The following is a 55,545-nucleotide window of genomic DNA, read 5'->3' as shown; positions in this document are numbered from 1 at the left end:
CTGCTGAGCGTCGCGTTGGTGCTCGGCGAGTTCACCATCGCGTCGCTGCTCAACTTCGACACGCTGCAGGTGCAGGTCAACCTGCTGGGCAAGCGCAACGCGGGTGTGTCCATCGCGGTGTCGCTGCTGTGCCTGCTCTTCGCGTTCGTTCTTCTGTTCGCACTTTCTTATGTCGGCCAGCGGCGCCGTCAGACCGTGGTCGAGGAGTGAAGATGGGTCACCTGGAACTCAAGGGGCTGCGGAAGTCGTTCGGTGGCAACACCGCGCTGGACGGCCTCGACCTGGAACTGGCCGAGGGCGAGCTCGTGTCGCTGCTCGGGCCTTCGGGTTGCGGCAAGACGACGGCGCTGCGGATCGTGGCGGGCTTCGAGACCGCCGACTCCGGCACGGTCACGGTGGGCGGCAAGGACATCACGAAGGTCCCGGCCAACAAGCGGGACATGGGCATGGTCTTCCAGGCCTACAGCCTCTTCCCGAACATGACCGCGGCGCAGAACGTCGCGTTCGGCCTCAAGCTGCGCAAGAACGGCGACGCCAAGCGCTCCGGCGAGCTGCTGGAACTGGTCGGGCTCAGCCACCTCGGAGGCCGCTACCCGCACCAGATGTCCGGTGGTCAGCAGCAACGCGTCGCGCTCGCCCGGGCCCTCGCGATCCAGCCGCGCGTGCTGCTGCTGGACGAGCCGTTGTCCGCATTGGACGCCAAGGTCCGCGTGAACCTGCGCGACGAGATCCGTCGCATCCAGACGGAGCTCGGCATGACGACGCTGTTCGTCACGCACGACCAGGAAGAGGCGCTCGCCGTCTCCGACCGGGTCGGTGTCATGTCGCACGGCCGGCTGGAACAGCTGGACACGCCCTCGGTCGTGTACCGCGAGCCCAAGACCGCGTTCGTGGCGCAGTTCGTCGGCGTCACGAACAGCGTTGAGGCCAAGGCCGAAGGTCAGAGCGTCGTGGTGCACGGGGTCACGGTCGCGGCGACGCACGACCAGCCGTCCGGAAGCGACGTTCGCGTCATCGTGCGGCCGGAGGACATCGGGGTTTCCGCACACGACGGCGACGCCAATGGCAAGATCGTGGGCGATGTGCTGACCCAGTCGTTCCTCGGGCCGGTCACGCGGATCTCCGTCAGGGTGGGGGAGCAGATCCTGCGGGTCGACCAGCCGTCCAACACGGCGGCCGCCTACCAGCCCGGCACGCAGGTCGCGCTCGACCTCACCGAATCACGGATCATGGTGGTGCCTGGATGATCAGAAAGCTCCTGGCTCGCGACACGGCCGAGGCCCACCGGGTCGCGACGCCGTTGGAGCTGTTGTTCGACCTGAGCTTCGTGGTGGCGGTCGCCCAGGCCGCCGCCTCGTTGCACCACGCCGTGGTCGAGAACCACATCGGCCACGGCGTGCTCGCGTTCTGCATGGCGTTCTTCGCGCTGTGGCTGCCGTGGCTCAACTTCACCTGGTTCGCCAGCGCGTTCGACAACGACGACACGCTGTACCGGATCATCACGATGGTCCAGATCGCCGGCGTGCTCATCATCGCGGCCGGCATCCCGCGCGTCTTCGAGCACGACGACTACCGCATCGTGGTCGCCGGTTACATCGTCATCCGCCTCGCGATGGTGGTGCACTGGCTGCGGGCGGCGCGCGACAACCCGGCCCACAAGAAGTGCGCCACCAGGTATGCCACGGGCATCATCGGCATGCAGGTGCTGTGGATCCTGTGGGTCGTCGTCGCGCCGCCGAGCCTCGCGATTCCGCTCTGGGTCGTGTTCATGATCGGCGAGCTGCTGGTGCCGGTCTGGGCGGAGCGGGCAGAGGCGACCACGTGGCACCCGCACCACATCGCGGAACGGCACGGCCTCTTCACGCTGATCGTGCTCGGCGAGTCGATCCTGTCGACCACGATGGCGTTCCAGAAGGGCTTCGACAGCGGGGTCAACCTCATCTCGCTCGCGGTGGCCAGCCTGATCATCGTGTTCTCGGTGTGGTGGATCTACTTCGAGGCGCCGACCCACCTGCACAACCAGAAGACGGCGTTCCTGTGGGGATACGCGCACCTCTTCATCCTCGGTTCGATCGCGGCGCTCGGTGCCGGGCTGGCATCGTCCGTCGACTACGACCTGCACCTCGCGCACGCGCCGGGAATCGCCATCGCGCCGTTCACGACGGTGCCGCTCGCGATCTTCTTCCTGTGCGTCTGGTACGTGCAGGACTGCCCAGGTCAGGCCGGGCCGCGCAAGTACCTGCTGCCGCTCGGGTCCGCCGCGGTGCTCGCTGCGACGTTCGGACCAGCGCCGATCCACGTCACCGCGGGGATCACCCTGGTTCTCGTGGTCCTCACACGGCTGGTGCGATGATCAGCGCATGACCGGTGTTCGTGAACTCCGCCTAGTCGTCACCGCCGCCGACTACGACGAGGCCCTGCGCTTCTACCGAGACGTGCTGGGTCTGGAGCAACGGGCGGCGTTCGCGTCCGACGGCGGGCGGGTCACGATCCTGGAGGCCGGGCGGGCCACGCTGGAGATCACCGACCCGCCGCACGCCGAGTTCATCGACCAGGTCGAGGTGGGTTCGCGGGTCGCCGGGCACATCCGGGTCGCGTTCGAGGTGGACGACTCCGAACGCACGACCCGTGAGCTTCAGGAAGCGGGCGCAGAGGTGATCGCGGAACCCACGCGCACGCCGTGGAACTCGTTGAACGCGCGGTTGAAAGCACCTGCCGGGCTGCAGCTGACGTTGTTCCAGGAGCTGGGCGAGTGACGATCTCCGCTGCCGGCTATCGCGATCTCGCGAACCGGGACGTGCTCGCGTGCGCCGTGGTCACGGTCGCCGCGAAGCTGCCCATGTCGATGACGCCGCTGATGATGGTGTTCCTGACCAAGGACCTGCCCGGCGGCTTCGTGCTGGCGGCGTCGCTCACCGCCGTGTACGTGCTGGGCGAGCTTCTCGGCGCGGCGTTGCTCGGGCTGCTGCTCGACCCGTCCCGGATGCGCGGTCAGCTGTCCGCGGGGCTTCTGGTCGGGGCAGCTGCTTTCACGACGCTGGCGCTGACGACCAACGTGACGGTGCTGGTCATCGCCGCGCTGGTCGCGGGTGCCGGGCCGTCGACGACACCGGGCGGGCTGCGCGCGATGCTGCTCGGGCTGGTGCCGGACGCGTTGGTGCCCAAGGCGATGGGCTTCGACGCCATGATCACGCAGGTGGTGTGGGCGGTGGCGCCCGCGCTGGTGACCGTGCTGGCGTTGAGCGTCGACCGGCGTGCACCCGTCGTGGTGTCGGTCAGCTTGATCGTCGTCGCCGCGTGGCTGGTGTTCATCCTGCCGCGCGGGCACGTGACTTCCCGTTCCGGCACGGCGAAACCGCATGTCGTCGCGTCCGCGTGGCCGATCTATCTGGTGAGCGCGGCGGCGTTGGCGCAGCTCGCGGTCGCGGAACTGGTGCTGCCGGCGTTGCTGGAGCAGCGGGGGATCGGCATCGGCTGGATCGGGCCGTTGCTGACCGGCTTCGCGGCGTGCAGTGCGCTGGGAGCGGTGCTGTACGGGCTGCGGCCGTGGCCGGGATCGTTGCGCACCCAGGGACTTGTGCTGTTGGTGATCACGGCGACCTGTGTCGGCGCGGTGGCGTTGTTCCCGAACCTGCCGGGCATCGCGGGTGCGTTGCTGGCGGCCGGGTTGTTCCAGTCCGGGGTGCTCGTGACGCGGAGTCTGGTGCTGCGCGAACGGCTTCCCGTCGGTGCGCACGCGGCCGGGTTCTCGATGATGTACGCGGTGACCGGCGCGGGCTACGGGCTGACGGCGGTCGTCGCCGCGTGGGCGTTGCACGTCGGCTCGCCGATCTGGGCCGTTTTCGGTGGTGTGGCAGTGACTCTGGTCCTGACAGCGATCAGCGCGGCTGCCGAGAAACGACAGCCGCGCTGATTTAGGGACTAGTGCTCACCCGCGGTAGAAGTTGCCCTGGGTCTGCACGTTCAGCTCGTCCGTGCGGAAGAACTTCGCGACGAACGTGCGCGGGTCGCGCATGTCGATCACGTCGAAGCCGCGGCCCATCTCCGAGGAGTAGATGTAGCCGTTGTACCAGTAGGTCGACCACGTGCCGCCGGACGCCTTGTTCGGCATCGGGCCGCGCTCGAAGAAGCCGATCTCACGCGGCTTGCTCGAGTTCGTGAAGTCCCACACCGAGACGCCGCCCTGGTACCAGGACTGCACCATGATGTCCTTGCCGGGCACGGGGATCAGCGAGCCGTTGTGGGCGACGCAGTTCTCCGAGTCGGCCTGCATGCGCGGGATCTTGTAGTAGGACTTGAACTCCAGCTTGCGGTTCTTGCCCTTGCCGACGATGTCGTAGATGCCGTTGGCACCACGCGTCTGGCCGATCTTCTCGTTGCACGTCGCCGCGCCGCCGCCACCGAGCTCGTCGGTGAAGACGACCTTGGTGCCGTTGTTGTTGAACGTCGCCGAGTGCCAGAACGCGAAGTGCGCGTTGTCCTGGACCCGGTTGATCTCCACCAGGTTCTCGCGGTCGGAGATGTCCCACAGCACGCCGTCACCCATGCACGCGCCGGCCGCGAGGTCGAGCTGCGGGTAGACGGTGATGTCGTGGCAGCCGGTCGTGGCGGAGGTGTAGCCGTGCTCGATGTCGCCCGGCACACCGTTGTTGCCGCCGTCCGGGAAGAGCACCGGGGCCTTGAGCAGCGAGGCCTGGGCCGGGTTCTTCACCGGAACCTTGACGATCGAGATCTTGTCGTGCGGCGGCTGGCAGTCCGGGAACGTGGCGTTGGGCGAGTAGGAGGAGACGTAGAGGTACACGTCCTTCTTGTTCTTGCCCGGCACCAGCGTGTGGGTGTGCGAACCGCAGTCGGTCTCGACGGCGGCGACGTACTTCGGGGCCGCCTTGTCGGTGATGTCGAAGACCTTGATGCCCTCCCACGAATCCTTGATCGTCGCGGGCTGGGGCGTGCTGTTGCAGGAGTTGTCGGTGCGCGACGAGTCGGTCGACAGGAACAGCAGGTTCCCGTACACCGAGACGTCGTTCTGCGAGCCGGGGCAGAGCACCGAGCTCTTGATCTTCGGCGCCCGCGGGTTGCGGATGTCGTAGATGGTGAAGCCGTTGTAGTTGCCGACGAACGCGTAGTTGTCCTGGAACGCGATGTCGGTCTGCGTCTGATCGAGCGGAGCCACCTTGTCCAGGTGCGAGACCAGGACCATGTTTCGGCTTCGGCTGATCTCGTTCTCACCCGGGATGCCGTTGACCGCCTCGGCCTGGGACTCGAGCTGAGCCTCGCTCAGTCCCGCGCCGTCGGACGGCAGGTCGGGTTCGGCGGACGCGGTCGCTGTCAACGTTGACAGCGTCAGCGCGAGCGCCCCCAGAATCGCGAAAGGCGTTCTGCGCCGCCGGGCCGTTTCGCGTGAAGTCACTGCTCATACCCCCTCAGAACGGGTTGATGTTGGCGAGTATGACCCGTTCGCCTTGCTAAGGGCCAGCGTCTTTCGGAGGGTATTGTGCGGTTCATGCGTTCTGGGGTGGTGGGGCTTGTCGTCGTGTTCGCGCTGATCACGGGCTGTACATCGGAGCCTGATGCAGCGCCGGTCATCGCGCCGGACACGCCTGGCGGGTCGGCGCAGACGCTGGCACCGTCGGACGCCTCCCGTGCGATCCCGCCACCGCCGAACGACGCCGACAAGCTCTACGTGGCGATGATGATCGTCCACCACGAGCAGGCGCTGGCCATGACGCGGTTCGCCCCAGAGCGTGCGCAGAACGAAACGGTGAAAGGCCTGGCGGACCGCATCCGGTACAGCCAGGAGCCCGAGATCGGCGCCATGAAGCAGTGGCAGCGGACGTTCAACGTGGTGGGCGGGCACGAGGACCACGGTTCGATGCCCGGCATGGCCACGCAGGACCAGCTGAACGCGCTGGGTGCCGCGCGGGGCAAGGACTTCGACCGGATGTTCCTGGAGCTGATGATCAAGCACCACGAGGGTGCGATCAAGATGGCGACGGACGTGAAGGGTGCCGGGACCAACGTTCAGGTCGAGGAGATGGCGGACGACGTGATCGCCGTGCAGACCGACGAGATCAACCGGATGAAGGCTCTGCTTCCCACGCTGTGAGACGGCTGCGGGCCTTGGCGACGTCGGCGTGGCCCAAGCCCTCGTAGATTTCGAGCGCCTCCTCCCACGCCTGTCGCGCCTCGATGAGCTCGTCGTTCGCGAGGCAGGTGTCGCCGAGGTTCACCAGGGTCGTGGCGACCTGGAACTGCTCCCCGATGGCGGCGAACACCTGCCGCGACTCGCGGTAGTGCGTGATCGCACCGGCGAAGTCGCCGACGTGGTGCAGGTTGAAGGCGATGCTGTCGAGTGTGTTGGCCTCCCCGAACCGGTCACCGCCCGCGCGGAGCAGGGCGAGCGCCTTCCTGCAGTGGTCGAGGGCATCGGCGTGCCGGCCGATCAGTCCGTGCACCCAGCCGACGTGGTTCAACGCGCCGGCGAGCTCGACGTCGGTCGTGGCCAGTTCCAGCGCGCGTCGCGCGTGGTGCAGTGCCTGGGACAGATCACCCCTGGCTTCGTTCAGCGCGGCCAGGGCGCGGTGGATCCGGCCCTGCCCGTCCTTGAGGCCGTGGCGTTCGTACAGGCCGAGGCTCTGGGTCAGATGCGCTGACGCCGCGGAGAGGTCGTTGATCCGCTCGTGGACGTGGGCGAGGGTGTGATGGAGGCGTGCTGCCGCGCGATCGTCCCCGGCTCGTTGGGCGGCGGCGAGCCCGGAACGGAGGACCGCGATCCACTCGTGCCATCGGCCCGACCGGTTCAGGTGGATGCCCAGGCACCACGTGATTTGCCAGGCGTGCCGGTCGAAGCCCTTGTCGGCAGCCGCTTTGCTCAACGCGATCATCACGTCGGCCTCCTCGGCCAGCCACTTCAGGCACGCGTCATCGCCGTGGGGGCGTTCGGCGACGACGCCGTCGGCCGGCGGCGGGAGGGTGAAGGGCCGCCGGTGTGAGTAGAGCTGCATGTCCGCGGCGTACGCGGTGTGCAGGTAGTGGTCGAGCAGGCGGTGCAGGGCCTCTCGTCCTTCGTCTTCACCGACGAGGTCGTGAGCGTGCGCGCGGACGAGGTCGTGCAGCTCGAACCGGCCCCCGGTCTCCGTGACGAGGTTCGCGGCGACGAGTTCGTTCAACGGCGGTGGTGAACCCGCGAGGCTGATCGCGGCCGCCGTGGACACGCCCGGGCCCGGATGCACGCCCAGCAGCCGGAAGAGGCGTTGCGCGGCAACGGAAAGCCGTTGGTATGACCAGTCGAACACCGACCGGATGCTCGTGGGCTCCTCGCCGGTGTCCAGGAAGTCGAGCACGTGGTCGTGCGCGAAGTCGTCGGCGAGGGCGGCGAGCGAGTGTTGCGGGTCGGTGCGCGCCGCCACGATCGCGAGCGCCAGTGGCAGGCCACCGCAGCGTGCGGCGAGCCGGGCGAGCGCTTGGGGCTCGGCTGTGGCGCGGGCGCCGATGCGTTGCGCCAGTACCTGTTGCGCCTCCGCGTCGCTGAGCACGTCGAGTCGCAGGCTGGTGGTGCCCGCGAGGTCGTCCATCCGGTTGCGGCTGGTGATCACGACACGGCAGGCGGGGTCGTCTGGAAGCAGTGGCCGGACCTGGTCGGCGTCGCGCGCGTTGTCGAGCAGGAGCAGCATGTGCTTGCCGCGCAACAACGTCCGGTAGAGCTCCGCTTGTTCGTCGGTACCGGTGGGCATGATCTCGGGCCGAACGCCGAGCGCACCGAGGAAGCTCCGGATGGCGTCCTCCGGACGTGCCGGTGCGGTCGGGTCGAAGCCTCGCAGGTTCACGTGCAGCTGCCCGGCCGGGAACTCGGTCTCGTTCGCCCACTGCAGCGCGAGCGTCGTCTTGCCGGCACCTCCCACGCCGCTGAGCACGGTAACCGGGCCGGACCGGTGCAGCGCGGCGAGTTCGCGGTCGCGGCCGGTGAACTGGGAGGGACGAGCGGGGACCTGGCGCGGGACTGGTACGAGTGCCTGGACGGCCTCACGTTCGGCGGCCAGGCTCACGGCCGTCGCCCGGACGGCGTCGATGCCTTCGAACGGCTTGCCACGCCACAACGTGAGCGCCTCGGCGTATCGGCCCTGGTCGCGCAGCGCGCGGAAGTCGAGCAGGTCCGAGTCTGTGACGTGGGCGAGGTAGCCGGTCTCGTACGTGTGGATGCAGCTGGCGTGGCCCAGCGCTCGCCGGAGCCTGCTGACCGCGGTGCGCACGGCCTGTGTCTCGCCGAGCTCGTGCAGGGGGACGACCTGGTTCGCGTTGGCCACGAGGACTGCCAGCAGGTCACGCCCGCGTCCGGCGGGTAGTGCGATCGGCCGACCGGCGACCTCTGCCGCGAACGGCCCGAGGACCAGGAAGCGAATATCCCCCATACGGGCGAGTATCGCCTACTCGGTGCGCTGTTGTGGCAGCACGAGGTCCTCGGCGTGCTCGAACGTCTCGACGGCGTTGCCCGTGACGTGCCGGGCGATGCCGCGGTTGCGCTTGTGCGCCTCGCGGAACGAGTCGGACGCGACCCAGGCGCGGAAGTGCTCCTCGGACTCGAACTCGTTCACCGACACGTAGGGCTGGTCGTCCTTGGTCGGCTTGAGCAGCGTGCTGCGCAGCAGGCCGGGCACGCCGGGCAGGAACGTGCGCATGTTGCTGCGGAAGTGGGCCTCGAACTCCTCTGCCCGCTCGGCGGGGACGAACAGGCGGTTCGTTGCGATGAACACGGGCCCTCCTTGATTCCGACGCTCTGTCGGGAACTATTCCAACACTCCGTCGGGAAATCAAGCGCGATACGATCCGGGTGTGCCGAGGATCAGCGCAGACACCGTGGCCGAGCACCGCGCCAACAGGTTGCGCGCCCTGCTGGACGCGGGGCGCGAGATCGTGGCGACCGAAGGGGCGGAGGCGCTGACGCTCGCGTCGCTGGCCAGACGGGTCGGGTTGTCGCGGCCGAGCCTCTACGAGTACTTCCGGTCGCGTGAGGAGCTGGTCGCGGCGATCGTGTCGGACGCGCTGCCGGAGTGGGCGGACAAGCTGGAGGACGCGGTCAACGGTGCTTCGACCGTGCCCGCGAAGATCGAGGCGTACCTGCGCACCGAGCTGGCGATCATCACCGACGGCAGCCACGGGGCGGTGGTGGCCCTGTCCGCGCACACGTTGCCGGACTCGTCGCGCGAGCAGATCAGGGCCGAGCACGAACGGTTGCTGGCGCCGCTGGTCGGGGTCTTCACAACCGCTGGGGTGCAACGGGCGCAGCTGCGGGCGATGCTCGTGCACGCCATGGTCGAGGCGACGTCGCGGATGATCACGCCGGGGCGCACCGACCACAACGAGGCGGTCATCCAGACGTTGCTCGACCAGGTCGTGCACGGGCTCGATCAACGGATCTAGCTGAACGGGACTGTGCTGCCGTGGCGGACCAGTTCGCCGTAGTGCTCTGGTTCGACCGGGTTTTCCGCGAGGTCCAGGAGTGCGGTCGCGGCCTGGGCCGGGGTCGGAGCGGTGCTGACGTCCCACCACAGCGCGGACGTCGGCGTGTTGATCATTCCTGGGCAGACGGCGGCGATCAGGATGCCTTTTGCCAGGTCCTCTTCACGGCGTTGTGCTGCCAGCACGCGGACTGCCGCGACCTGGCCGATCTTCGACGGGATGTTCACGAAGCCGGGCCACGCGCCTGCCTTGGCCCGGCCGTCCTTCACCTCGTCGCGCCAGAGCGCGATCTGCTCGTCGATCTCGTCCAGAGTGGACGGTCGGGTGAACCGCTTGTGCAGCACCGGGGCCAGGTGGTGGAGGGTGCCGAGCGAGCTGGCGACGACGAGCAGCCTGCCGTTGTCGTTGAGCAGCGGCGCGAAGGCTTTGAGCAGCCTGGTGGTGCCGAAGTTGTTGACCTGGGTGTAGTGGTCGACGATCTCGCGCGGATCGTCGTCGGGTCCGACGCGCATCACCGCGTTGCCGAACACGATGTCGATGCCGCCGTGGCGTTCCTGGATCTGTTGTGCGACACGGCTTGCGGCGTTGGGGTCCGCGACGTCGAGCAGTTCGCCGCGGACCTTGGCGCCGCCGCCGGGCATGGACTGGACGGCGGTCGTCACGCGGTTCATGTCGCGGCCGGTGAGGTAGACGGTGTCGGTGGGCGCCAGGCGTTGGGCCAGGCCTTCCACCAGGGCCAGCCCGAGGCCCTGGGTGGCGCCGGTGACGAGTGCGACTGTCATTTCAGGCCTTCGCGAGGAGGGTTTCGGAGTACGTCCAGAGGCGCTCGGCGGCGTCCGGGTCGAGGGCGTAGCGGGCGACACCCTGCATCGGCGGGGCCTCGCCGCGGCGGTCGACGGTGCGGGCTTCGTGGCAGTCGTTGAAGTAGCGGCCGCCGATGCCTTCGAGCAGCGGTGAGGTCGCGACGAGGACCGACGTCGCGGCGCCTTGTTCGGCCGTCTTGATCAGCGCTGGGTCGACGGTGCTCGCGCCGTCGAGGTGGCGCTGCAGGTTCGTGAAGATGGCGCCGGGCATGACCGCGTTCGCGGTGATCCCGTCGCTCGCCCAGCGGCGGGTGGCCTCGACCGTGAACAGGACGTTCGCGGTCTTGCTCTGGCCGTAGGCGAGCCACGGGTCGTAGCGGCGGAACGCGAAGTTCACGTCGTCGAAGATCACGGGGGACTGCATGTGGGCGGTGGACGTGACGGCGACGATGCGGGCTCCTTCCGTCGCGAGTGCCTCGTGCAGGCCGGTGGCCAGGGCGAAGTGGCCGAGGTGGTTGGTGGCGAACTGCCATTCCCAGCCCTGCTCGGTGTACTGCTCCGGGGTCGCCATGACGCCGGCGTTGTTGATCAGGATGTGCAGCGGGCCTTCCCACTTCTGGGTGAACTGCGCGATGGACGCGAGGTCGGTCAGGTCGAGGTGGGCGACCTTCGCGTCGCCGCCGATGTCCTGCGCGGTCTTCTCGCCCGCGGCGACGTCGCGGACGGCCAGGGTGACCTCGGCGCCCGCGCCGGCCAGTGCTCGCGCGGTCTCGACGCCGATGCCGGAGGACGCGCCGGTGACGATCGCGCGCTTGCCGGTCAGGTCGATGCCTTCGACCACTTCGGCCGCGGTGCTGCTGAATCCGAACTGGGTTTTGCTCACGTCTTCGACGCTAGGCTCGTCGAAGCCATGCGGGTAGCGAAAGTTCGTCAACCAGGGTATGCGTGAACGTCATGAGCTTCACCGATGCCTCGCTGGTTGCGCTGAGGGTGTTCCGCGAGGTGGCCGAGCGGGGGACGCTGACCGCGGCCGCCTCGGCGCTGGGGTACACGCAGTCGGCGGTCTCGCGGCAGATCGCGGCGCTGGAACGGGCGGCCGGGGTGCCGTTGCTGGAGCGGCGGTACGACGGCGTGCGGCTCACGGCGGCTGGACGGCTCGTGCTGCGCCGTGCGGCCGTGGTGGTCGATCAGGTCGATGCTGCCGCACGAGAGCTCGCGGGTTTGCCGGAGGAGGACGCGAGCACGTTGCGCCTTGGGTGGTTCGCGACGGCCGGGGCGTGGCTGGTGCCGCCGGCGCTGGTGGAGTTGAAGCGCACTCACCCGTCCATCACGGTCGTGACGCGGGAGGGCAGCACGCCGGCGTTGGTGCGCGCGCTGCGAGCAGGCACGGTGGACATCGCGGTGATCTCGTCGTCGCCGCCGTTTCGCGCGCCTGATGACGAGACGCCCGCGCTGGAGGTCGAGGTGCTGGCCGAGCGGAGTCTGCGGGTAGCGGTTCCAGCTGCGCATCCGTTGGCGCGCAACGATTTTGTGGACATCGCCGATCTGCGGGGGCAGCGGTGGATCTCCGGGCCCGGCGACCAGCTGGTGATGGGGGTGTGGCCCGGACTGGACGAACGGCCGGTGGTCGCGCACACGGCGCGGGACTGGCTGGCGAAGCTGCAGCTGGTCGCGGCGGGGCTGGGGATCACGACGGCTCCCGCGGCTCTGGCCGGGGTGGTGCCTGACGGAGTGCGGATCCTGCCGGTGCGGGGCGGGCCCGCTGAGCAGCGGCAGGTGCTGCTGGCGCGACTGCCTGGGCCGATGCCGGAGCCGTTGGCGCGGCTGGCGGCTGTGCTGAGGGCTGGGGTGGTGGAGCAGCGGCATCAACCGATCGGTTGATCCGGGAGTCGCTGCTCGATCGATGATCTTCGGGGTGCGTTCTCCGAGTCTTGTCGTATGGCAATCATCGAAGTGCGCGACCTCGGCAAGAGGTACGGGCCCCGCGTGGCGGTGGACTCGGTCTCGTTCGAGGTCGCCGAGGGGGAGATCTTCGGCATTCTCGGGCCGAACGGGGCGGGCAAGACGACGACCGTCGAGTGCGTGTCCGGGCTGCGGGCGCCGGACCGGGGGAGCGTGTCGGTGCTGGGGCGGGCGCCTGCCGACGTGCGGGCCGCGATCGGGGTGCAGCTGCAGGCTTCCGAGCTGCCCGAACGGATGCGGGTGGGCGAGGCGTTGTCGCTGTTCTCGTCGTTCTACCCGGCTCCTGCCGACTGGTCCGGGCGGTTGGGGCTTTCCTCGCACCTGAAGGCGGAGTTCGGGCAGCTGTCCGGTGGGTTGAAGCAGCGGTTGTCGATCGCGCTGGCGTTGGTGGGGGCGCCGCGGGTGGCGATCTTGGACGAGCTGACGACCGGGCTGGACCCGCAGGCGCGGCGGGACACGTGGTCGGTGATCGAGGACGTGCGGGCGGCCGGGGTGACGATCCTGCTGGTCACGCACTTCATGGAGGAGGCCGAGCGGCTCTGCGACCGGGTGGCGGTGTTCCGCGCCGGGCGGATCGCCGCGGTGGACACGCCTTCCGGGCTGGTGTCGCGTGTGGACGGTTCGTGCCGGGTCCGGTTCGTGCCTTCCGCTGCTCTGGACGTCGCGGCTTTGGAGGCGTTGCCGGAGGTGTCCTCGGTTTCCGCGGTGGGGGAGCAGGTCGTCGTGAGCGGGTCGGAGAACCTGCTGCACGCGGTGACTTCCCTGCTGGCGCGCAGGCAGATCGTGGCGCGGCAGCTCCGGGTCGACCAGGTATCGCTGGACGACGCTTATGTTCGGCTGACTGGGGGTTCTTCAGATGTTGCGGATCATTGAGATCGAGGCGCGGCTGTTCGTTCGCGATCGGCTGAACTCGTTGTTTTCTCTGGTTTTCCCGGCGCTGTTGCTGCTCGGGCTCGGGGCGGTGCCGGCGTTGCGGACGCCCGATCCGCAGTTCGGCGGGCTCCGGTTCATCGACAGCTACCTGTCGTCGATCATCGTGTTCACGTTGGTGTTCATCGGGATCAACCGGGTGCCCGCGGTCGTGGCGACCTATCGGGAGAAGGGCGTGCTGCGCCGGCTGGCCACGACGCCCATGCATCCGGCCCGGTTGCTCGTCGGGCAGCTGGTCGTCAACTTCGCCGCGGCGATCTTGTCGGTGCTGCTGACTATCGTGGTGGCGTACGTCGTTTTCGACGTCGACCTGCCTCACCATCCGCTCGGCCTGGCGTGTGCCGTGCTCTTGGGAGGCACTGGGACGTTGGCGCTGGGTCTGGTGATCGCCGCACTGGCCCCGAACGCGCGAGCGGCCGGTGGCTGGGCGACGGTGGTGTTCATGCTGCTCATGTTCTTGGGTGGCGTGTACCTGCCGCGGTTCATGCTGCCCGCGGTTGTGGTGAAGATCGGCTCGTACTCGCCTCCGGGTGTGGAGGCGCTGCAACAGGCGTGGCTCGGCACCGCGCCGGACTGGAGGCATCTCGCGATCATGGGGCTGGTGAGCCTCGTGGCGGGTACCGTCGCGGCCAGGACTTTCCGCTGGGAGTAGCTCGTGGACATGCCCGCGTTGGACAGGTGGGAGCGCAGGCTCGGGTTCGTCGGGCGCGTGATCCCGTACTTCGTGCTGACCGTGACCACGGTGCTGTACGCGATCTTCACGACGCAGTCCGCTTCGGAGCAGTGGTTCACCTACGGCGTGGTGGTGTGCGGCTTCGGGTGGATGCTGTGGTGGTTCACGCTGCACCCGTCGTGGCACAGCCGCCCGGAGCTCATGGCCGTGTTCCTCGGTGGCATGGTCGTGTTCTACGCGGTGCTGGGCCTGCAGGAGCACTGGTTCGGCGCGGTGTCGTACGCGGTCTACATCTACGCGAGCGAACTGCTGCGCGGCCGCTGGATGTTCGTGGTGGTGGCGGTGACCGCCGGCCTGGCGGCGCTGTCGCTGTTCGGCGGCTACCCACCCGCGGGCGAGGAGGCGGCCTTCTGGTTGCTGCTGCTCGTCTTCGTGGTGCTCGCGTGCACCTTCACGTTCGTGGGCCACGTGACAACTGAACAAGCCAGGCTGCGCAAGGAGTTGCTGGAGGAGAACGAGGGCCTGCACGCCCAGCTGCTGGTGCAGGCGCACGAGGCGGGCGTGCAGGACGAGCGCCACCGCCTGGCCGGCGAGATCCACGACACGCTGGCGCAGGGCCTCACGGGCATCATCACGCAACTCTCGGCGGCATCCGCTGCCGACTGGGAGCACCGCGTGTCGGTGGCGGCTTCCTTGGCCCGGTCGAACCTGGCCGAGGCCCGCCGCTCGGTGCACGCGCTGCGCCCGCCGGCCCTGGACTCCGCCGCCTTGCCCGAGGCGCTGGACGAGGTGGCTTCGGGTTGGTCCACTGTGTACGGCGTGCCGGTCTCGGTGACGCTGACCGGCGACGTGCGCGTGATGCACCCGGAAGTCGAGGTGGCCCTGCTGCGCACCGCCCAGGAAGCCCTGGCGAACGTGGCGAAGCACGCCTCGGCGTCCCGCGTGGGCCTGACTTTGTCCTACATGGAGGACGTGGTGACCCTGGACGTGCGCGACGACGGCGTGGGCTTCGACCTGGCCTCCCCGTCGTCGGGCTTCGGCCTGCCCGCGATGCGCCACCGCGTGCACCGCCTGTCCGGCGCGCTCTTCGTGGAGTCGGAGCCGGGGTCGGGCACGGCGATCTCGGCGAGGATGCCGGCGTGACGAGTGGGGTTTTGTGTTGGCGAGAGTCGTGTCCGGATCAGGTGCGACGTGAGCGGCGCGGTGGCGGGTGTGCTGTCTGCTCTGGTTCCTGCAGGACGCGGATGGTGGAGGTGCGTGCATGATCCGGCTGGTGATCGTCGACGACCACCCGGTGGTGCGCGACGGGCTGCGCGGCATGCTGGCGTCTGCGGACTTCGAGGTCGTGGGCGAGGCGGCATCAGGCGACGAGGCCGTGGCGGTCGTGACGGCTCTCAGCCCCGACGTCGTGCTGATGGACCTGCGCATGCCGGGTTCCGACGGCCTCTCCGCGATCGAACGGCTGCGCACCCATCCGTGTCGCGTGCTGGTGCTCACCACCTACGACACGGACCGGGACGTGCTGCCCGCGATCAAGGCGGGTGCCACGGGCTACCTGCTCAAGGACACTCCGCGCGACGAACTGCACCGGGCGATTCGCTCTGCTCATGCGGGCGAGGCGGTGTTGTCGCCCGCGGTGGCCACGCGGCTGCTGGGGCAGGTGCGCGAGCCTGCCGAGGAGCCGTTGTCGGCGCGTGAGCTGGACGTGCTGGCGTTGGTGGCGCGCGGGTCCACGAACCGGGCGGTGGCGGCGGCGTTGTTCATCAGCGAGGCGACGGTGAAGACGCATCTGCTGCACGTCTACGCGAAGCTCGGGGTGTCGGACCGGGCGGCCGCGGTGGCGGTGGCGTACGAGCGCGGACTGCTCAAGACCCAGCAGCGGTGATGGTGCCGGAGTGGTACCGCGACAAGCCGTTGGTGGACGGGGCGGAGCTGTTGTCCGAGCCGTTGTTCTGGCTGAACCACCTGGCGGCGTGCATGCCGGAAGGCGCGCACGCGATGGCGTTCGGCGCGGACTGGGAAGACGCCGAGGAGTTCTACCTGGAGCGGATGGCGTCGCCGGACGAGTGGCCGGTCATCACCGCGGATCTGCCGGGCGGCAACGCCATCCAGGTCGTGCACCGCAACTTCGACGGCGACATGGGCGTCGACTACCTGTTCTCCACGCCGAGCTGGAGTGAGGAGTCGACGCTCGCCGAAGGCTCCTTCACAGGGCCTGGGCTGGCTTGGCACGAACTGGAGCGGTTGCCTGAACATCTGTTGTTGCTGTTCCCGATGCTCGGTGACGAGTCGGTACCCGATCACGCGGTTGATCTGGTCGCCGCAGCACTCGCGGAGGTGGGAGCGCCGCGTGAGCTGGCCGGCGCGTTGCTGGAGCAGCAGGGGATGGCGGGCAAGGCCGAGTCGCGCGAGCGGGGCGGTGTCTGGATCTGCGACAGCGGCTACAGCCCGCGGTGTCCGCACAACGATTTCGCGCTCGAACCTGAGCGGCTGGCCGCGGTGAGTGCGGCGCTGAACTGAGGCGGGACGTGCCGGGCCTGGTGGTGGTCAGGCCCGGTGAGTGACGAAGTCGCCGGTTCCCCCGCGGCGGGACCACTTCGGTTGGTCCCGCCGCCTGCGGCAACTCCCCCTTGCCACTCCCTCACCCCTCGCGCTGTAGGAACTCGCGCCAGTCTCCTAAATACGAGATGTCTCGAATGTCACCCGATTGGAGCAACGCAGCGTCGTCGAGGACGGCGTCGCGCAGCACGGTGGCCAGGGCGGCGCTGCCGTCTTCCAGTTCGATGACGCCGATTTCCAGCTCCGGGGGTTCGGCCGGGACGAGGTGGTCGCGGAGGATCCGCAGCGGCAGGTCGTAGAGCTCACCGACCACGGACGCCGAGCCCGACTCGTGCATCGCGGGGAAGCTGCCCCGCACCGAGAAGTACCGGTACTTCGGGGCACTGCGGGCTCGGCACACCATCGGCGTGCCCTGGAGCTGTGAGTGCAGCGGTCCGCCCCGCATGCCGCCGCCGTTGAGAAAGATCAGTGCCATGACTCTCCTGGTCTCGGTGGATGGGGGAGGACAGATCGGTCAGCGGCAGGCCGGTGCCGCCGTGCCGCAGAGCGACGAGCTCGGCCGCGATCGAGACCGCGGTCTCCGCCGGGCTGCGGCCGCCGAGGTCGAGGCCGATCGGGGAACGAAGGCGGGCCAGAGCCGACGACGGAACACCGGCAGAGCGAAGGCGTTCGAGACGTTCGGCGTGTGTGCGACGGGAACCGAGAGCGCCCACGAACGCCAGCGGCATCGCAAGCGCTTCCCGCAGAACGGGGATGTCGAACTTCGGGTCGTGGGTGAGCACGACGACGGCGGTCGACGAGTCGGTGTGGGTGGACGCGAGGTAGCGGTGCGGCCAGTCGACGACGACCTCGTCAGCGGCCGGGAAACGTTCGGGGGTGGCGAACACGGGCCGGGCATCGCACACCGTCACGTGATAGCCGAGGAACTTGCCGATCTCGGCCACGGCGGCGGCGTGGTCGATGGCGCCGAACACCAGCAGGCGTGGTGCGGGCATCCAGGACTCGGTGAAGACCCGATCCTCACAGGAGAATCGCACTGACACCGGGTAGCCGGTCACAGAGGCCTGAAGGGCGGCGCGCAACCCGGGAGAGTCCCGCTGCACCAGGACGTCCAGCGAACCTCCGCAGGTCAGGCCGACAGCGAAAGCCGTGTCGTCGGAGTAGCCGAAGGAGGCGAAGGCGGGCTCACCGGAAGCAAGCACCTGACACGCCAGGTCGTAGACCTCGGCCTCCACACAACCGCCGGACACGCTGCCGATCACCTGACCGGAGGGGCCGACCGCCATCGCGGCGCCGACCGGACGGGGTGCGCTGCCTCGCACGGCCACCACCGAGGCGACCGCGAAGCGTTCCCAGGACAGCAGAGTCGGTGCCAGGTCGCGCATGAGACCTCCAGAGGAAAGGCGGTTCGGCCAGGTGGCCGCCTGGCCGAACCACGCGGGATCACTTGCCGGTGATCACGTCCACGCCGAAGTAGACGGCGAACATCAGGGCGAGCCCGGTCATGAGCCAGCCGGGCCAGCGGCCCTTGCAGATGCGCAGCACGACGTAGGACACGAGGCCCGCGCCGATGCCGTTGGTGATCGAGTAGGTGAACGGGATGATGGCCACGGTCAGGAACACCGGGATGGTGAAGTCCGTTTCGTGCCAGGGGATTCGGCGGATCTGGGTCATCATCAGGCCGCCGATCACCACCAGCGCCGGTGCGGCCGCCTGAGCGGGCACGACGGTGGCCAGCGGCGTGAAGAGCAGTGCTACCAGGAACAAGCCGCCGGTGACCACGGACGCGAGACCGGTCCGGGCGCCTTCGCCAACGCCCGCGGCCGACTCCAGGAACACCGTGTTCGGAGCTGAACCCGTTACGCCACCGGCGATCGCACCGGCGCCGTCCACCATGAGGATCTTGCCCATGCCCTCCACGCGGCCGTCCCGCGTGAGGCCCGCCTCGTCCGACACCGAGGTGATCGTGCCCATGGCGTCGAAGAAGCCGGACAGCACCAGGGTGAACAGGAAGATCGTCGCGGCGATCACACCGGCCGAGACGAAGCCGCCGAACAGGTCCACGCGACCGAACAGGCCGAAGTCGGGCGAGCTGACCACGGACGAGGGCAGCGACGGCGTCACGAGCCCCCAGCCCTTGATCGTGAAGACCGAGTTCACCACCACGGCCACCACGGTCGCGACGACGATGCTGATCAGCACCGCGCCCGGCACACCGCGCGCCATCAGGACGATCATCAGCAGCAGGCCCAGGCAGAAGATCACGATCGGCCAGCCGCTGAGGTGGCCGTCGAGGCCCATCCGCACCGGAACGGTCGAACCCACCGCGTCGGGCGTGCGGGTCACGAAACCGGCGGAAACCAGACCCACCAAAGCGATGTAGAGGCCGATTCCGACGGTGATCGCGATCTTCAACGGCTCGGGGATCGCGTTGATGATGCGTTCACGGACGCCCGAGGCCGCCATCACGACGATGCAGAGGCCTTCGAGCACCACCAAGCCGAAGGCCTGAGCCCACGTCATGGTCGGCGCCATCTGGAACGCCACGACGCCGTTGACGCCCAAACCGGCGGCCAGGGCCAGAGGTGCGTTGCCGATCAGTCCCATGAGGACGGTCATCACGCCGGCGGCCAGCGCGGTCGCGGTGGTGATCTCGGCGATGGAGAGCTTCGCGCCGGTGATGTCGGCGGAAGCGCCGAGGATCAGCGGGTTCAGCAGCACGATGTACGACATCGCGACGAAAGTCGTGATACCGCCCCGTACCTCACGGCCTAACGAGCTGCCGCGTTCGGTGATGCGGAAGAACTGGTCGAGGGCCGACGTCGATTGTCGGCTCCGCAGTTGAGTCATGGTGGACGGCCTTTCCCATGCCGGTGGGCGCGTTCCAACGCCGGAACGCGTTTAGCTACAGCTCCGGTCAGCAAGACAGGCTTTTGGCCGTCAGTAGTCGATACGAGTCGCGAGCGACGTCCACGCGGTAAACGGGGCGTTGTCCTCGCCTGTGGAGATTTGAAGCACCGGCAGGTCCCACTCGTCGCGGGACTTGCTGAAGAGCTCGTAGAACTCGCGGTCGTCGAACCCGGCGGCGGCCGCGTCGTGGCGGTCGGCGGCGTAGACGACCCTGTCCACCCGCGCCCAGAGCGCGGCGGACAGGCACAGGGGACACGGCTCGCACGAGGAGATGAGCGTGCAGCCGGTCAACTTGAAGTCACCGAGCGCCTGGCAGGCCGCGCGGATCGCGACGACCTCGGCGTGGGCGGTGGGGTCCAGGGTGGGGGTCACCTGGTTGACGCCCGTCGCGATGACCTGTCCGTCACGGACGATCATCGCGCCGAACGGGCCACCGCCGGAGGCCACGTTGCGGGTGGCCAGGTCGATGGTGGCGAGCAGATGTGCGTTCACAGCAAGAACTCCAGACGATCAGGTACCGGTGAGGTGTTCCGGGCGGACCGGGACGCGGGTGAGCGCCAGGCCGGTCGCCGCGCGGATCGCCGCCACGATCGCCGGGGTCGACGAGATGGTGGGCGGTTCGCCGACGCCCCGGATGCCGTACGGGGCATGGGGATCGGCGAGCTCGAGCACGTCGATGCTCATCGGCGGCATGTCGAGCACGGTGGGAATCAGGTAGTCGGTGAAGGACGGGTTGCGCACCTTGCCGCCGGAGGTCTGGATCTCCTCCATCACCGCGAGGCCGAGACCCTGGGCGGAACCGCCCTGGATCTGGCCCACCACGGCCTGCGGGTTCAGTGCTTTACCAACGTCCTGGGCGCAGTCGAGAGAAACGACGCGCACGAGACCGAGGTCGACGTCCACGTCGACGACCGCGCGGTGAGCCGCGAAGCCGTACTGGACGTGCGCATTGCCTTGTCCCGTAACGGGATCCAACGACTCAGTCGCGCGGTGCCGCCACTCGGTCGTCTCGTCGATCACTTCCGAGCCGATGTCGGTGCGTCCGGCCAGCTTGTCGCGTACCAACGCACAGGCAGCCTTGACCGCGCCACCGGTGACATAGGTCTGGCGCGAGGCCGAGGTCGAGCCGCCGTTGCCGATCGTGGTGTCCATCGGCAGCACGGTCACGCGCTCGATGCCGAGCTCGGTCCGCACGATCTGCTGCATGATCGTCACCAGGCCCTGGCCGACCTCGCAGGCAGCCGTGTGCACCGCAGCGGCCAACGAGCCGTTGACCATCGACACCCGCACGCGAGCCGTCGAGTAGTCGTCGTAGCCCTCGGAGAAGCAGATGTTCTTGATACCGACGGCATAACCGACGCCACGCACCACACCCTCGCCGTGCGTGGTGTTCGAGACACCACCGGGCAGCTCGCGGATGTCGGTAGACGTCCCGGCGGGCAAAGGCTTGTCCTGCACCAGCTTCAGCAGCTGCGCCACGGGTGCGGCCGAGTCGACCACCTGGCCGGTCGGCATCACGGAACCCTCGGTCATCGCGTTGCGCACCCGGACGTCGACCGGCGACATGCCGAGCGCCTCGGCCAGCTTGTCCATCTGGGTCTCGTAGGCGAAACCGGCCTGCACAGCACCGAATCCGCGCATCGCACCACACGGCGGGTTGTTCGTGTAGACGCCGTAAGCATCGATCGTGACGTTGTCGACCTCGTACGGGCCAACGCCCAGAGTCGCCGCGTTGGCCACGACAGCGGGAGTCGAGGAGGCGTAAGCACCGCCGTCCAGGTACATCCGCGTGCGGACGTAGACGAGCTTGCCGGTGTGGTCGGCGCCGTGCTCGTAGTACAAAACGGCCGGGTGCCGGTGCACGTGCCCGTAGAACGACTCTTCTCGGTTGTAGACCATCTTCACGGGCTTGCCGGTGTACAGCGCGAGAAGACACGCGTGCACCTGCATCGACAGGTCCTCGCGGCCACCGAACGCGCCACCGACTCCTGACAGCGTGAGCCGCACCTGATCCTGCGGCAGGCCCAAAGCGGCGGCGATCTGGTCGCGGTCCACGTGCAGCCACTGCGTCGCGATGTACAGGTCCACCGAGCCGTCAGTGGCCGGCACCGCGAGCCCGGACTCCGGCCCGAGGAACGCCTGGTCCTGCATGCCGACCTCGTATCGGCCGGTGACGACGACCTCGGCCTCGACGTCCTGCGAACCACGGCGGATCGGTACGTGACGCACCAGGTTGCCGCCAGGGTGCAAAGGGGTGTCGTCGACCGCCGTTTCCATGTCCACCACGGGTTCCAGCACGTCGTAGACCACGGCGATCTTCTTCATGGCCCGCAGCGCGGTCTCCGGGTGGTCCGCTCCCACCAACGCGATCGGCTCGCCCTGGTAGCGCACGACGTCGACGGCGAGCACCGGTTGGTCCTTGTGCTCCAAGCCGTACAGGTTCCGCCCAGGTACGTCCGAGTGCGTCAGCACCGCGTACACACCCGGCACCTTCAATGCTTCGGTGATGTCGACCGACACGATCTTGGCGTACGGGTGCGGCGAACGCAGGGTCGCGCCCCAGATCATGTCCTCGTGCCACAGGTCGGACGCGTAGGCGAACTCACCGCGCACCTTCAGGTTGCCGTCCGGGCGCTGCGGTGACGTCCCGATGCCACCCGACACCGCGGAGGTGAGTTCGGCGGGAGTGAGGGTCATCGCGCTGCCTCCTGAAGCTTGGCGCTGGCCGAGGAAAGCTCACGGGCCAGCTCGTCGGTCGACGCCGTCCGCAGAACCCCGTCCCGCACCACGACCTCGCCGCCCACGATCAACAGTTTCAACGGCGGGGGAGTGCCCAGAACCAGTGCCGCCACCGGGTCCGCGATGCCCGCGTAGTCCATTCCGGACAGATCCCAGACCGCGAGGTCCGCGACCTTGCCCGGCTCGATCGAGCCCAGCGAGTCGTCCCGGCCGAGGCACCGCGCGCCACCCATCGTGGCCATCCACAACGCCTGCCGGACGTCCAACGCACGAGGCCCGCCTCGCTGACGTGCCTGGTGCAACGCGGCCCGCAGCTCGACGACCAGCCCACCGTCCTCATTGGACGCGGCGCCGTCGACCCCGAGCCCGACCGGCGCGCCGGCGTCCAGCAGGTCGCGAACGGGCGCGATGCCGGTGCCGAGCCGCCCGTTGGACGTCGGGCAATGCGCGGAACCGGTTGAAGTCGCTCCAAGACGCTTCACCGCGTCCGACGACAGGTGCACGGTGTGGGCGAGCCACACGTCCGAACCCAGCCAGCCGAGCTGCTCGGCGTACTCGGTCGGCGTGCAACCGTTCTCCGCCAGGCACTGCTCTTCCTCGTCGAGGGTCTCAGCGAGGTGCGTGTGCAGCCGAACGCCGTGACGGCGCGCCAGAGAAGCAGCGCCGGTCATCAGCTCCCGCGACACCGAGAACGGCGAGCAAGGCCCGACCGCCACGCGAATCAGCGCGTCGTCCGCGGTCGAGTGGTAGTCGCCGATCGCCTGCTCGGTCGCGATCAACGCGGCCTCGGTGTCCTCGACCAGGTTGTCCGGCGGCAGCCCGCCATCGGACTGGCCGCGGTCCATCGACCCGCGGATCGCCTCCAGGCGGATTCCGATCCGGCGCCCCGCCGACACCAGCGCGTTGAACACGTCGCCGCCGGTGGAAGGGAAGACGTAGTGGTGGTCAGCGGCCAGCGTGCAACCCGTCAACGCCAGCTTCGCGAGCCCGGCGGACGCGGCAGCGTGCGTGACGGTGTCGTCGAGCCCGCGCCACACCGGATAGAGGGTGGTCAGCCACTCGAAGAGCGTCGCGTCCTGGGCCAATCCACGCGTCGCCCACTGGTAGAGGTGGTGGTGCGTGTTGATGAACCCCGGCGTGACCAGGCACGACGACGCGTCGACGTAGGTGTGGGACTCGTGTGGCCGAGGCGCCGGACCCGAACCGACCGAGACGATCCGGCCCTGGTCGACGACGACGTGGCCGGACGAGTGCTCAGTTCCGGACGAATCCACAGTGGACACCGCACAGCGGTCGAGGACGATCATCGGCGCGACGCCGCCAATCGCACTGCGTCCAGGATCTTCTCGTAACCCGTGCAGCGGCACAGGTTTCCGGCGAGCGCCTCGCGGATCTCCGGGTCGGAGGGGTTGGGCACCCGGTCGAGCAGGTCGTGCGCCTGCACGACCAGGCCGGGCGTGCAGAACCCGCACTGCACCGCGCCCGCCTCGACGAACGCCTCCTGCACCGGGTCCAGCGAGTCTCCGTCAGCGAGCCCCTCGACCGTCCGCACCTCGCGGTCCTGCGCCTGCCCGGCCGCGACCAGGCACGCGCACACCGGCACGTTGTCCAGGTAGACCGTGCAGGAACCGCACTCACCCTGCTCGCAGGCGTTCTTCGAGCCGGGCAGCCCGAGCCGCTCGCGCAGCATGAACAGCAGCGACTCGCCTTCCCACACGTCGTCGGCCTGGCGTTGCTCGCCGTTGACTGTGACATTCACGCGCATTGCTGCTCCCCGTCCAGAAGTTCCTGCCAGGCCCAGCCGAGCGTCCTGCGGGCCATCACTGCCAAAGCGTGCTTGCGATACGCCGCCGACCCGCGCACGTCGTCGATCGGTGACGCGGCCAGCGAGACGAGTTCGCCGAAACGGCGCTTCACCGAGTCCAGCAACGGCTTCGGGTTCCGGAAGTCCAGCTCCAGGGCCAGGAACTCCTCGGCCTGGTGCGCCCGGCGCGGCGTCGGAGCGGCGGAACCAACGGCCGCACCCACCCGGTTCTCGTCCGGGAACAGCGAGATCGCGAACGAGCACACCGCGATCACCATCGCGTTGCGCGTGCCGACCTTGGAGAACTGTTGTGGCCCCTTGGCAGGCGCGAGGTGCACCGCCACGATCAGTTCGTCCGGCTCCAGCGAGTTCCGCTTCACGCCGACGTAGAAGTCAGCAGCCGGGATCATCCGCGTCCCCCGCACGGAGGCAACCTCGATGACCGCGTCGGACGCCAGCAGCACCGGGTGCGTGTCGCCGGCGGGAGAGGCGGCGCCCAGGTTGCCGCCGACCGTGCCCCGGTTGCGGATCTGCGGCGACCCGACCGTGCGCGAGGCCATGGCCAGGCCGGGCAGCTCCGCACCGAGCTCGTCGATGATCCGCACGTACGGCACACCGGCGCCGATCCGCAGGCCCGGCGTCCACTCGCGGAGCTCGGGGATGCGCGTCAGGTCGAGCAGCGCGGCGGGACGGCGGTGGTCGTAGTTGAGCTCCACCATGACGTCCGTGCCGCCGGCGATCGGCACCGCGTCAGGGCGCTCCGCCTTGATCTCCAACGCTTCGGCGAGCGTCTCCGGTCGAAGGAAGTCCATCGTCAGCTACCTCGGTAGGTGGAGTAGGCGAACGGCGACAGCAGCAGCGGCACGTGGTAGTGCTGAGCCGGATCGGAGTAGTCGAAGGTGAGCACGACCTCGGGGAAGAACGGCGCCGCCTGCGAGGTGTCGAAGACCAGCCGGTACACCCCCGCCGCCAAGCCTTCACCCCATCCGGTGATCCGGCCATCGGCGTTCGTCTCAGCGGAACACACCTCGGTCCCGTCGCGGCGCTGCAGCGACACGGTGATGCCCGCGAACGGCCTGCCGCGTGCCGCGTCCAGCACGTGCGTGGAGATCGTCACTCGCCCTCCCATCTGGTTGTGAGCCAGTACACATAGCCACAGGTCCGAACCTCTACGGCCGGGACGCATGAATCAGCAGGCTCCTACACGTAACGAATTTGTGCTTTCCTACAAATGTCACCCGTTCTGGCTACGAATGGACGAAAGTGGCCTCCCATGTTGCTGTTGCGGACGTTGCTGCAGATGCCGGAACTGCGGCTGAGCCTGCACACGGGTGAGGACCAGCTCGACCGCACCGTCACCCGCGTGTACGGAACGGAGCTGCCCGACCCCAGCCGGTACCTGTCCGGCGGGGAGCTCGTGCTGTCCGGCCTGCTCTGGCACCACGGCCCGCAGGACTCCGAGACGTTCGTCCGCTCTCTCGCCTCCGCCCGCGTGGCCGGGCTGGCCGCCTCGGAGACCGAGAACCGCGCGTTGCCGGTCGATCTGGTCGACGCCTGCGAGCGCCACCACGTGCCGCTGCTCGAAGTCCCGGTCGACCTGTCGTTCGCGACGATCACCGAGCGCGTCTCGATGGAACTGGTGGGTCTCAGCCGCCATCGCAGGCTGCTGAACGTCGTGGCGGAGGGCTCCGGGCTGCCCGCGTTGCTGCTGGCGGGCGGCCACGAGCTGAGCGCGCCGTGCTGGGTGCTCTCGACGACCGGACGCGTCGTGGCCGGCGGCGAGCTGCCCGACCGGGTGACGCTGGTGAAGGAGTTCCTGCAGGCCGACCGGCTGCCCCGGACCGTGCGGGGGATGACCCTCGTGCCCGTGTCCGAACGCGGCGGCAACCGGCTCACCAGCTGGATCCTCGTCGTGGGCGGGGAGCCGCAGCAAGAGGCCGCCGCGGAGCTCGCCTCCCTGGTCGCGCTGGAACGGCTGCGGCAGGCGCAGGGCCGTCAGATCGAGAACCGGACCGCCGGGCCGTTGGTCGCCGCGGTGCTGAGCGGCTCGGCCGACGTGGAGTCGCGGCTGGCGGCGGCCGGCTTGGAGAACGAGCGGCTGCGCGTGCTCAGCGCGGTCACCTCTGATCAACGCACGGAGCTGGCCGCCGCGGTGATCGAGGAGACGCTGCCGCAAGCGTTGGTGACGCCTGTGGGTGACACGGTTTACGCGATTGCGAGGGCCGACGACTCGGTGCCGGACGACGTGCGAGAGGCGATCCGGGTGATGGAGCCGGGCCTTGGTTCGTCACGGGTGCTGGTCGGCATCAGCTCGCCGGTCGAGTGGCGCGGACTGCGTGGCGCGGCGGAGGAAGCGGTGCATGCGCGTCGTTTGAGCGAACGGCGTGGGGGCCGCACGTGTGTGGTGGCGGGCGAGGAGATCGCACTGCACCAGCTGCTGCTCGCAGGCGTGCCGGAGGAGCTGCGGACTTCGTTGAGACGCCGGCTGCTGGGCCCGGTGCTCGACTACGACGCCGAGCACGGTTCGGATCTCGTGGGGACGTTGAAGGTCTTCCTGGACTGCTCCGGCTCGTGGACCGCGGCGGCGGGGAAGCTGCACGTCCACGTGAACACCTTGCGGTACCGGGTCGGGCGGGTGGAGGAACTGCTGGGCGTCGACCTGGCGGAGTTCGAGGCGCGCGTGGACCTCTTCCTGGCGCTGCAGGCGGGGTAGCTTGGAACCCGTGCCCTTCGACCTGATGAAGGTGCTGCGCAAGCTCCGCCCTGCCGCCCCGGTGCCCGAACATCGGCCGATCGAACGAATCGCGGCCGACCTTCGTCGTGTGCGCCGGGCGCAGACCTGTTTCGGGCCGCGCGACTCGGCCATCAAGAAGTTCGCGGCACGTCAGGCCTACGACGCGCTGCTCGTGCAGGCCTGCGCGGCCTTGGAGGTCGAACATCGGTTGCGATCGTTGCCAGAAGGCATGGATCGCGAGATCGAGCGGCTTCGCGTCGAGGACACGCTGAAGCGTCGCGGGTTGTCAGTCTGATGGCTGATATCTCTTGAGCCTTCAGGCTGATGTCAGCGAAGGCTCCCGCTTCCTACCGTTCCGGCCATGAAGAGCGCCTTACTGGTGGGCCTGCTGCTGATCGGCTCGGCCGGTTGCGCGGCAGCGCCCGACATCCGCGTGGTGGTCGAGGGATCGGGCACGACGGACCGCCTGACCTACTCGTTTCCCGGTGACGAGGAACGGACGCTGCGCAACCCGGACCTGCCGTTCGAACGGGTGGGTGCCCGCAGTGGCCGGGTCCTGCTCCGCGCCGAAGGGGTGCACGGCGAACTCACCTGCAAGATCATCATTAATGGGCACGAGGTGCAGTCCGCGACCTCCACCACGGGTGCCGCACTCGCGTGCGATCACTCGATGGCCGTCTGACATAAGTCGGGGAAAGGCCGTAGCTTCGGGGGTTCGGGGAGGTACGGGTGATGAAGAACGTGATGAGCGGCAGTGCGGGGAACGTCTTCCAGGCGGGGGCTGTGCGAGACGTGCACTTCCACTCGTCACCGCGGGAGGCGCTCGCACCGTTCCAGCTACCGCCCGTGCCCCGGTTCTTCGTGAGCAGGAAGGCCGAGCTGGCCGCGCTTCGTCCCGGTGAGCTGGTGGTGCTGAGCGGGCCGGGCGGGGTCGGCAAGACCTCGCTCGCCGTGCGGTGGCTCCAAGATCGGCGGGCCGCCTTTCCGGACGGCCAGCTCTACGTCGATCTCGGAGCGCACGCGCCGGCCGGGCCCGTTGCTCCCGAGGAGGCGTTGGAGGGGTTCCTGCACGCGCTCGGTGTCACCGAAATCCCGCCGCAACTGTCCCGGCGCGCCGCGTTGTTCAGGACTGTCACGGCACGGCGCCGGCTCTCTGTGTTGCTGGACAACGCCGTGAGCGCCGCCCAAGTTCGCCCGTTGCTGCCCACGTCCGGCACGGTGGTCGTCACGAGCCGGTGGCGCCTCAGCCCGCTCGGTCTCGACGGCGCGCGGTTCGTGGACGTCGCGCCGATGGGCATCGACGAGTCGGTCGAGTTGCTGGACAGCGTGGTGGGCCAGGGCAGGCTCGCCCGCGAACCCGACGCGGCGCAGGAGGTCGCGAGGTTGTGCGGCGGACTGCCGATCGCGCTGTCCGTGGTGGGGGCGCGCTTGTCGACGCGGCCGTGGCGGACCTTCGAGCGTGAGGTGGTCGAATTGCGGGACGACAGGTTGCCCGCGCTGGACGAGTCCGCCTCCGTCAGGTCGGTGCTCGACCTGTCCTATGTGGAGCTCCCGGCCCGGCAGGCGCGGCTGTACCGGTTGTGCGCCTGGCTTCCCGGCAGCACGTTCGACGTGTCGGTGGCGGCGGCGATGATCGAGGAACCGGAGTACGACGTCGAGGACGCGCTCGAGGACCTCGTGGAGAAGTCCTTGCTGAGCGAGGCCGGTGACGACCGGTTCCGGTTCCACGACCTGCTGCGGGTGCACGCGCGGGGCAAGACCGATCCCGACCGGACGGCCGCGGTGCGCAGGGCGGTGGAGTGGTACCTGGCGCGGGCGGTCGAGGCGGATCTCGTCGTGGCGCCGGACAGACACCGTGCGGGGCCCGCCTACCGCACGGCGCGCAGAGATGCGTACCCGTCGCCGGAAGAAGCGATGGAGTGGCTGGCCGGCGAACGGGAGAACCTCGTGCGGGCCGTCGAGGTCGCTCCCGCAGACTTGCGATGGCAGCTGTGCGAACCGTTGTGGGCGTTGTTCCAGCATCACCACCTCTACTCGGACTGGATCTCGACGTACCGGCTGGGCGTCGCGGCGGCGGGGGAGTGCGGCGAACCTCTGGCGCAGGCGCGGTTGCGGACCCGTCTCGCGCTCGCGTTGATCAACACCGGGGTCGTGGACGAGGCGGTCGCCGAGCTGGAAGCCGTGCTGCCGTTGAACGATCCGATCAGCCGGTCCACCGCGCTGACCCTGCTCGGCCGGGTGAGCGAGCCCGAACGAGCGTTGCGGCTGTACCGGGAGGCACTCGCCCTGCGGACCCGTGACCGGGGCCGCGGGCAGGCCCGGCGCCGCATCGGGGAGGCGTTGACGGCGCTCGGCCGGTACGCGGAGGCGATCGCGGAACTGGAGCTGGCGGAGTCCCTGCTGAGCGATCCCGCCGAACAGGCCCGTGCGCGGACGTTCCTGGCGAGGGCGTGCCGGTTGGCCGGTGATCGGGCGCGGGCGCAGGCGCTGCTCGACTCCGCGCTGGACGGGTTGAGCCGGTCACCGGTGCACCTCGCCGACGTCCACCTCGAACTCGCCGAACTGGCCGATGACCCGCGCCCGCACCGGTTGGCCGCGCTCGCGTGCTACGACGACGAGACCGACCCACAGGCCGTGCGCATCCAGGCGCTGCTCGACCAGGACCGCGGTGCAGCCGGGGTGATCCCGCAGCGCCGCGAGGGGTGAGCTGCCCGCGGGGCAGAGGAGCACGTCCGCGACGGCGGCGAGCGAGGATGCGCTCCTGGCGATGATCAATCCGTCAGACATGGTGTGCCGCAACGGGTTCGGCGCGAGCGGCGTGGGCAGGCTCCGGCAACCCCAGCAGCCGGTACATCGTGGCGCGCAGGATCGTGGGCGCCTGGTCCGGCCGTGAGCTGAGCCGCGACGCGATGCCCGGCGCGCCTCGGGCGACCAGGTCCGCGAGGCTGTCCGGTCGCACCGGTGCCCTGGTCGCGAGCTGTACGGGGACACCGATCGCGGCGGCGTACTGCGTCACGCTGCCGTGGTCGCCGATCACCTGGTCACTCGCGATCACCGCCGCCCGCCAGCCCTCCTCTGGCGGGATGACGATCAGGTCGGGCCGGTCGGCGAGCCACGCGCGGACCTGCCACGGACCGTGCACCGACCACGTCGTCGGGTGGATGATCACGGCCTTGCGGAAGTCACCCGTGCGATACAGGTCGGGTCTGCTCGCGAACGTCGAGCCTGGCCGCCACGTCGAGGTGATCGTGACCAGGGTTTCGCCCGGCTCGATGCCCAGAGCCGTGCGGTAGGCGGCTCGACCCGGCAGGCTCGCCCGCATCCGGTCCAGGCACAGGTCTCCCGCGACCACGGCGTGCGGCACGGCTTCCGGACACGAGCGTTCGAGCACGCGCAGTTCGTCGTCGTGACTGAGGATCAACGCGGCGGCGGTCACCCGGCCGCCGCGCATCAGCTCGTGCCGGTCCAGGCCGTGACCGGTGAGACGGCGTGATTTCAGCGCGCCCGCGCCGTGCGGCAGCACGAGCACCGGGCCCAGCACGTGTTCGAGGTCGCGCCGGCTCGCCGCCAGCACCAGATCGAACTCCAGACCGGTGGCCTGCCGCCACGGCAAGGTCAGCAAGCCTTGGCGTTGCAGGAACTCGTGCGTGCCGTACGAGATTCCGCGCGTGTCCGGAACGGTGCACACGACCTGGATCCGCTGGTCCGCCTTCACCAGTTCGAGCACGTCCATCAGCCGGGTGCCGGCGACGAGATGCGGCACGAGCGCGAGCACCGTCCGGCAGCCCGGCACGGTCACCCGCCGGTCGGCCCGTGGACCGACCGGCGCGTCCAGCCACGCCCCGTTCACGCGGCCAGCTCGGCGTCGCCGGCTGTGCAGTCGATGACCGGCGCGGTCGTCCCCGGTGTGAGCGACGCGTGCCTGGTCATGATCAGCACGACGTCCGCCGGGGTGTCGACTGGACCGCTGGTGAGCGTGGTTCCGTTGTCCAGCACGAGGTTCGGCACGAACGGGTCGTGGTAGGTGACGACCGCCTCGCGGCTCAGCTCGTTGATCACCCGCAGCGCCGGGGACTGCCGGACGTTGGCGACGCCGGGCTTGTAGGTCACGCCGAGCACGTGCACGCGCCGCATCGGCACCCCGAGCTCGGCGAGCTTGCCCCGCACGCGGTGCAGGAGGTGGCTCGGCATCGCGTTGTTGACCAGGATCGCCGCGTCGACGACCGGCGAGTGCAGGCCGTGGCGCCGCGCGCTGGCGGTGAAGAACCCCGCCGACACCGGGATGCAGTCACCACCAGCGCCGGGGCCGGGCCGGTGCCGCAGGAACCCGAACGGCTTGCTGCCGGCCGCGTCGAGCACCTCGTGCACGTTCACGCCCTGCGCCCGGCACAGCGCCGCGAGCTCGTTGGCAAGTGAGATGTTCACCATTCTGAAGGTGTTCTCGAAAATCTTCGTCAACTCGGCAGCGCGCAGCGTGCTGACCGCGACGACCTCGGCGCAGAGCCGCTGGAGCAGTTCGACAGCGCGTTCGGTGCAGGTCGGCGTGAGACCGGCGACGACCCGAGGCGTCGGCGTCGTGTTGCCGGGGTCCGTGCGCACCGGCGAGTGCGCCACGTGGAAGTCGATGCCGGCCTTCAGCCCGGACGCGCTTTCCAGTCGTGGCACGAGAACTTCCTCGACGGTGCCCGGTTCGCAGGTGCTCTGGATGATCACCAGCGCACCGCGGCCCAGCACCGTGCCGACGCGGTTCACGGCGGCGACGAGCATCCCGGTGTCGAGTCCGCCGTGCCGTTCCGGCGGCGTCGGGACGCACAGGACGTAGCTGCCGGCCGGGACGATCTCGTTGTGGCGCAACGACAACAGCCCGGACTCCAACGCTTCGGCAAGCATGGTCTCGTCCACGGTGGTGAGCCCGCAGCCCGGTGTGCGGGCGGTGATGTGCCGGACGCGCTCGGCGCTGGCGTCCACGCCGAGCACGCGCAGACCGGCGGTGGCGGCGGCGACGGCGACCGGCAGTCCGGTGAAGCCGAGCCCGATGACGACGGTGTCCATGTGACCTCCCTGGTCGGTGTGGCACCAGGCTGTGGCGCGGTTCTGCCCGAACCCTTTCCGCGTGGTGTGCCTGCCGCTGAACGCCCAGGTGGGAACGGGTCGGATGATCGTCTTCCACTTGAAATGGACTGATAGCGCTTTCCGATAGCTGTCCGCGATTTGTGGACAATAAGCGACTCGAAATGACAACAAACCTGGATCGCGTGGGAGAAACGCGGCACACTGCTGGTCGGGAGTCGTGCGCCCGGGGAGGGGTGGCACCGATGGAGATCGCTTTTCGCATACTCGGCCGAACGCGCGTGCGCGTCGACGGTGAGTTCGTCGCGGACTGGGGCAAACCCAAGGCCCGCGCGGTACTCGCGGTGCTGTTGCTGAACGCCGGCAACGCGATTTCGGTGAACTCCATCGCGGATTGGGTGTGGCCGGAACGCCGTCCGGCCAATCTGCACGCGACCGTCCACACGGCCATTACGAGCATCCGCGCCGCATTGCAACGCACCGGCGTGCGGTTCACGTTGCGCAACGAGGAACGTTCCTACCGCCTCGACGTCGACCGCGCCCTGATCGACCTGCACGTGTTCCGCAAGCTCGTGGACCGCGCCCGCGCCATCGGCGGCACCGACCACCAGGCCGCGTGCGCGCTGGTCGAGCAGGCGCTGGAGCTGTGGGGCGACGAACCGCTGGCGGACCTCGACAGCGAACTGGCCGCGCGCCGGCGCGACCACCTCGTGCGCAGTTACTACCTGACCGCCTCGCACGCGTTGCTCTACGGACTCGGCAAGCTCGGCGACTTCGCGCGAATGCTCGACCACCTCGACGAAATCCCGCCAGAACTCGATCTGGAAATCCTGCTCGCCAAGCACCGGCTGACCGCGTTGTACGGACTGGGCAGGGCGCACGAGGCGTTGAGCTGTCTGGTGCGGATCCGGCGCCGGATCGTGAACGAGATCGGCGACGGTTCCGAGGCGGAGCTGAACGCGTTGCACGAACGGTTGCGCGTCCGGCACGAACAGTCCACGCCGGTCCGGAGTCCTGGCCCGCGCTATTTGCCGCACGACGTGGACGTATTCGTCGGACGGGAGAACCTGTTATCGGATTTGGACGCTCTCGTGCCGTCCCGCCCGGTGCCCAAGTTGATCTGCCTCGACGGTCAGCCGGGCATGGGCAAGACCGCGCTCGCGGTGCATTGGGCGCATCGCGTGCACCAGCGCTTCCCCGACGGCTGCTGGTTCGCCTCGCACGCCGACGGCTCGGAGGTGGTCGCGGACCTGCTCGTGGCGTTCGGCGTGTCGATCGAGGCGATCCCGTCCGTGTCCGCGCGCATCGCCCGGCTGCGCGAGCTGCTGGCCACCAGGCGAATGCTCGTCCTCCTCGACGACGTCGACGGCGTGGAACCGCTGTTGCCCGCGTTGTCGACGTCGGTCGTGCTCGTGGTGAGCCGGGCGAGGATGAGCTCTCTGGTGCTGCAACACCACGCACGCGCGTTCACCGTGCTGCCACTGGCTTGCGAGGAGATCGCGGCCTGGCTCACCGGACGCCTCGGCGACCGCGCCGTCGCCGCACCGGACGTCGTCGCACGTCTCGCCGAACGGACCGGCGGCATGCCGTTGGTGATGCAGCTGATCGGCGAGCAGGTCGCCGCGCAGCCGGACAGGTCGCTCGCCGACCTGCTCGACTCGCTGACGGACAGCCGAACGCTGTTGTCGTTGCAGGACAACGGTATCCGTGTCCTGTTCGAACGTTCCTACCGCGCGCTGACACCCGCGCAGGCACATCTGTTCCGGCTGTTCGGGCTGCATCCGTCGCACGAGATCCCGCTGCCCGTGGTCGCGGCGCTAGCGGGCCTGCCGATCGACGAGGCCCGCGTGCTCGCGGACTCGCTGGTGTGGAAGCGACTTGTGGACACAGTGGACGGTGACCGCTACCGGATGCACGACCTGCTGCGCGAGTACGCCGCCGACCGCGTCGCGCACGACGAGCCGCAGGAGGAGCAGGACGCGGCGATGACCCGGCTGCTGGGCTGGTACCTCCACACCGCCAACAACGCGGACCGCAAGGTGTTCGGGTTCCGCGACGGCGTGCCGATGCTGCCGCTGCCTGAAGGTGTGCGGCCGGGCGAGTTCGCGGACGAGGACGAGGTCGCGCGCTGGATCGCCGGCTCCAAGGCGAGCATCGTCGGTGTGCTGCAGCGCGCCTCGCGGCAACCGGGTTACGTCTGGAGGATCGCCAACGGGGCAGGTGAGCTCGTTGTCAGGTACGGCCACTACCAGGAGGTGGTGGCGATGATGACCGCCGCCGCCGAGGCCGCGCGCGTCGACGGTCACCTGGTGGGGGAGGCGCAGACGGTCACCAACTTGGCGTACGTGTACGGCAAGCTGCGCGACTACTCGATGGCCGAACGCCTGCTCGACCGGGCGCAGCGGCTCTTCGGCGACCACGACGACCCGGAGGCGCTGGCCGTCCTGCTGCGCAACAAGGCCGACTGCCTGCGCGGCGCCCACAACGTGCCGAAAGTGCTGGAGTTGCTGCGGGAGGCGCTCGTCCTCGCGGACGGGTTCGCGGACACCGAGAGCGGGATCCACTTCCGCATGGGCCTGGCCTGCCGGGAGGGCGGCAGGTTCGCCGAGGCCGCGGTCCACCTCGTCCAGGCCCGCCTCATCCGTCAGCGCATCGGCGACTACAAGGGCGAAGCGGACACGCTGGTCGCGCTCGCCGAGCTGGCCCGGGAGAGCGGTGACGACTTCTCCGCGCGGACGAACTGTCACGAGGCACTGGCGCGCTATGCCCAGGCCCACTTCCAGCCCGGGCTGGCGAGTGCGCGACTGCTCCTGTCGGTGATCGCCCGGGATCACGACGACCCGGACCGGGCGCTGGTCTACGCGACCGAGGCGCTGGAGCTCAGCACGGGGCACGACAGGGAGCTGGAGGCGCGGTCGCACGACCTGCTCGCCCAGCTGAACTGGAAGGCCGGCGAGCACGACCTGTCGACCGAGCACCTCGAGGAGGCCTACCGGGCCTATCGGGACATCGGCGACGACCGGGCGCATTCGGTGGCGGCCCAGCTCGACGAGCAGGTGGCGTCGAGCGGTCCAGTCCTGCCGACTTCACGAATGGAGCAGTCGGCGACCTGGTTCGAGAGCGGCGTGGAATAACGTCACTCGATCGGCCGATCATGTACTGAGGGTGTTCTTCCGATGGCGTGATGACCGGAACGCCAGACGATCGGGTCGAGATGGTTGGCCGAACGTGTTGCGCCAACAAGGGGTTGTCGCGTTGCGCTACCCCGCGACGTACGTCACAACCCGCTTTGGCAAGATCAGCATGTGCTAATGAGAAGGCTGCTATGCAGCGCAGTACTAGTAGCGGCGGTGGCCGCAGGAGTGCCCGGTAGCGCGCAGGCTACGGCGGCTACCGAGCACGCGGGCGAGCCCGCGGCCCATGCGCTCGACTCAGAGTGCCGCACGGGCTCCTTCAAGTGGGGATCGTCAGCAGTACCCGTCTAAAGGTTGCTTCACCCCTCGACCTGTCCCGGCGGCAACCGGGGCAGGTCCTTTTACATTAGCGCGTCGATCGGGCAGCGCGGCACCATCTGAGTCTCAACTCGGCATCCGGTCCAAATATCAGAATCATCTATGGGCGTCGTGCGTGTCCATCTGTCCGTGCGTATGGCGAAGATGATGACACGTTCCATACGGTGTGAACGACCTTTACTGCCGCTGAAACCGCAGGTGAGGGCCAGAAGACCCGATTGGGGGGCCTGAAGGGTTGTCCACATGGGTCTCGCAAAGACGCCGGTGAATTCGTCTTATCCTTTGGCGCATGCCGAAGGATTTCCGTGCCACGACGCTTGAGCGCGCGATTGGTCGAAGCCTGGCCACATGGCGCAATGAGCGGGGGTTCAGCCTCACCGAGGCGGGCATGCGAGTGGGGTTCAGCAGCGCGAAACTGTCGACCATGGAGAACGCGGTGCAGCCCTCGGCTCCCGTGGACATCATGGCGCTGGGCTACGTCTACCGCGTGCCCGCCGTGGACTGGCAGACCGTGGTGCTGCAGGCGGAGCACGCCGAACGCCTCCGGACCGGGCCGCGCGGGCCCGAATTGTTCGACCCGGCCGGGGACTTCGCGCACCTGGTGTTCGAGGCGACGTCGTTGCGGACGTTCACGACCGACCTCGTGCCTGTCGTGTTCCAGCTCGCGGACTACACGAACGCGGTGAGCCGCGCCGGCGATCCGGATCGGGGCGTGGTGCACGCGCGGGTGCGGGAGTCGTGGTCGTCCCGGCTGCGCGACAAGGATCCGCTGACCGTGGAGGCGGTGTTCCCCGAGGCCGTGCTGGGGCAGGTGGTCGGTGGGCCGAGGGTGATGAAGGCGCAGCTGCTGCACCTGATGGAACTGAGCGAGCAGCCGTCGGTGAGCCTGCGGATCGTGCCGCGCGGGGCGGGTGCCTACCCGGCGATGGGCTCACCGTTCACGTTGCTGGGTTTTCCACATCGCCAGCACAACGACGTCGTCTACTTCGAGACGTTCATCAAGGGCGAATACGTCGAGGACCCGTCGTTGTGCGAGCTGTGCGCGCAGCGGTTCGCCCGGTTGCGGCAGTTGGCGCTGGGCGAGGGAGAGTCGCTGGAGCTCATCGCCGAGGCGGCCGCTGAGCTTTAGTGCTCACCTGGCAGGTGAGCGGCCAGCCCGGCCAGCACGCGGTCCAGCCCCGCCTCGAAGCCCCGGTCCTGGCGGTCGGCGCAGTACGGCGCCTACACGCTGGGTGGCTGGGCGGACGGCGGTGGGCCGCCGCGGGTGCACACCGTCGAGTACGAGCCGCCCGGCGACCGCGACGCGCCCGTCACGGCGGAGGAGATGCAGGCCAGCCTGCGCCGGGTCAGCGGCACCGACGTGACGGTCACCCGCGTGCACGTCGCCACCCGCTACGCCGACACGACCCGGCAGGCCACCACCTACCGGCGCGGCCGCGTGCTGTTGTGCGGGGACGCGGCGCACGTGCACTCGCCGGCGGGTGGACAGGGCATGAACCTGGGGCTCGGCGACGCGGCCAACCTCGGGTGGAAGCTCGCCCTGGTGGCGCGCGGCGTGGCACCGGACTCGCTGCTCGACACCTACACGGCCGAGCGCCACCCCATCGGCGCGTGGGTGCAGAAGTGGAGCATGGCGCAGACCGCGTTGAGCACGGCTCGTGGCTCGCGTGCGGATGCGTTGCGCGAGGTGATGGCCGACCTGCTCGACACCCCCGACGGCGCGACCCACGTGGTGTCGAAGATCGGCGGCGGCTGGCAGCACTACGACCTGCCGGGCGACCACCCGCTCGTCGGCCGCCGCGTGCCCGACCTGGCGCTCGACGACGGCACCACGATGGCCGGGTGGTTCCGCGACGGACGGGCGGTGCTGCTCGACGTGGACTCGGGCGCCGCCGGGGTCGCCGTTGCGTGGGGCGACCGGGTCAAGGTCGTGACCGCGCGGCCGGTCGCGTTCCCGGACCAGCCGATGGCCGCGCTGGTCCGCCCGGACGGCCATGTCGCGTGGGTCGGGTTCGGTGCGACTGATGGTCTCCGCGCCGCCCTGACCACGTGGCTCGGCCCCTCACCTGTAGAGATGTCGGATTCCTGAGAAAACTCCGGTTCCGCCGCCGGCTGGAGAAGGATCGAGGGCGCACCCAATCCGATTAGGAGGCGGCATGTACCGCAGATTCGGTGTCCTGTTCGCGGCTGTCCTGGGCGTCACGCTCACCGCCGCGGCGCCGGCCACCGCAGACGCGTCACACGAGCAGTTCCCAACGGAGTTCTCCCTGCCGAACGGGTGGCAACCGGAAGGCATCGCGATCAGCGGCACCACGGCCTACTTCGGGTCGCGGGCCGACGGGTCGATCTACGCGGCGGACCTGCGCACCGGTAAGGGCGCGGTGCTCGCCAAGGGGCCGGGCACGCCGTCGCTCGGCATGAAGGTCGACAGCCGCAAGAGGCTGTGGGTCTCGGGTGGTACCGGCGGCGACGGACGGGTCTACGACACCCGCACGGGCGCGTTGCTGGCGAAGTTCCAGTTCGCGACCGCGGACACGTTCGTCAACGACGTCGTGCTGACGGAGAAGTCGGCGTGGTTCACCGACTCGCGCAAGGCGGCGCTGTACGAGGTGCCGCTGAACCTCAAGCCGCACCGGACCCTGGCGCTGACCGGCGACCTCGTCGTGACGCCCGGCGCGACCAACCTCAACGGCATCGTCACCGGGCTCGACGGCGGGCTGCTGGCCGTGCAGAGCAACACCGGTCAGCTGTTCCGGATCGACCCGCGGTCCGGCAAAACCACGAACGTTAATTTGCACGGTCAAGTACTCACCAATGGTGACGGTCTGTTGCGTGAGGGACGGCAGTTGTACGTGGTGCAAAACCGGCTGAACAAAGTCGCGCGCTACACGTTGAGTCGCGATGGCGCCACGCTGGCCGCGGAACGCACGGATGCGCGGTTCGACGTTCCCACGACGGTCGCCGCGTTCGGCAAACGCCTCTACCTGCCGAATGCTCGCTTCAGCACACCACCGACCCCCGACACGACCTACACCGTGGTCGCGGTCGACCGCCCATAGGCAAAAGTGCACGAGAACTAGCCCGTCCGGGGGTTCCTACATGCCAAGAACCCCCGGACCGGGTGTTGCACCGCTCACTCGACTGGGTAGCCTGCCAACCGCGTACTGCGTGTGATCGCTGTCATTGGGTAACGATGATCTCTGCTTGTTACCGTATTGCAGCCGAAGGAGTGACTCGGGTTGCCCGCAGCGCTAGCCGTGGGACACAGGAGACCGTGAGAGCGCTGTGAACGAGAAGAGCGGTTACACACCGACCAACTACCGGACGATTCGGTCGCGACTGGCCGGAGTGGTCGTCGTACCCAGCGTCGTCCTGCTGGTCATGTGGGCCGTTTTCTCCAGTTACACGGTTTTTGACGGTTTCTACATGCGGTCCATCGCGTTGAGCGTGCGTCAATCGGCGATTCCGTCAGCGGAGGCGTTCGCGGGCCTGCAGCAGGAACGCCAGCTGAGCCTCGTGCTGCTGAGCAAGGCGCCCGGTGTGGACAAGGCGGCGTTGGAGGCCCAGCAGGGCAAGACCGACGAGTCGCTGCGCAAGATGAAAGACGCGTTCACGGAACTTCAGGACAACTCACCGCAAGAAGTCGCCGACCGGATCAAGGCGCTCGAATCCGCTTTGAACGAGCTGCCGCAGCAGCGCGCGGGGGTCGAGGCCGGCGCCGCGAACCCGCAGGCGGTCTACGACTACTACAACGGCCTCATGGACGCGGGCGTCTCGCTCTTCGGCCACCAGGCGCGGCTCGTGCCCGACGCCGAGGCCGGCCAGGCCAACGTCCAGGCCGTGACGATCTTCCAGGCGGCCGACTGGATGTCCCGCGGTGCCACCATCGGCTCGCGCGGGCTGCTCAACGGCAAGTTCACGCCGGCCGAACGGGTGGAGTTCGTCCGGCTCGTCGGCGCCTACCACTCGGCCGTCGACGCCACGATCCCCTTCGCGCTGGAGCAGCCGCGCGCGCAGTACGACGCGCTGCGGACCAGCTCCGAGTACCGGACGTTGCTGGACCTCGAGAGCAAGATCATCAACGGCGACGCGAGCGTCACCGAGCAGCAGTGGCGCGGGGCGGCCGGCCCGGTGCACGAGAAGCTCGCGCAGATCGCGGCCCAGCAGGCGCAGGACGGTGCCGACCTCGGCCTCGCCAAGGCCAACAGCCGGTTCACCGCCGTGCTGATCGGGAGCCTGATCGCGTTGCTCGCGGTCGTCGTCGGCATCGTGCTGGCGTTGCGCATCTCGAACCGGCTCGTGTCTCGCGCACTGGTCACGCGGCTCGCGTCACTCCGGGAAGACACGCTGCGGCTGGCGCAGGAACGGCTGCCGCACATCGTGGCGCGCCTGCGGGGTGGCGAGCAGGTCGACGTGCACCGCGACATGCCACCGCTCGACTACGGCAACGACGAGATCGGCCAGGTCGCCGACGCGTTCAACACCGCCCAGTACACGGCCGTCGCGGCGGCGGTGAAGGAGACGCAGGCCCGTGAGGGCGTGAACCGGGTCTTCCTCGACATCGCGCACCGCAACCAGGGCCTCGTGCACCGGCAGCTCAAGATCCTCGACAAGCTGGAACGCGAGGAGGAGCACCCCGAGCAGCTCGACTCGCTCTTCCAGCTGGACCACCTGGCGACCCGCGCCCGCCGCAACGCCGAGAACCTGATCATCCTCGCCGGTGAGCAGCCGGGCAGGCAGTGGCGCAAGCCGGTGCGGCTGAGCGACGTCATCCGGTCCGCGGTCGCCGAGACCGAGCAGTACGTCCGAGTCAGGGTCAACCCGGTGCCCGACCGCGCGCTGGTGGGCGTGGCCGTCGCCGACACCATCCACCTGCTCGCGGAGCTCGTCGACAATGCGACGGCGTTCTCGTCGCCGCGCTCCGAGGTGATCGTCCACTCCAGTGCCGTGCCGCACGGGATCGTGATCGAGATCGAGGACCACGGGCTCGGCATGACGCAGGAGGAACGCCTCCAGGCCAACGCGAAGCTCTCCAACCCGCCCGACTTCGAGACGATGGCGTTCCGGGGCGAGTCCCGGCTGGGCCTGTTCGTCGTCGCCAGGCTCGCCGCGCGCAGGGGCATCAAGGTGGAGCTGCGCGACTCGCCGTACGGCGGCACGGTCGCGTTGTGCGTGCTGCCGCCGAACATCGTCGCCCCGCACAGCCAGGCCGGCGACATCACCGAGACCACGCAGATGCCGGTGCGGTCGTTCCACGACCACCACCACGGCCACGTCGAGGAACACCCGAGCTTCCCGGTGACGCTCGCCCCCGAGGTGCAGGCGGCGCTGAACGCCTCGATGAACTCAGGGGCCCTCTCAGCCGTTTCCGAATCAGATGCATCGGTGGACGAACCAAAGACCCAGGCACCTCCTCCTCTGCCGGACGGGAAGGCTCCCCTTCCCCGCAGGAAGAAGCGGCAGAACCTCGCGCCGCAGCTCATGCAGTCCTCGGAGGAAGTACCCCACGCCGAGCCGGTGACCGGCGAAAGGTCGGCCGAGCGGACCCGAGACGGGCTCGCCGCGTTCCAGCGCGGCACCCGTGACGCCCGGCTGACCGACGACTGGAGATCAGAAGGAGCCCCCTCGTCATGAAGGACAACACCAGCCAGCACGGTGAACTGAACTGGTTGCTGGAGGACCTCATCCAGCGCGTGGTCGGCGCCCGTCACGCGGTCGTGCTGTCGGCGGACGGACTCCTGCTCGGCCGCAGCGCCGGGCTGTCCCGCGACGACTCCGAGCACCTGTCCGCGATGGCGTCGGCGTTCCAGTCCCTGGCGCGCGGCACCGGACGGCACTTCGGTGGCGGCGCGGTGCGGCAGACCATCGTGGAGATGGAGCACGCGTACCTGTTCGTGACGGCTGCCGGGCATGGCGCTTGTCTGGCCGTGCTGGGCGAGGAAGACGCCGACATGGGCATGATCGCCTACGAGATGAACATGCTGGTCAAGCGGGTGGGCACCTACCTCTCGTCGGCTCCGCGCGCAGAACAGGCGACCGTGCCCACAGCACGAGAGTCGCGCTGATGACCGCGCGGGAGGACTGGTGGTACGACGAGGCCGCGGGGCCGCTCGTGCGGCCGTACGCCATGGTGCGCGGCCGCACCCGGCCGAACGCGCCTGATCTGCACCTGGTGACGCAGGTCCGTGCCTCCTCGGTTGCGTCCGACCAGACGTCGCTGACGGTCGAGCATCGCGAGATCATGGCCCTGTGTCTGCGCCCGTTGTCCGTCGCCGAGGTGGCCGCGTACCTCGACGTGCCGCTCGTGGTGGTGAAGGTCCTGCTGTCGGACCTCATCGAGCGCGGTGACGTGCTCGTGCAGAACTCCTCCCCCCAGATTCCCGACCGGGATCTCCTGCAGGCCGTACTGGATGGTGTTCGTGGGATCTGACGACCAGCTGACCGTGCCGACCGCGGTCAAGATCGTCATCGCGGGCGGGTTCGGCACCGGCAAGACCACCATGGTCGCGTCGGTCTCCGAGATCGAGCCCCTCCGGACCGAGGAACTGCTCACCGAGGCCGGTGTGCACGTCGACGACCTCGCCGGCATCGAGGGCAAGGACACCACCACCGTCGCCCTGGACTTCGGGCGCATCACCATCAACACCAAGGTGGTGCTGTACCTGTTCGGAACGCCGGGCCAGAACCGGTTCTGGTTCATGTGGGACGAGCTCGCGACCGGTGCGATCGGCGCGGTCGTGCTGGTGGACACGCGGCGGCTCGACTCGTCGTTCCCGTCGATCGACTTCTTCGAGCACCGCGGGATCCCGTTCGTGGTCGCGGTGAACTGCTTCGACGGGGCGCAGCCGTACACGGTGGACGAGGTGCGGCACGCGCTGGACCTCGACGACGCGATCCCCGTGATGCTCTGCGACGCGAGGGAGCGCGACTCCTCGAAGACCGTGCTGGTCGGGTTGATCCAGCATTCGATGAACCGGCTCGAAGCCGCTGTCTGAGCGCTGGTTCAGCGCCGGGTAAGCGTCCGGTGTCACCGTGCCGCGCATGACGCGTCTCGTGGTGGCGTTGTGCCTGCTGCTCGTCTCGTGCGGCGTCTTCTCTGTGTCTTCCTCTGCGGTGCCGACCACGACGTCGTCCGCCGCGTCGCTCGATTCGTCGGCCGCGTTCTCCATCGCCCTCTCGACTTGTCCGGCCGACCTGAGCCGCTGCACGCCGGCAAGGTCGCAACGAGGATGAAGGAGCAGTTCCCGGATCGTCCGTGGATCGTGAAGGCTTCTGCCGACCTGGTGAAGATGGTGGCCACCGCGCGGAAGCTGGGCTGCTACGGGCTCGCCAAGCCGACGGGAGATGAGAGCGCGCTGGCCGAGCTGTGCCCGACCTTCGTCGAGACCGTGCTGCTCAGCTGGCTGGCGCTCAATGCGGCGGCGCGGTGAGGGCTGCGGACAGCACGAAGAACAGGAAGCTCGGGCTCGTGGTGAGGGCGCGGTAGTCCTCGGGGAACAGCTCGCGCGCCTCCGGTACCGGCAGCGGCTCGCTGATCGTGGTGATTGTGAAGCCGGCCGCGGTGAAGGCGTCCGTCATGGCGTGCAGCGGCCGGTTCCAGAACGACATCTCGACCGGTTCGCCGGTGTGGTCCCAGGTCTCGGTGTAGTTGTAGGTCTCGAAGTAGTTGGTCCGGCGGCCTTCCGCGCGGTGGATCATGTGCATGGCGAACGGGTGGTCGATCGAGATCAGCAGCCGGCCACCCGGCTTGAGGACGCGGTGCAGTTCGGCGAGCGCCGGGCCCCAATCACCCAGGTAGTGCAGGACGAGTGAGGCGATGACGTCGTCGAACGCGGCGTCGGCGTAGGGGAGTGGTTCGGCCAGGTCGGCGACGCGCAGGTCGGCGCCCGGAACGCGGCGGCGAGCCAGGGCCAGCATGCCGGCGCTCAGGTCGAAGCCGCTCACGACGGCGCCACGCCCGCGCAACGCGGCGAGCAGCGGACCGGATCCGCATCCCGCGTCCAGGATTCGGCGGCCGGTGACGTCCCCGGCGAGTGCCAGCATCGCGGGCCGCTCGTAGTAGGCGTTCTGAATGTCGGTCTCGTTCGACTCGGTGTAGGCCTCGGCCAGCCGGTCGTAGTCGTTCGCACCCCCAGGCATGTGATCAATACAAGCACGACCGGCTCAGGCCGCGGGTCGGTCCAGCACGCGTTCCACGAGGGCCGTGTCGCAGTGCTCGACGAGCTCGGCGATCTTGCCGTCGGCCATGCGCAGGATGAAGCAGTAAGTCTGCTCGTACTGCTCGCCGCTCGTCGTCGTGCCGTGGCCCCGTGCCTGGACGACCACGCGGTCCCCGTCGGCCAGGACGAAGTCGGCTTCGCAGCGGTAGTCGGTGAACTGCGCCATCAACGGCCGCAGCAACCCGCTGAGCGCCCTGGGCTTCGGGCCCCAGCTGCCCGACCACGACCAGCCGCCGGGGAACACCCAGTGGAAGTCGTCCGCCATCGCCTCGCTCAGCGCGGCGGCGTTGCCCCGCGCCATCTGCTCGAAGACTTCCTGGATCTGCTTCTTGTTCTCGGCTGCTCCCATGGGGGCAACGCTAGGAGCGCCAGAGCTATGCGACAAACGACTGTCTTGCATGTGTGGTATCACAATGAAGCATGGGTGAGTTCACGGTCGTCGGGCTGCGGGTGGTGCGGGAAGCGGCCAGGCACGGGTCGTTCTCCACGGCGGCCGAGAGGCTGGGGTACACGCAGTCGGCCGTGTCGCGGCAGATCGCGCTCATGGAGCAGGCGGCGGGGCAGGCGTTGTTCGAACGGCAGGCGCGCGGGGTGCGGCTGACCGAAGCGGGGCAGGTCGTCGTGAGGCACGCCGAGGCGGTGCTCGGTGAGCTCGGCGCCGCCCAGCAGCACCTGCAGGACCTGAAGGAACGCCCGGCCACGCGGCTGCGGGTCGGCGCCTTCTCCACGGCCATGGCGGTGCTGGTGCCCACCGCGATCGCGGCAGCAGGGCCGACGCGGGTGACGGTGCGGGAAGGGCTGAGTCCTGGCCTGGTCAAGGCCGTGCAGCGCGGGCGGCTCGACCTCGCGGTGGTGACCGGGGTGCCGTCCGGGGAAGTCGAGATGACGCCGTTGCCGGAGGACCCGCTGTTCGTCGCGACCGGGCTCGGGCACCCGTTCGCCGGGCAGACCGCGGTCACCGTGAAGGAGCTGAAGAACCAGCGGTGGATCGCGGGGAGCTCCGAGCCGGGCACGACGCTGCTGGGCACGTGGGTCGAGGAGCCGGAGATCGCTTACGTGGCACGGGACTGGGTCGCGAAACTGGGCCTGGTCGCGGCCGGGCTGGGCGTCACGATCGTGCCGGGCCTGGTCGTGCCCGCGCTGCCGCCGTCGGTCGCGGTGGTCCGCGTCGATCACCCCGAGGCGGTGCGCGCCACGGCGGTCGTCGGACGAGCACATCCGCACGTCGAGGCGTTCACCGAGCTGCTCAGGGACGCCGCCGCCGAACTCGCCGTGCAGGTCCGGCGGCGGGTCTCAAGTCACTTCGCGTAGTTGTGGAACCCGCGGCCCGACTTCTTGCCCAGCAGGCCCGCGTCCACCATGCGCAGCAGCAGCGGCGGCGGCGAGTACAGCGGCTCCTTGAACTCGTCGTACATCGACTCGGCGATGGCCTTCGTGGTGTCGAGGCCGATCAGGTCGGTGAGGCGCAGCGGACCCATCGGGTGGGCGCAGCCGAGCACCATGCCGTTGTCGATGTCGTCCGCCGAGGCGAAGCCGGACTCCAGCATGCGGATCGACGAGAGCAGGTAGGGGATCAGCAGCGCGTTGACCACGAAACCGGCGCGGTCCTGCGAGCGGATGACCTCCTTGCCCAGGGTGGCGCGCACGAAGGCCTCCGCGCGGACCTGGGTGGTGGCGCCGGTCAGCAGCGACGGCACGATCTCGACCAGCTTCAGCACCGGCACCGGGTTGAAGAAGTGCACGCCGATGACCTGCTCGGGGCGGCCGGTGGCCATGCCCAGCTTCATGATCGGGATGGACGACGTGTTGGACGCGAAGATGGCGTCCTCGTCCTTCACGACCTTGTCGAGCGCGGTGAAGACCTCGGTCTTGATCTGCTCGTTCTCGGCGACCGCCTCGACCACGAACTGCCGGTCGGCGAACTCGCCGATGTCGGTCGTGAACCGGATGCGCGCGATCGACGCGTCCCGGTCCTCCTCGCTCAGCTTGCCCGCCTTGACGCCCCTGGCCAGCGACGACGCGATCCGCGCCTTGGCTGCCTCGGACGCGCTCGCGTTGACCTCGGCGACGATGACGTCGAGGCCGGCGCGGGCGCTCACCTCGGCGATTCCGGAGCCCATGAGGCCGGAACCGACGACTCCCACACGTTGAATGTCACTCACGCGCCCGATCCTGCCACGAACGGCTCGAAGTGGGGTGGGGCCCGTGCCCGGCGGGCCCCACCAGCGACGATCAGCTCAGCTCGTAGGCTCTGATGATCGTTCGCTCGACGGTCAGCTTCGGGTTCGTGACCGTCGCCTCCCAGCGTCACTGTTGCGGCACACCTGCCGGCTTAGATCCACCAGGGCTGGCTCCAGCGTCGCGGAACCACGCGTCCCGTCACGGGTTCACGACGTCGTACCAGTCGGTCCTGGTGCTGTACTCCGGCACGTAGTCGTACGACCGGCCCAGGTAGGCGCCCGTGTTGCTCCAGAAGTCGACGGTGACGTTGTACTTCCACCACCAGCCTCTGGCGTCCGTCCAGCACTGCCCGTCGAGCGCGTTCATGCCGAACCAGCCGCTCACGCTGAGGCCGTGCTCGTTGATGCCCGCGATGTAGGCGGTGCCGCCCTGCATCTGGTTGCCCGTGCCCCACCTCGGGCAGAGCCTGATCTGCTGGCCGTTGGTGCCAGCCGACGCTGGGGCGGTCCCCAGGCCGAACGTGGTGGCCAGAACCGCCACCGCGGCAATGAACTTCCTCATCGGTTTCCTCTCGTCACGGCGGCCGTTCCGCCGCCGTGACGAGAGCTAATCGACACGCGATAACCAGGCCCTCACGAGCAAATGAGACGGACGACTCCTGGATCGAGCCGCGTTCCTGCTCGATCGCGGTCAGCGCGCGGCGGTTCGGGTGGCATCTGCGGACGGTGCAGGCCGCCCGGCGAGGGCCGCTACGACCGGTCCGACCGTGGTGGCGTAGTCGCCCGCCGGTACGTGTCCGAGCGCGGTGGCGGCGCTCGTGTCGAGGACGAACGGCGGGACGCGGTGCCACGGGTGGCGGCCGAGCTTGTCGTGGTCGAGCAGGACTTCCCGCCACTCGTGCCCGAGAGCCCGCGCGATGATCCGGGAGATCTCCAGGCCGTTCGGGGCGTCCGGGTCGGCGGCGTTGAGGACGCGGGTGCCGGGCTTCCCGGCGACGGTCTCGATGAGCGCGGCGATGTTGGCCGTGGCGGACGGGTGGTCGGCGCCCTCGCCCCTGCTCGCCAGCAGCACGACCGGGTGCTTCGCGAGGATGCGCTGGACGAAGTACCACTCCAGCGGGCGTTTGTTGCCTTCTCCGTGCACTTTGGACGGTCGTAGCACGGTGATCGGCAGGCCGCTGTCCAGCAGCACGTGTTCGGCCGCGACCTTGTTGGCGCCGTAGCCCTCGCGGGTCTGGTAGTCGCCGTCGCCCGGTGCCACGGTCGGCTGGTCCTCGGCGACCGGTCCGGCGAACCGCGGCGGCTCGTCGGAGTTGACGTGCCTGCCCTCGCTGTCCGCGTACACGGCTTTGGCGGAGATCATCACGGTCGAGGTCGCGTTGCGCCTCAGCGGAAGCAGCGTGCGGGCGTGCGCGGCGGTGTAGCAGAGGCAGTCGACGAGGAGGTCGGCTCCGTCGCCCAGCGCGCGGGCGATGGCCGCCGGGTCCTCGCGGTCCACCTCACGGCCGGGGGCTTCGACGGTCCAGCCGCTCGACCGCAGACGCCGAGCGGCGGCACGGCCGATGAGGCCCGTGCCGCCGAGGATCAAAGCGCGTGGCATTCTCCCGACAGTACTCAGACGGAGTCGAGATCCCGTTCGATCGCGGCCAGCTCCTCCGGAGTGCCCTGGACCTTGGGGCCCTTGAACCACTTCCGCGCGGAGACCAGCCACCAGATGCCCGCGAACCCGAGCACAACCAGCACCGCGATCGGCGTGTAGTTGAAGGTCTTCGCCGTCACCGGACTCGCCTGGGGCAGCATGAACAGCACGGTGATGAAGACGACCCAGGCCACCGCCACGACACCGATCGGCCGGCTCCAGCGACCGAGGTGCCACGGTCCGCGCTGGAACCGGTCACCCTGCAGCAACCGCAGCAAAGTCGGCAGCACGTAAGCGATGTAGAGCCCGATCACCGCGATCGACGTGACAGCCGCGTACGCAGTCGCGTTCCACAGGTACGGCAGGCCGAGCACGAACGCACCGCCCGCCGCGAGCCAGATCGCGTTGGTGGGTGTCCGGGTGCGCTTGTTGATCTTGTGCCACACGCGGGACGCCGGCAGTGCGCCGTCGCGGGAGAAGGCGTAGATCATGCGCGAGTTCGCGGTCACCGAGGACATGCCGCAGAACAGCTGCGCGCCGATCGCGATGAGCAGCAACAGCTTGCCGCCCGTCGCACCCAAAGCGTCGATGAAGATCTGTGCCGGGGGGACGCCGGTCGAGCTGGTCAGCGCTCCGTCGTAGTCCTTGATCGCGAACGTGATGCCGACCAGCAGCACCCAGCCGGCGATCAGCGACACGACGATCGACATCACGATGCCGCGCGGGCCGCTGCGAGCCGCGTCGTGCGTCTCCTCGGTCATGTGCGCCGAGGCGTCGTAACCCGTGAAGGTGTACTGCGCCAGCAGAAGCCCGAGCAGGCCGACGTAGAACGCCGACGACCAGCCGGTGTTGTTGACGAAGTGGGTGAAGACGAACGAGGCGGACTGGTGCTCCGACGGCAGGAACACCAGCGCGCCGACGATCACGAGCACGCCGACGATGTGCCACCACACGCTGATGTCGTTCAGCAGCGCGACGAGCTTGACGCCGAACGTGTTCAGCAGGCCGTGCAGCACCAGCACCACGCCGAAGATCAGGATCGTGTGCGGAGGCGTTGCGGCATAACCGAACTGGAGATCCAGGAACGCGTTGATGAAGAACGCGGCACCGAAGTCGATGCCCGCGGTCACCGCGACCTGGCCGAGGAAGTTGAACCAGCCGGTGAACCACGACCAGGCGGCGCCGTTGCTCGGCGCGAGCTTCGCCGCCCAGTAGTACAGACCGCCCGCCGTCGGGAAGCTGGAGCAGACCTCCGCCATCGCGAGACCGACGATCAGGGTCATCAGGCCGACGAACGGCCAGCCCCACACGATGAGCGCGGGACCACCGGTGTTCATGCCGAACCCGTAGAGGGTCAGGCACCCGGACAGGATCGAGATGATCGTGAACGACACGGCGAAGTTGGAGAACCCGGACATGGTCCGGGAGAGCTCCTGGGCGTAGCCGAGCTCGTGCAGCCGCTGCTCGTCGGCTGACCGGGGCGCGGTGGGCGGACTGTCTGCTTCGTGACTCATCGGGGTCCTCCTCATTTGGACTCCGTCCAGTCCTTTAGACGGTGGCTGAGGGTGGCGCTAGTCACCCGGTGGTGTCAAGATGGTGCAGCCAATGGCTCGCAGACATACCTTTGGAGGACCGTCGGGATGCTGACCGTCGAGGAGTTGCGCGCGGCCGTGGACACCGGTGAGATCGACACCGTCCTGGTCGCGATCGTGGACATGCAGGGCCGCCTGCAGGGCAAGCGCTGCGCTGCCCAGTACTTCCTCGACGAGGTTCTCGGGCACTCCGCGGAGGGCTGCAACTACCTGCTCGCGGTCGACGTCGAGATGAACCCGGTCAGCGGCTTCGAGATGTCGAGCTGGGACCGCGGGTACGGCGACTTCGTGATGAAGCCGGACGTCGCGACGCTGCGGCGCGTCCCGTGGCAGGAGGGCACCGCGCTCATCATGTGCGACCTCGTCTGGGAGAACGGCGACCCGGTCGTCGCCTCGCCGCGGCAGATCCTGCGCAAGCAGCTCGACCGGCTCGCGGCCCTCGGCCTGGAGGCGTACGTCGGCACGGAGCTCGAGTTCATCATCTTCGAAGATTCTTACGAGCAGGCCTTCAACTCCGGTTACCGCGGGCTCACACCCTCCAACCAGTACAACGTCGACTACTCGTTGCTCGGCACCGCGCGCGTCGAGCCGTTGCTGCGGGCCATCCGCAACGGCATGACCGGCGCGGGAATGGTGGTGGAGTCGGCCAAGGGCGAGTGCAACCCCGGCCAGCACGAGATCGCCTTCCGCTACACGACGGCGCTGCGGACGTGCGACCAGCACGCCATCTACAAGAACGGCTCGAAGGAGATCGCGGCACAGCAGGGCAAGTCGCTCACGTTCATGGCGAAGTACAACGAACGCGAGGGCAACTCCTGCCACATCCACCTCTCGGTGCGCTCCAAGGAAGGCGAGCCGGTGTTCGCCGAGGGCCAGGGCATGTCCGAGCTGATGAAGCACTTCCTCGCCGGGCAGCTCGCGGCACTGCGGGAGCTCACCTACTTCCTCGCGCCGAACATCAACTCCTACAAGCGTTTCGTGAAGGGCTCGTTCGCGCCGACCGCGGTCGCGTGGGGCCGCGACAACCGCACGTGCGCGCTGCGGGTCGTCGGGCACGGGCAGTCGCTGCGGTTCGAGAACCGGGTGCCGGGCGGTGACGTGAACCCGTACCTGGCGGTCGCGGCGCTGATCGCGGCGGGCCTGCACGGGGTGGAGCAGAAGCTGGCGCTGGAGGACGAGTTCGTCGGCAACGCCTACGCCTCGGACCGGCCGACCGTGCCGACGACGCTGCGTGAGGCAGCGGATCTCTTCGCGGCCAGCGAGATCGCGCGGGAGGCGTTCGGCAAGGAGGTCGTCGACCACTACCTGAACGCGGCGAAGGTCGAGCTGGAGGCCTTCGAGGCGGCGATCACGGACTGGGAGAAGGTGCGCTGCTTTGAGCGTCTCTAAACCCCTCATCGGGATCAGCACCTATCTGGAACGCACGCGTTTCGGGCTCTGGGACGTGGAAGCCGCCGTGCTCCACCGCGGCTACCTCGACTGCGTGGTGCAGGCGGGCGGCAACCCCGTCATGCTGCCGCCGGTCGGCACGTGGACTGCCGAGACGATCGGGTTCCTGGACGCGCTGGTGATCGCGGGCGGCGCGGACATCGACCCCGCGACCTACGGCGCCGAGCCGCACGAGCTGACCGGTGAGCCACGACGCGACCGCGACGACTCCGAGTTCGCTCTGGTCGAGGCCGCGCTGAAGCTGGACCTGCCGGTGCTCGGTGTGTGCCGGGGCATGCAGGTGCTCAACGTGGCACTGGGCGGCACGCTGCACCAGCACATCGAGGGCCACAACGAGGCTCCTGGCGTGTTCGGGCGCACCGACATCGCGGTGGTGCCGGACACGAAGCTGCACGCGATCCTCGGCGACCACACCAATGTCCAGTGCCATCACCACCAGTCGCTGGACCGGATCGCGGACGGGCTGCGGGTCACGGCACAGGCGCCCGACGGGACGGTCGAGGCCGTCGAGCTCGACGGTGCGCGGTTCGTCGTCGGCGTGCAGTCGCACCCCGAGCAGGACATCGAAGACCTGAGGCTGTTCGAAGCTCTCGTGGACGTGGCAAGGAGAAAAGCGTGACCTTCGACGTCATCAACCCGGCTACCGAGAAGGTGGTGGGGTCAGTTCCGCACACCACTCTCGAAGAGACGGACGCGGCGATCGTCCGGGCGCAGCAGGCGTTCGAGAGCTGGCGGAACGTCGCCCCCGGTGATCGCGGCCGGTTGCTGCGCAGGTTCGCGGAGGTCGTCGACGCGCACAACGAGGAACTGGCCCGGCTGGAGGTCGAGAACTCCGGGCACACCATCGGCAACGCGCGGTGGGAGGCCGGCAACGTCCGGGACGTGCTGCAGTACTACTCGGCCGCGCCGGAACGGTTGTTCGGCAAGCAGATCCCGGTTCCGGGCGGGCTGAACGTCACGTTCCACGAACCGCTCGGCGTCGTCGGCGTGATCGTGCCGTGGAACTTCCCGATGCCGATCGCCGGTTGGGGGTTCGCGCCCGCACTGGCCGCCGGCAACACGGTCGTGCTGAAGCCCGCGGAGGTCACGCCTCTGACGGCGATCCGCCTCGGCGAGCTCGCGCTGGAGGCCGGTCTGCCGGAGGGCGTGTTCCAGGTCCTGCCCGGCAAGGGATCGGTCGTCGGCAACCGGTTCGTCACGCATCCGTTGGTGCGCAAGGTCGTCTTCACCGGCTCGACCGAGGTCGGCAAGCAGATCATGGCCGGCTGCGCGGACCAGGTGAAGCGGGTGACGCTGGAGCTCGGCGGCAAGTCGGCGAACATCGTCTTCGCGGACTCGGATCTCGAAAAGGCTGCCGCGACGGCACCGTACGGGGTGTTCGACAACGCCGGGCAGGACTGCTGCGCGCGCTCGCGGATCCTCGTCCAGGCGAGCGTCTACGACCGGTTCATGGAGCTGCTGGAGCCCGCCGTCAAGGGTGTGGTCGTCGGTGAGCCCGGTGACGACGCGACCGAGATGGGGCCGCTCATCACCGCGTCGCACCTCAGCAAGGTCGCGTCTTACGTCCCAGACGACGCTCCGGTCGCGTTCCGGGGAAGCGCGCCGGACGGACCCGGCTTCTGGTTCCCGCCGACGGTTCTCACTCCTGAACCTGGCGATCGGACGGTCACCGAGGAGATCTTCGGACCGGTCGTCGTCGTACTGCCGTTCCAGGACGAAGCGGACGCCATCCGGATCGCGAACGACTCGGAATACGGGCTGTCCGGTTCGATCTGGACGAACGACGTCGGCCGCGCGATCCGGGTCTCGCGTGCCGTCGAAGCAGGAAACCTGTCTGTGAACTCGCATTCTTCTGTTCGCTACTGGACGCCGTTCGGTGGCGTGAAGCAGTCCGGGCTCGGTCGTGAGCTCGGTCCCGATGCGCTCGACTCGTTCACTGAAGTCAAGAACGTCTTCATCGCTACCTGACAGGAGAACAACAGATGGTGCAGCGACTCGAGGGCCGCGTGGCCGTCGTGACGGGTGGCGCTAGCGGCATCGGACTCGCGACCGTGCGCAGGTTTGCGAGCGAGGGCGCGAAGGTCGTCGTCGCCGATCTCGAACCCGCGAGCGGCAAGGCGGCCGCGGACGAGGTCGGCGGGCTGTTCGTCCAGGTCGACGTGACCGACGAGGAACAGGTCAAAGCGCTTTTCCAGACCACTGTGGACACCTACGGCAAGTTGGACATCGCGTTCAACAACGCCGGCATCTCGCCGCCCGACGACGACTCGATCCTGACCACGGGCATCGAGGCGTGGGACCGCGTGCAGAAGGTGAACCTCACGTCGGTTTATTTGTGTTGCAAGTACGCGATTCCGCACATGCAGGCGAACGGCAAGGGTTCCATCATCAACACGGCTTCGTTCGTGGCGACGATGGGCGCGGCCACTTCGCAGATCTCCTACACGGCGTCGAAGGGCGGCGTGCTCGCGATGTCCCGTGAGCTCGGTGTGCAGTTCGCGCGAGAGGGCATCCGTGTGAACGCGCTTTCCCCTGGGCCGGTCAACACGCCGTTGCTGCAGGAACTGTTCGCGAAGGACCCGGAGCGAGCTGCCCGGCGCCTCGTCCACGTACCGCTCGGCCGGTTCGCCGAACCTGAGGAGATCGCCGCCGCGGTCGCGTTCCTGGCGTCGGACGACTCGTCGTTCATGACGGCGTCGAACTTCCTCGTGGACGGTGGCATCGCCGGCGCCTATGTGACACCGCTGTAGAGATCAACGGCAGATCATGATGGAGCATGCTCAGGAGGCGTTGTTCCGCCCCGTGCGGGCGGGCAACGCCTTCGAGGAGACCGTCGAACGGCTCATGCAGGCCATCCGGCTCGGCGTCGTCGCGCCGGGTGAGCGGCTGCCGTCCGAACGAGACCTGGCCACCCGGCTCGGCGTGAGCCGGGTGACCGTGCGCGAGGCCATCAGGTCGTTGCAGGAGAACAACTACGTCGAGTCGCGCCGGGGCCGGTACGGCGGCACGTTCGTCAACGACGTGATCCCGAAGTCCGCGCCCGGCAAGGAGTTCGGCGACATCCACGACGCGCTCACGCTGCGGAAAGTCCTGGAAACAGGTGCCGCGGAGACGGCCGCCGGTCGCTCGCTGGGGCCTGCCGAACGCCGTGGCCTGCGAACTCGTTTGGAAGAAGCGTCGAACGCGGCGCTGGGGGAGTACCGGCGCAAGGACTCGCGGCTGCACCTCGCGATCGCCGAAGCGACCGGGTCCGCGTCGCTGACCGCGGCCGTGGCGGACTCCAGAATGCGGGTGAACGAGCTGCTTGACACGATCCCGCTGCTCGAACCGAACCTCGCGCACTCCAACGCCCAGCACGAACGCATCATCGCCTCCATTTTGGACGGAGACCCGGCCGGGGCGCGGCTCGCGATGGCCGAGCACCTCGACGGAACGGCGTCCTTGCTCAGAGGCTTTTTGGTCTGACCGGTCAGACTCCCGCATCGGGACCAGTCCGGGAGGATGCAGGCCTGAAGCGGGCAACATGAAAACGTTTACAGGTTCAATTGTCCTGTTGTCATGCGAATTCCGCATGGAACAACACTTGGCGGGAGGCAATCGGGCCGTTACCGTCCGAATACCTCGGGGACTTGCAGCGCGAGGAGCTGTTGATGCCAGGGTTGCGCAAGGTGTTTCGCGACGCCATGGGCCGGGTGCACTCACTCCGTGTCTTGTCCGCCGCGGGCATGGTCAGTCTCACGAACTTCAAGATGTCCCTGCAGGCGCTGAAAGAGGTCAAGATCTGGGGGCCGAACGTCACGGCGCTGCGCCGTTCCGTCCGGCTGAATCCGGACGGTGTCGCGGTTGTCGACGAACGCGGTTCGGTGACCTACAGACAACTCGACCGGCGATCGAACGCGATCGCGCAGGGTTTGCGCTCGCTGGGGGTGCAGCACACGCACATCGTCGCGTTGATGTGCCGCAACCACCGCGGAATGGTCGAGTCGCTGCTGGCGTGCGCGAAGCTCGGCGTGCGGGTGTTGCTGGTGAACACCGGATTCGGCGCGCCGGTCCTGCTGGACCTCTTTCAACGTGAACGCGTGTCGCTCGTGATTCACGACGAGGAGTTCACCCCGCTGTTCCACCAGCTGCCGCCGTCGATCCCGCGCTGGCTCGCGTGGTCGCGCGACGGACTGGACCGGCGCACCCCGACACTCGACCAGCTGGTGGCCAAGGCGCCGCGCGGAGAGCTGGAGCCGCCGCGCGAGCCCGGTGTGGTCATCCAGCTGACGTCCGGGACCACCGGGGTGCCGAAGGGAACGCCGCGTGAGATCAAGTCGGTGCTCACCGCGTCGGACTTCCTCGACCGCATCCCGATGCACTCCGGCGAGTCGACGTTCATCGCCGCCCCGATCTTCCACTCGGTCGGCTACTCGCACCTGACGCTCGCCATGTCGCTGGGCTCGCGCGCGGTGCTGCAACGCCGGTTCGACCCCCGCAAGACGCTGTGGTCGGTGCAGGGCCAGCGCTGCACGACGATCGTGCTGGTGCCGACGATGCTGCAACGGATCATGGAACTGGACCGGTCCGTCATCGACTCGTTCGACCTCTCGCACCTGCGCGTGGTGTTCTGCTCCGGCGCCGTGATCCCTACGGACCTCGTGCACCGCACCCAGGCCGTGCTCGGACCGGTGCTCTACAACCTGTACGGGAGCACGGAGGTCGCGGTCGCCACCGTGGCCACGCCGGAGGATCTGGAGGCCGCGCCGTCGAGCGTGGGCATGCCGCCGCACAACTGCATCGTGCGGATCTACGACGAGCACGGTGCGCGGATCACCCGCTCGTTCGTGACGGGCCGGATCTTCGTGCGCGGCTCGCTGACCGTGGACCTGTACACGGACGGCTCGGCGAAGGAGACCATCGACGGTCTGGTCGCGACCGGCGACCTCGGCCACTTCGACCCGAGCGGACGCCTGTACTTCGACGGCCGCCAGGACGACATGATCGTGTCCGGCGGCGAGAACGTGTACCCGGTCGAGGTGGAGAACCTGCTGATGACGCACTACCGGGTGCGCGACGCGGCGGTGCTCGGCGTGCCGGATCCCGAGTACGGGCAACGGTTGCGCGCCTTCGTGGTGCCCGTGGCGGGGGCGCGGATCGACGTGCGGGAGCTGCGCGAGTTCGTGCGCACCCGGCTGGCGCGGCACAAGGTTCCGCGCGAGGTCGTGGTCGTGCCGAAGCTGCCGCGCAACGCGACCGGGAAGGTGCTGCGGCGCCAGCTCCTCGCGATCCGGCTCGGCCCGCAACAAGCATCGCAGTAGCTCTCACGATGAAG

General features: G+C 68.8%; 56 protein-coding genes (1 of these 56 only partly in view). 34 read left to right on the top strand and 22 right to left on the bottom strand.

The features are described from left to right. The 5 genes in view from ABZX92_RS19625 to ABZX92_RS19605 are tightly spaced (at most 7 nt apart) and all read left to right on the top strand, a layout consistent with a single transcriptional unit that may run on beyond the window. Positions 1-210, top strand: the final stretch of a protein-coding gene (locus tag ABZX92_RS19625) for an ABC transporter permease subunit (protein ID WP_355561013.1). The gene continues 573 nt to the left of window position 1, outside the view; 210 of the gene's 783 nt are visible here — the last part of the coding sequence; the start codon falls outside the window, past its left edge; its stop codon occupies positions 208-210. 2 nt (positions 211-212) lie between these two features. After that, on the top strand, positions 213-1,247 hold the full coding sequence (locus tag ABZX92_RS19620) for an ABC transporter ATP-binding protein (RefSeq protein ID WP_355561010.1): 1,035 nt from the start codon (positions 213-215) through the stop codon (positions 1,245-1,247). Then, entirely contained in the window at positions 1,244-2,353 is a 1,110-nt protein-coding gene (locus ABZX92_RS19615; protein WP_355561007.1) for a low temperature requirement protein A, read from the top strand. Before ABZX92_RS19620 ends, ABZX92_RS19615 begins: the two co-directional genes overlap by 4 nt. A gap of 7 nt (positions 2,354-2,360) precedes the next feature. Further along, positions 2,361-2,756 (top strand): VOC family protein, encoded by a 396-nt coding sequence (locus ABZX92_RS19610; RefSeq protein WP_355561004.1) that lies wholly within the window; start codon positions 2,361-2,363, stop codon positions 2,754-2,756. Further along, positions 2,753-3,913 carry an MFS transporter gene (locus tag ABZX92_RS19605; protein ID WP_355561001.1) on the top strand — a complete coding sequence of 387 codons (1,161 nt, stop codon included), beginning with the start codon at positions 2,753-2,755 and terminating at the stop codon, positions 3,911-3,913. The genes ABZX92_RS19610 and ABZX92_RS19605 overlap by 4 nt, the downstream gene beginning before the upstream one ends. Before the next feature lie 15 nt (positions 3,914-3,928). Here the strand turns inward: ABZX92_RS19605 and ABZX92_RS19600 are convergent, their stop codons facing one another. After that, the gene (locus ABZX92_RS19600) at positions 3,929-5,200 is read right to left on the bottom strand and encodes a hypothetical protein (RefSeq protein WP_355561032.1); all 1,272 of its coding nucleotides are present in this window, start codon (positions 5,198-5,200) and stop codon (positions 3,929-3,931) included. 303 nt (positions 5,201-5,503) lie between these two features. Between ABZX92_RS19600 and ABZX92_RS19595 the strand changes: the two genes are divergently transcribed. Further along, on the top strand, positions 5,504-6,106 hold the full coding sequence (locus ABZX92_RS19595) for a DUF305 domain-containing protein (RefSeq protein WP_355560999.1): 603 nt from the start codon (positions 5,504-5,506) through the stop codon (positions 6,104-6,106). On the opposite strand, the gene ABZX92_RS19590 is transcribed toward ABZX92_RS19595, so the two are convergent. Then, the gene (locus ABZX92_RS19590) at positions 6,072-8,408 is read right to left on the bottom strand and encodes a tetratricopeptide repeat protein (RefSeq protein ID WP_355560996.1); all 2,337 of its coding nucleotides are present in this window, start codon (positions 8,406-8,408) and stop codon (positions 6,072-6,074) included. The genes ABZX92_RS19595 and ABZX92_RS19590 overlap by 35 nt on opposite strands. Positions 8,409-8,423: 15 nt before the next feature. Beyond that, positions 8,424-8,750, bottom strand: a complete 327-nt coding sequence (locus tag ABZX92_RS19585) for an antibiotic biosynthesis monooxygenase (RefSeq protein WP_355560993.1) — start codon at positions 8,748-8,750, stop codon at positions 8,424-8,426. A gap of 79 nt (positions 8,751-8,829) precedes the next feature. Between ABZX92_RS19585 and ABZX92_RS19580 the strand changes: the two genes are divergently transcribed. Beyond that, complete coding sequence (locus tag ABZX92_RS19580; RefSeq protein WP_355560990.1) at positions 8,830-9,417, top strand: helix-turn-helix domain-containing protein; 588 nt, start codon at positions 8,830-8,832, stop codon at positions 9,415-9,417. On the opposite strand, the gene ABZX92_RS19575 is transcribed toward ABZX92_RS19580, so the two are convergent. Beyond that, positions 9,414-10,238, bottom strand: a complete 825-nt coding sequence (locus ABZX92_RS19575) for an SDR family NAD(P)-dependent oxidoreductase (RefSeq protein ID WP_355560988.1) — start codon at positions 10,236-10,238, stop codon at positions 9,414-9,416. The genes ABZX92_RS19580 and ABZX92_RS19575 overlap by 4 nt on opposite strands. Before the next feature lies 1 nt (position 10,239). Then, a complete protein-coding gene (locus ABZX92_RS19570) occupies positions 10,240-11,142 on the bottom strand; it encodes an SDR family NAD(P)-dependent oxidoreductase (RefSeq protein WP_355560985.1) in 903 nt (300 codons plus the stop codon). Positions 11,143-11,213: 71 nt separating this feature from the next. On the opposite strand from ABZX92_RS19570, the gene ABZX92_RS19565 reads away from it, so the two are divergent. The 6 genes from ABZX92_RS19565 to ABZX92_RS19540 all read left to right on the top strand — a co-directional run bounded on the left by ABZX92_RS19565 (position 11,214) and on the right by ABZX92_RS19540 (position 16,344). Continuing rightward, entirely contained in the window at positions 11,214-12,140 is a 927-nt protein-coding gene (locus tag ABZX92_RS19565; RefSeq protein WP_355560982.1) for a LysR family transcriptional regulator, read from the top strand. Between the two features lie 57 nt (positions 12,141-12,197). Then, the gene (locus ABZX92_RS19560; protein WP_355560979.1) at positions 12,198-13,094 is read left to right on the top strand and encodes an ABC transporter ATP-binding protein; all 897 of its coding nucleotides are present in this window, start codon (positions 12,198-12,200) and stop codon (positions 13,092-13,094) included. Continuing rightward, entirely contained in the window at positions 13,078-13,803 is a 726-nt protein-coding gene (locus tag ABZX92_RS19555; protein ID WP_355560976.1) for an ABC transporter permease, read from the top strand. The genes ABZX92_RS19560 and ABZX92_RS19555 overlap by 17 nt, the downstream gene beginning before the upstream one ends. Before the next feature lie 9 nt (positions 13,804-13,812). Continuing rightward, on the top strand, positions 13,813-14,967 hold the full coding sequence (locus ABZX92_RS19550; RefSeq protein ID WP_355561029.1) for a sensor histidine kinase: 1,155 nt from the start codon (positions 13,813-13,815) through the stop codon (positions 14,965-14,967). Positions 14,968-15,085: 118 nt separating this feature from the next. Beyond that, the gene (locus tag ABZX92_RS19545; RefSeq protein ID WP_355560973.1) at positions 15,086-15,709 is read left to right on the top strand and encodes a response regulator transcription factor; all 624 of its coding nucleotides are present in this window, start codon (positions 15,086-15,088) and stop codon (positions 15,707-15,709) included. Further along, on the top strand, positions 15,709-16,344 hold the full coding sequence (locus ABZX92_RS19540) for a hypothetical protein (protein ID WP_355560971.1): 636 nt from the start codon (positions 15,709-15,711) through the stop codon (positions 16,342-16,344). The genes ABZX92_RS19545 and ABZX92_RS19540 overlap by 1 nt, the downstream gene beginning before the upstream one ends. A 121-nt stretch (positions 16,345-16,465) precedes the next feature. Here ABZX92_RS19540 and ABZX92_RS19535 read toward each other — a convergent pair whose 3' ends face one another. The 9 genes from ABZX92_RS19535 to uraH form a co-directional block, all read right to left on the bottom strand. Continuing rightward, entirely contained in the window at positions 16,466-16,720 is a 255-nt protein-coding gene (locus ABZX92_RS19535; protein ID WP_355560968.1) for a hypothetical protein, read from the bottom strand. After that, positions 16,686-17,768: an XdhC family protein gene (locus ABZX92_RS19530; protein WP_355560965.1), complete on the bottom strand. Its 1,083-nt coding sequence runs from the start codon at positions 17,766-17,768 to the stop codon at positions 16,686-16,688. Before ABZX92_RS19530 ends, ABZX92_RS19535 begins: the two co-directional genes overlap by 35 nt. A 58-nt stretch (positions 17,769-17,826) precedes the next feature. Continuing rightward, a complete protein-coding gene (locus ABZX92_RS19525; protein ID WP_355560963.1) occupies positions 17,827-19,233 on the bottom strand; it encodes an NCS2 family permease in 1,407 nt (468 codons plus the stop codon). A 90-nt stretch (positions 19,234-19,323) separates the two neighbouring features. Then, the gene (locus ABZX92_RS19520; RefSeq protein ID WP_355560960.1) at positions 19,324-19,785 is read right to left on the bottom strand and encodes a nucleoside deaminase; all 462 of its coding nucleotides are present in this window, start codon (positions 19,783-19,785) and stop codon (positions 19,324-19,326) included. A gap of 18 nt (positions 19,786-19,803) precedes the next feature. Beyond that, on the bottom strand, positions 19,804-21,990 hold the full coding sequence (locus tag ABZX92_RS19515; protein ID WP_355560958.1) for a molybdopterin cofactor-binding domain-containing protein: 2,187 nt from the start codon (positions 21,988-21,990) through the stop codon (positions 19,804-19,806). Continuing rightward, complete coding sequence (locus ABZX92_RS19510; RefSeq protein WP_355560955.1) at positions 21,987-23,339, bottom strand: 8-oxoguanine deaminase; 1,353 nt, start codon at positions 23,337-23,339, stop codon at positions 21,987-21,989. Before ABZX92_RS19510 ends, ABZX92_RS19515 begins: the two co-directional genes overlap by 4 nt. Continuing rightward, positions 23,336-23,797, bottom strand: a complete 462-nt coding sequence (locus ABZX92_RS19505) for a (2Fe-2S)-binding protein (RefSeq protein WP_355560952.1) — start codon at positions 23,795-23,797, stop codon at positions 23,336-23,338. The genes ABZX92_RS19510 and ABZX92_RS19505 overlap by 4 nt, the downstream gene beginning before the upstream one ends. Then, positions 23,788-24,648 (bottom strand): xanthine dehydrogenase family protein subunit M, encoded by an 861-nt coding sequence (locus tag ABZX92_RS19500; protein ID WP_355560949.1) that lies wholly within the window; start codon positions 24,646-24,648, stop codon positions 23,788-23,790. The genes ABZX92_RS19505 and ABZX92_RS19500 overlap by 10 nt, the downstream gene beginning before the upstream one ends. 2 nt (positions 24,649-24,650) lie before the next feature. Continuing rightward, positions 24,651-24,965 (bottom strand): hydroxyisourate hydrolase, encoded by a 315-nt coding sequence (gene uraH / locus ABZX92_RS19495; protein ID WP_355560946.1) that lies wholly within the window; start codon positions 24,963-24,965, stop codon positions 24,651-24,653. Positions 24,966-25,109: 144 nt separating this feature from the next. On the opposite strand from uraH, the gene ABZX92_RS19490 reads away from it, so the two are divergent. The 4 genes from ABZX92_RS19490 to ABZX92_RS19475 all read left to right on the top strand — a co-directional run bounded on the left by ABZX92_RS19490 (position 25,110) and on the right by ABZX92_RS19475 (position 29,276). Beyond that, complete coding sequence (locus tag ABZX92_RS19490; protein WP_355560943.1) at positions 25,110-26,549, top strand: PucR family transcriptional regulator ligand-binding domain-containing protein; 1,440 nt, start codon at positions 25,110-25,112, stop codon at positions 26,547-26,549. Between the two features lie 10 nt (positions 26,550-26,559). Beyond that, positions 26,560-26,865 (top strand): hypothetical protein, encoded by a 306-nt coding sequence (locus ABZX92_RS19485; protein ID WP_355560941.1) that lies wholly within the window; start codon positions 26,560-26,562, stop codon positions 26,863-26,865. 66 nt (positions 26,866-26,931) lie between these two features. Continuing rightward, the gene (locus ABZX92_RS19480) at positions 26,932-27,252 is read left to right on the top strand and encodes a hypothetical protein (RefSeq protein ID WP_355560938.1); all 321 of its coding nucleotides are present in this window, start codon (positions 26,932-26,934) and stop codon (positions 27,250-27,252) included. Between the two features lie 50 nt (positions 27,253-27,302). After that, positions 27,303-29,276 (top strand): NB-ARC domain-containing protein, encoded by a 1,974-nt coding sequence (locus ABZX92_RS19475; protein WP_355560935.1) that lies wholly within the window; start codon positions 27,303-27,305, stop codon positions 29,274-29,276. A 73-nt stretch (positions 29,277-29,349) separates the two neighbouring features. Here ABZX92_RS19475 and ABZX92_RS19470 read toward each other — a convergent pair whose 3' ends face one another. Both ABZX92_RS19470 and ABZX92_RS19465 read right to left on the bottom strand, forming a co-directional pair. Next, a complete protein-coding gene (locus tag ABZX92_RS19470) occupies positions 29,350-30,420 on the bottom strand; it encodes a hypothetical protein (protein ID WP_355560932.1) in 1,071 nt (356 codons plus the stop codon). Continuing rightward, positions 30,417-31,622, bottom strand: a complete 1,206-nt coding sequence (locus ABZX92_RS19465) for a nucleotide sugar dehydrogenase (RefSeq protein WP_355560929.1) — start codon at positions 31,620-31,622, stop codon at positions 30,417-30,419. The genes ABZX92_RS19470 and ABZX92_RS19465 overlap by 4 nt, the downstream gene beginning before the upstream one ends. Positions 31,623-31,885: 263 nt before the next feature. Between ABZX92_RS19465 and ABZX92_RS19460 the strand changes: the two genes are divergently transcribed. From ABZX92_RS19460 to ABZX92_RS19415, 10 genes are all read left to right on the top strand, one after another. Continuing rightward, positions 31,886-34,774 carry a BTAD domain-containing putative transcriptional regulator gene (locus ABZX92_RS19460; protein WP_355560926.1) on the top strand — a complete coding sequence of 963 codons (2,889 nt, stop codon included), beginning with the start codon at positions 31,886-31,888 and terminating at the stop codon, positions 34,772-34,774. A gap of 667 nt (positions 34,775-35,441) precedes the next feature. Further along, a complete protein-coding gene (locus tag ABZX92_RS19455) occupies positions 35,442-36,281 on the top strand; it encodes a helix-turn-helix transcriptional regulator (RefSeq protein ID WP_355560924.1) in 840 nt (279 codons plus the stop codon). A 135-nt stretch (positions 36,282-36,416) separates the two neighbouring features. Further along, positions 36,417-37,241, top strand: coding sequence for an FAD-dependent monooxygenase (locus ABZX92_RS19450; protein WP_355560921.1), 825 nt, complete (start codon positions 36,417-36,419; stop codon positions 37,239-37,241). Positions 37,242-37,308: 67 nt separating this feature from the next. Continuing rightward, complete coding sequence (locus ABZX92_RS19445) at positions 37,309-38,211, top strand: superoxide dismutase (RefSeq protein WP_355560918.1); 903 nt, start codon at positions 37,309-37,311, stop codon at positions 38,209-38,211. A gap of 226 nt (positions 38,212-38,437) precedes the next feature. Further along, positions 38,438-40,786: a nitrate- and nitrite sensing domain-containing protein gene (locus tag ABZX92_RS19440; RefSeq protein ID WP_355560915.1), complete on the top strand. Its 2,349-nt coding sequence runs from the start codon at positions 38,438-38,440 to the stop codon at positions 40,784-40,786. Continuing rightward, positions 40,783-41,217 (top strand): roadblock/LC7 domain-containing protein, encoded by a 435-nt coding sequence (locus tag ABZX92_RS19435; RefSeq protein ID WP_045312938.1) that lies wholly within the window; start codon positions 40,783-40,785, stop codon positions 41,215-41,217. The genes ABZX92_RS19440 and ABZX92_RS19435 overlap by 4 nt, the downstream gene beginning before the upstream one ends. Next, entirely contained in the window at positions 41,217-41,582 is a 366-nt protein-coding gene (locus ABZX92_RS19430; protein WP_355560912.1) for a DUF742 domain-containing protein, read from the top strand. Before ABZX92_RS19435 ends, ABZX92_RS19430 begins: the two co-directional genes overlap by 1 nt. Next, positions 41,563-42,147: an ATP/GTP-binding protein gene (locus ABZX92_RS19425; RefSeq protein WP_355560909.1), complete on the top strand. Its 585-nt coding sequence runs from the start codon at positions 41,563-41,565 to the stop codon at positions 42,145-42,147. Before ABZX92_RS19430 ends, ABZX92_RS19425 begins: the two co-directional genes overlap by 20 nt. Positions 42,148-42,193: 46 nt before the next feature. Further along, a complete protein-coding gene (locus ABZX92_RS19420; RefSeq protein ID WP_355560906.1) occupies positions 42,194-42,385 on the top strand; it encodes a hypothetical protein in 192 nt (63 codons plus the stop codon). Then, on the top strand, positions 42,382-42,582 hold the full coding sequence (locus ABZX92_RS19415; protein WP_355560904.1) for a hypothetical protein: 201 nt from the start codon (positions 42,382-42,384) through the stop codon (positions 42,580-42,582). The genes ABZX92_RS19420 and ABZX92_RS19415 overlap by 4 nt, the downstream gene beginning before the upstream one ends. On the opposite strand, the gene ABZX92_RS19410 is transcribed toward ABZX92_RS19415, so the two are convergent. Together ABZX92_RS19410 and ABZX92_RS19405 are read right to left on the bottom strand one after the other, a co-directional pair. Beyond that, positions 42,563-43,291, bottom strand: coding sequence for a class I SAM-dependent methyltransferase (locus ABZX92_RS19410; protein WP_355560901.1), 729 nt, complete (start codon positions 43,289-43,291; stop codon positions 42,563-42,565). The genes ABZX92_RS19415 and ABZX92_RS19410 overlap by 20 nt on opposite strands. A gap of 24 nt (positions 43,292-43,315) precedes the next feature. After that, on the bottom strand, positions 43,316-43,720 hold the full coding sequence (locus ABZX92_RS19405) for a nuclear transport factor 2 family protein (protein ID WP_355560898.1): 405 nt from the start codon (positions 43,718-43,720) through the stop codon (positions 43,316-43,318). Positions 43,721-43,791: 71 nt separating this feature from the next. Between ABZX92_RS19405 and ABZX92_RS19400 the strand changes: the two genes are divergently transcribed. Further along, complete coding sequence (locus ABZX92_RS19400; RefSeq protein WP_355560895.1) at positions 43,792-44,682, top strand: LysR family transcriptional regulator; 891 nt, start codon at positions 43,792-43,794, stop codon at positions 44,680-44,682. Here ABZX92_RS19400 and ABZX92_RS19395 read toward each other — a convergent pair. The 4 genes from ABZX92_RS19395 to ABZX92_RS19380 all read right to left on the bottom strand — a co-directional run bounded on the left by ABZX92_RS19395 (position 44,670) and on the right by ABZX92_RS19380 (position 48,704). Beyond that, entirely contained in the window at positions 44,670-45,533 is an 864-nt protein-coding gene (locus tag ABZX92_RS19395) for a 3-hydroxybutyryl-CoA dehydrogenase (RefSeq protein ID WP_355560892.1), read from the bottom strand. The two genes, ABZX92_RS19400 and ABZX92_RS19395, sit on opposite strands and share 13 nt — an antisense overlap. A gap of 217 nt (positions 45,534-45,750) precedes the next feature. Continuing rightward, a complete protein-coding gene (locus tag ABZX92_RS19390; RefSeq protein WP_355560889.1) occupies positions 45,751-46,113 on the bottom strand; it encodes a hypothetical protein in 363 nt (120 codons plus the stop codon). A 129-nt stretch (positions 46,114-46,242) separates the two neighbouring features. Further along, complete coding sequence (locus ABZX92_RS19385; RefSeq protein ID WP_355560886.1) at positions 46,243-47,151, bottom strand: NAD-dependent epimerase/dehydratase family protein; 909 nt, start codon at positions 47,149-47,151, stop codon at positions 46,243-46,245. Between the two features lie 14 nt (positions 47,152-47,165). Further along, on the bottom strand, positions 47,166-48,704 hold the full coding sequence (locus ABZX92_RS19380; RefSeq protein ID WP_355560884.1) for an amino acid permease: 1,539 nt from the start codon (positions 48,702-48,704) through the stop codon (positions 47,166-47,168). Between the two features lie 126 nt (positions 48,705-48,830). On the opposite strand from ABZX92_RS19380, the gene ABZX92_RS19375 reads away from it, so the two are divergent. The 6 genes from ABZX92_RS19375 (at position 48,831) to ABZX92_RS19350 (ending at position 55,531) form a co-directional block, all read left to right on the top strand. Continuing rightward, positions 48,831-50,171, top strand: coding sequence for a glutamine synthetase family protein (locus tag ABZX92_RS19375; RefSeq protein ID WP_355560881.1), 1,341 nt, complete (start codon positions 48,831-48,833; stop codon positions 50,169-50,171). Further along, complete coding sequence (locus tag ABZX92_RS19370; RefSeq protein ID WP_355560878.1) at positions 50,158-50,850, top strand: gamma-glutamyl-gamma-aminobutyrate hydrolase family protein; 693 nt, start codon at positions 50,158-50,160, stop codon at positions 50,848-50,850. Before ABZX92_RS19375 ends, ABZX92_RS19370 begins: the two co-directional genes overlap by 14 nt. After that, positions 50,847-52,199, top strand: coding sequence for an aldehyde dehydrogenase family protein (locus ABZX92_RS19365; protein WP_355560876.1), 1,353 nt, complete (start codon positions 50,847-50,849; stop codon positions 52,197-52,199). The genes ABZX92_RS19370 and ABZX92_RS19365 overlap by 4 nt, the downstream gene beginning before the upstream one ends. A 14-nt stretch (positions 52,200-52,213) precedes the next feature. Then, on the top strand, positions 52,214-52,981 hold the full coding sequence (locus ABZX92_RS19360) for a 3-oxoacyl-ACP reductase (RefSeq protein WP_355560873.1): 768 nt from the start codon (positions 52,214-52,216) through the stop codon (positions 52,979-52,981). A gap of 19 nt (positions 52,982-53,000) precedes the next feature. Continuing rightward, a complete protein-coding gene (locus ABZX92_RS19355; RefSeq protein WP_355560870.1) occupies positions 53,001-53,696 on the top strand; it encodes a GntR family transcriptional regulator in 696 nt (231 codons plus the stop codon). Positions 53,697-53,881: 185 nt separating this feature from the next. Further along, positions 53,882-55,531, top strand: a complete 1,650-nt coding sequence (locus ABZX92_RS19350) for an AMP-binding protein (protein WP_355560867.1) — start codon at positions 53,882-53,884, stop codon at positions 55,529-55,531. The last annotated feature ends 14 nt before the right edge of the window (positions 55,532-55,545 follow it).

The sequence above is a fragment of the Lentzea sp. NPDC006480 genome, assembly GCF_040611995.1.
Taxonomy (GTDB): domain Bacteria; phylum Actinomycetota; class Actinomycetes; order Mycobacteriales; family Pseudonocardiaceae; genus Lentzea.
The sequence above is the reverse complement of the archived record's forward strand: the minus strand, read 5'-3'. Positions and strand labels throughout refer to the sequence as shown.

Coding starts and splice junctions, on each gene's coding strand:
- ABZX92_RS19620 (WP_355561010.1), top strand. CDS start 213: ATGGGTCACCTGGAACTCAAGGGGCTGCGGAAGTCGTTCGGTGGCAAC.
- ABZX92_RS19615 (WP_355561007.1), top strand. CDS start 1,244: ATGATCAGAAAGCTCCTGGCTCGCGACACGGCCGAGGCCCACCGGGTC.
- ABZX92_RS19610 (WP_355561004.1), top strand. CDS start 2,361: ATGACCGGTGTTCGTGAACTCCGCCTAGTCGTCACCGCCGCCGACTAC.
- ABZX92_RS19600 (WP_355561032.1), bottom strand. CDS start 5,200: ATGGTCCTGGTCTCGCACCTGGACAAGGTGGCTCCGCTCGATCAGACG.
- ABZX92_RS19595 (WP_355560999.1), top strand. CDS start 5,504: ATGCGTTCTGGGGTGGTGGGGCTTGTCGTCGTGTTCGCGCTGATCACG.
- ABZX92_RS19590 (WP_355560996.1), bottom strand. CDS start 8,408: ATGGGGGATATTCGCTTCCTGGTCCTCGGGCCGTTCGCGGCAGAGGTC.
- ABZX92_RS19575 (WP_355560988.1), bottom strand. CDS start 10,238: ATGACAGTCGCACTCGTCACCGGCGCCACCCAGGGCCTCGGGCTGGCC.
- ABZX92_RS19565 (WP_355560982.1), top strand. CDS start 11,214: ATGAGCTTCACCGATGCCTCGCTGGTTGCGCTGAGGGTGTTCCGCGAG.
- ABZX92_RS19560 (WP_355560979.1), top strand. CDS start 12,198: ATGGCAATCATCGAAGTGCGCGACCTCGGCAAGAGGTACGGGCCCCGC.
- ABZX92_RS19555 (WP_355560976.1), top strand. CDS start 13,078: ATGTTGCGGATCATTGAGATCGAGGCGCGGCTGTTCGTTCGCGATCGG.
- ABZX92_RS19550 (WP_355561029.1), top strand. CDS start 13,813: ATGCCCGCGTTGGACAGGTGGGAGCGCAGGCTCGGGTTCGTCGGGCGC.
- ABZX92_RS19545 (WP_355560973.1), top strand. CDS start 15,086: ATGATCCGGCTGGTGATCGTCGACGACCACCCGGTGGTGCGCGACGGG.
- ABZX92_RS19540 (WP_355560971.1), top strand. CDS start 15,709: ATGGTGCCGGAGTGGTACCGCGACAAGCCGTTGGTGGACGGGGCGGAG.
- ABZX92_RS19535 (WP_355560968.1), bottom strand. CDS start 16,720: ATGCACGAGTCGGGCTCGGCGTCCGTGGTCGGTGAGCTCTACGACCTG.
- ABZX92_RS19530 (WP_355560965.1), bottom strand. CDS start 17,768: ATGCGCGACCTGGCACCGACTCTGCTGTCCTGGGAACGCTTCGCGGTC.
- ABZX92_RS19525 (WP_355560963.1), bottom strand. CDS start 19,233: ATGACTCAACTGCGGAGCCGACAATCGACGTCGGCCCTCGACCAGTTC.
- ABZX92_RS19515 (WP_355560958.1), bottom strand. CDS start 21,990: ATGACCCTCACTCCCGCCGAACTCACCTCCGCGGTGTCGGGTGGCATC.
- ABZX92_RS19510 (WP_355560955.1), bottom strand. CDS start 23,339: ATGATCGTCCTCGACCGCTGTGCGGTGTCCACTGTGGATTCGTCCGGA.
- ABZX92_RS19505 (WP_355560952.1), bottom strand. CDS start 23,797: ATGCGCGTGAATGTCACAGTCAACGGCGAGCAACGCCAGGCCGACGAC.
- ABZX92_RS19500 (WP_355560949.1), bottom strand. CDS start 24,648: ATGGACTTCCTTCGACCGGAGACGCTCGCCGAAGCGTTGGAGATCAAG.
- uraH (WP_355560946.1), bottom strand. CDS start 24,965: ATGGGAGGGCGAGTGACGATCTCCACGCACGTGCTGGACGCGGCACGC.
- ABZX92_RS19490 (WP_355560943.1), top strand. CDS start 25,110: ATGTTGCTGTTGCGGACGTTGCTGCAGATGCCGGAACTGCGGCTGAGC.
- ABZX92_RS19480 (WP_355560938.1), top strand. CDS start 26,932: ATGAAGAGCGCCTTACTGGTGGGCCTGCTGCTGATCGGCTCGGCCGGT.
- ABZX92_RS19475 (WP_355560935.1), top strand. CDS start 27,303: ATGAAGAACGTGATGAGCGGCAGTGCGGGGAACGTCTTCCAGGCGGGG.
- ABZX92_RS19465 (WP_355560929.1), bottom strand. CDS start 31,622: ATGGACACCGTCGTCATCGGGCTCGGCTTCACCGGACTGCCGGTCGCC.
- ABZX92_RS19460 (WP_355560926.1), top strand. CDS start 31,886: ATGGAGATCGCTTTTCGCATACTCGGCCGAACGCGCGTGCGCGTCGAC.
- ABZX92_RS19455 (WP_355560924.1), top strand. CDS start 35,442: ATGCCGAAGGATTTCCGTGCCACGACGCTTGAGCGCGCGATTGGTCGA.
- ABZX92_RS19445 (WP_355560918.1), top strand. CDS start 37,309: ATGTACCGCAGATTCGGTGTCCTGTTCGCGGCTGTCCTGGGCGTCACG.
- ABZX92_RS19435 (WP_045312938.1), top strand. CDS start 40,783: ATGAAGGACAACACCAGCCAGCACGGTGAACTGAACTGGTTGCTGGAG.
- ABZX92_RS19430 (WP_355560912.1), top strand. CDS start 41,217: ATGACCGCGCGGGAGGACTGGTGGTACGACGAGGCCGCGGGGCCGCTC.
- ABZX92_RS19425 (WP_355560909.1), top strand. CDS start 41,563: ATGGTGTTCGTGGGATCTGACGACCAGCTGACCGTGCCGACCGCGGTC.
- ABZX92_RS19420 (WP_355560906.1), top strand. CDS start 42,194: ATGACGCGTCTCGTGGTGGCGTTGTGCCTGCTGCTCGTCTCGTGCGGC.
- ABZX92_RS19415 (WP_355560904.1), top strand. CDS start 42,382: ATGAAGGAGCAGTTCCCGGATCGTCCGTGGATCGTGAAGGCTTCTGCC.
- ABZX92_RS19410 (WP_355560901.1), bottom strand. CDS start 43,291: ATGCCTGGGGGTGCGAACGACTACGACCGGCTGGCCGAGGCCTACACC.
- ABZX92_RS19405 (WP_355560898.1), bottom strand. CDS start 43,720: ATGGGAGCAGCCGAGAACAAGAAGCAGATCCAGGAAGTCTTCGAGCAG.
- ABZX92_RS19400 (WP_355560895.1), top strand. CDS start 43,792: ATGGGTGAGTTCACGGTCGTCGGGCTGCGGGTGGTGCGGGAAGCGGCC.
- ABZX92_RS19390 (WP_355560889.1), bottom strand. CDS start 46,113: ATGAGGAAGTTCATTGCCGCGGTGGCGGTTCTGGCCACCACGTTCGGC.
- ABZX92_RS19385 (WP_355560886.1), bottom strand. CDS start 47,151: ATGCCACGCGCTTTGATCCTCGGCGGCACGGGCCTCATCGGCCGTGCC.
- ABZX92_RS19380 (WP_355560884.1), bottom strand. CDS start 48,704: ATGAGTCACGAAGCAGACAGTCCGCCCACCGCGCCCCGGTCAGCCGAC.
- ABZX92_RS19375 (WP_355560881.1), top strand. CDS start 48,831: ATGCTGACCGTCGAGGAGTTGCGCGCGGCCGTGGACACCGGTGAGATC.
- ABZX92_RS19360 (WP_355560873.1), top strand. CDS start 52,214: ATGGTGCAGCGACTCGAGGGCCGCGTGGCCGTCGTGACGGGTGGCGCT.
- ABZX92_RS19355 (WP_355560870.1), top strand. CDS start 53,001: ATGGAGCATGCTCAGGAGGCGTTGTTCCGCCCCGTGCGGGCGGGCAAC.
- ABZX92_RS19350 (WP_355560867.1), top strand. CDS start 53,882: ATGCCAGGGTTGCGCAAGGTGTTTCGCGACGCCATGGGCCGGGTGCAC.